We start from the raw sequence: 57671 nt of genomic DNA on the forward strand, positions 1-57671 counted from the left end.
CTGGGCGTCGCCTTCCAGCTGGTCGACGACCTGCTCGACTACAAGGGCGACTCCGAGACCTTGGGCAAGAACGTCGGCGACGACCTGGCCGAGGGCAAGCCGACCCTGCCATTGATCTACACCATGCGCGAAGGCACCCCCGAGCAGGCGGTGCTGGTGCGCCAGGCCATCCAGAAAGGCGGCCTTGAGGACCTGGAGCAGATCCGCCTGGCGGTCGAGAGCTCCGGTGCGCTGGCCTACACCGCACAGCTGGCCCGCGACTACGTGGCACGCGCCATCGCCTGCCTGGAAGTGCTGCCGGCCAGCCAGTACCGCGATGCCCTGGTGGAGCTGAGCGAATTCGCGGTGGCGCGCACGCACTGACCTGTCGGCCATCCGGGCAGGCTGTCCGGGCAGGGCCTTGCATCTCGCGGGTGACCTCGCGCCTCTGGCGCGGGCTCACCCGCGATGCATTCGACTCGCAAAAAACATTTCCCCCGCAAAACCTTATACAATGTGCGCCTTTGATCCCCCTACCAAGGAACCGAAGTGAGCACTCTGCCGCCCTGCCCCGCCTGCAATTCCGAGTACACCTACGAGGATGGCACTCAACTGATCTGCCCTGAATGCGCCCACGAGTGGTCGGCCAACGGCGAAGCCGAGGCTGGCGGCGACGAGGTGGTGAAAAAGGATTCGGTCGGCAACGTCCTGCAGGACGGCGACACCGTCACGGTGATCAAGGACCTCAAGGTCAAGGGCTCGTCGCTGGTGGTGAAAGTGGGTACCAAGGTGAAGAACATCCGCCTGTGCGACGGCGATCACGACATCGACTGCAAGATCGACGGCATCGGTGCGATGAAGCTCAAGTCCGAGTTCGTGCGCAAGGTCTGACCTGCCGCTGCGGGGCCGTCCGCGGACGGCTCTGCCGGGTCCTGCAACGGGATCCGCTGCACCTTCCGGCAAAAAACTGCCAATAGGCACTTGCTATTCTGATAATAAGAATTATTCTCATTGGAACCGCTATCCAAGGAGAATAGCCATGACCTACCTGATCGACGCCTGGCTCGACCGCCCCCACCCCTACCTGCGCATCCTGCACCGCGAGACCGGCGAGGTCTGCGCCGTGCTCGAGGAAGAAGCGCTGGACGAACTGCGCGACCAGGGCGACCTGGACCTCAACGGCCTGAACTCGAGCGAACCGGGTGTGCTGAAGGAGGTGGTCAGAAACCTGTTCCTGTTCTGCTATGCACGGGCGTTGCGCCCAGGGGGAACGGAGTGGAACTGACGACTCGGCCAGGCGAATCCTGGCCAGCCCTGGCCTGCCGAGGCGCACTTAGCCTGGCAGGTGGGCGGGCGCGGCGCTGATGAACCTCGGCGCCGCGCCGCGGTATTACAGGACGTCCAGCAGCTCGACGTCGAACACCAGTACGCTGTGCGGCGGGATGCTGCCTACGCCCTGGGCGCCATAGGCCAGCTCGCTCGGCACGTACAGGCGCCACTTGCTGCCGGCGTTCATCAGTTGCAGCGCTTCGGTCCAACCGGCGATCACGCCACCGACCGGGAATTCAGCGGGCTGACCGCGATCGTAGGAGCTGTCGAAGACGCTGTTGTCGATCAGGGTGCCGTGGTAGTGCACGCGCACGTTGTCTTCACGGCTTGGCTTGGCGCCGCTGCCCGCGGTGAGCACTTCGAACTGCAGGCCCGAGGCCAGGGTGGTGATGCCCTCGCGCTTGGCGTTGTCGGCCAGGAACTGCTTGCCGACCGCCGCAGCGGCCTCGGCCTTGGCGGCGGCTTCGGCCTGCATCACTTCGCGGATCACCTTGAAGCTGGCGGACAGGTCCGCTTCGCTGACGCGGCTGTCGGCACCGCTGAAGGCGTCGGTCAGGCCCGCCAGGATGGCTTCGAGGCTCACGCCCGGTGGCGGGTTGTCACGCAGCTGGCCGCCCAGCTGGCGGCCGATGCCGTAGCTGACGCGGGTTTCGTCGGTGGACAGGTTGAGTTCGGACATGGTCTCGCTCCGCAGGAGGGCGCAGTGCAGCCGCGCCCTCGTCAAAAGGGCGAGCAGCCTAACATTGGCCAGCGGGCGCTGCCAGCGGCAAGCGGCCAGCGAGCGCATGCCCCTCGTGCATCCGCTCGCCGCCCGAGGCTTGTCACTCAGTGCTTGGTGACCTTGTCCAGGTAGCCCATCACGAACGCCGAGAGCACGAAGGTCAAGTGGATGATCACGTACCACATCAGGTGCTCGGGCGAGACGTTCTGCGCGTCCATGAACACCCGCAGCAGGTGGATGGAGGAGATGGCCACGATCGACGCAGCGACCTTCATCTTCAGGGAAGACGAATCCATCTTGCCCAGCCAGTTGAGCTTTTCCTTGCTGTCGTCGATGTCCAGTTGCGAGACGAAGTTCTCGTAGCCGGAAATCATCACCATGACCAGCAGGCCACCGACCAGCGACATGTCGATCAGCGACAGGATCACCAGGATCAGGTCGGCCTCGCTCAACGCGAAGACGTTGGGCAGCACATGCACCACTTCCTGGAAGAATTTCAGCGCCAGGGCCAGCAGACCCAGGGACAGGCCGAAATAGATGGGTGCGAGCAGCCAGCGTGAGGCATACATCGCATTTTCAAGAATACGTTCCATGGGGACTGCAGACTCGCGAAGGTGAGGAAATCAGGCGCGCGAGTATAGCCAGCCACCGGTGACAGCAAAAGCCTTGCCGACGCCCGTTCAGTTGTCGGGGCGGAACTGGTAGTCACCCAGGTTGCGACAGCGATCGCCGTTGATCTGACGCAGTTGCGCCTGCAAATGCAGGCACCAGATCTGCGGCTGCTCGTCGAGCTGGTAACCGTGCAGGGTCAGGCTGTCGACCACCGCATTCATCACCGACTCGGCCACCTGCGGGCCGTGGAACGGACCCTGGGCCTTGATGGCCGAGGGCTGCTCGCCGGCCATGCCGGCTGCGAACAGCAACGTCCACAGGCCCCTGTCGCCGGCCAGGGGACGAATGCTGCATTCGATACGGGTCACCAGGCCGAGGCACTGGCGGGTGAGGCTGAGGTTGCGCATGACGGCGTCCCCTCCATCGAAACCCTGTTCAACCTGTGACTGGCAGGTTGTTTTCATCCTGAAGATGACGAAGCGTCCCTTATCCAAGCCTAGACGCCTCGGCGGGCGGATGGAATACCGGCGCCGAACGGTAGTCACGCCCCTCGGCGCCGGTTTGTTGACTCAGGCGGGCTTGGCCTGGGCCACCATCTCCTCGAGCCGTTCCTTCTCGGCGTCCTTGATGTCTTCCTCGCTGACCATCTCGGCGATGACCCGCAGGCGCTCCACCACCCGTGCGTTGACGCTGCCTTCGGGGAACTGGCCCTGCTCGTCCGGCAGCCCGGCCTCCTCGCCCACCAGCAGGCTCAGCGCCTCGTCGGCCTGGCTCACCGCATACACGTGGAACCGCCCAGCCTCCACGGCCTGCAGCACGCGCTCGTCGAGCATCAGTGTGGCGACGTTGGCGCGCGGGATGATCACCCCCTGCTCGCCGGTCAACCCACGCGCCTCGCACAGCCGGAAGAAGCCCTCGATCTTCTCGTTGACCCCGCCGACCGCCTGCACCTCGCCGAACTGGTTGATCGAGCCGGTGATGGCGAAGCACTGCTTGAGCGGCGTGCGCGACAGGGCCGAGATCAGGGTACAGGCCTCACCCAGGGAGGCGCTGTCGCCGTCGACGTAGCCGTAGGATTGCTCCAGGGCGATACTCGCGGAAATCGCCAGGGGAAACTCCTGGGCGTAGCGGCTGCCCATGTAGCCGGTGAGGATCATCACGCCCTTGGAGTGGATCGGCTGGCCCAGGTTGACCTCGCGCTCGATGTCGACGATGCCGCTGCCGCCAGGGTACACCGTGGCGGAGATGCGCGCCGGCATGCCGAACGCCGAATCGGCCACCTCCAGCACGGTCAGGCCATTGCACTTGCCGATGGCCGCGCCTTCGGTGTCGATCAGGATGATGCCGGCGAGCATGTCGTCCAGCACCCGCTGCGAGACCCGTCCGGTGCGCGTGGCCTTGGCCTTGAGCGCTCGTTCGATGTGCCCGGCGTCGGTCATCTGGTCGCCGGCCAGCTGGCGGATGAAGTCGGCCTCGCTGACCAGCTGGAACAGATCGCCGATGCGCGCGGACAGCCGCGACTGGTTCTCCGCCAACCGTGCGCTGAAGGTGGCCAGGCGCGCCACCGCGTCACCGGTCAACGGCGCCATGCCCTCCTCGTTGGTGCGGGTGCGCAGCAACTGGGCGAACTGCTCCAGGTTCTCGTCGACCATCGGCATGTCTTCGTCGAAGTCCACCAGCACGCGGAACATCTCCTGGAAGTCCGGATCGTGGTCCTGCAAGGCGTAATAGAGCTGGCGCGAGCCGATGATCACCACCTTGACGTTGAGCGCGATCACCTGCGGCGTGAGGGTCACGGTGGCGATACGCCCGAGCTCGCCCAGGGGCGACTCCATCTTCAGCTTGCGCGATTGCAGCGCGCGCTTGAGCGCGTCCCACACGAACGGCTCGCCGAGCATCTTCTCGGCTTCCAGAATGAGGAAGCCGCCGTTGGCGCGGTGCAGGGCACCGGGGCGCAGTTGTCGGTAGGAGGTGGACAGCGCGCCCTGGTCGGTGCTGTATTCGATGCGTCCGAACAGGTTGTCGTAGGTCGGGTGTGGCTCGAACACCACCGGTGCGCCGCCGTCCAGCGGATGGCCCACCACCAGGCTGGGCGCGTACTGCTCCTCGAGCATCTTGCGCGCCACGGCATCGGTCTTGGCATCGTCCACCAGTTGCTCGACCACGGTGCGCAGCAGGTTCAACTGCATCGACTGCAAGTAGGCGCACACCGCCGCGTTCTCGGCGTACTTCTCCGACAGCGGTGCCAGCAGCGGCTGCAGCGCCAGGGTGATGGTCTCTTCGTTGAGCTCGCGCAACTGGTTGTTCGACTCGCGCTTCCACTGCGGCAGGCTGGACAGCTCCTCGTTGAGGCGCTCCTCCAGCGCGGCGATGTCCTCGTGGAACTGCTCACGCACCTCTTCGGGCAACTGGGCGAACTCGGCTTCGTCCAGCGCCTTGCCCTCGGCCATGGGCGTGAAAGCCACGTTGCTGGCGTCGCGGTACAGCGCCACGTCCTTCTCCAGCGAGGCGCGCTCGATGACATCCAGGGCGCGGTCGTAGCGCTGGTTGAAGGCGCGATCGATGGCGCCTTTCTTCTGCTGGTAGGCCGGATGCTCGAACACCGCCGGGAAGGTCGCCAGCAGGTTGCCGATCAGCAGGTTCATGTCGGCGATGAATTCGCCGGCGCTGCCCGAAGGCAGCTCCAGCGCCCGTGGCTCGCGGGGGTCGTCGAAGTTGTTGACGTAGACCCAGTCGGCCGGCGTGCGCTGGCGCTTGCCCTCGGCCTTGAGGTAACGCTTGACGAAGGAGAAGCGGCCGGTGCCCGGCTCGCCCATGACGAACACGTTGTAACCAGGACGCGGCATGGCCACGCCGAACTGCAGCGCCTCGACCGCGCGCTCCTGGCCCAGGACGCCGCGAAACGGCTCCAGATCATCGGTGTGGGTGAACCCGAACTGCTCGGGCGTGAAACGCCGGGTGAGGGCTTCAGGCGCCAGACGCAGGCGCGCGGCAACGGGATCGGGCATCGGGTTTCCTTACTTCGGCGGGGCGATGAAAGCATTCTGGCGCTGCCGGCGCGCGCCTGGCAAGGCTCGGCGAGACTTTATGTCGCGGCGCAAAAATGTCTTGTCCAAGTTTTTTTCGCCATGACTGACGCAACTAATGGATAGTGCCTAAACTCCAAACTGCGCGGGTGGGTATCATGCTTTCCCGCCTGGCAATGAACTGCCAGACAACCCTGATCATTGATACGTATCGAAAAAGAGAATAACGCTATGAAACGGATTCTTCTGGGTACCTTGTTCGCCGCGGTTTCGATCAACGCCATGGCCGAAGCGCCAGGCGGCCCGAACTGCGGTTGGGGCAACCTGCTGTTCGAAGGCCAGCGTGGTACGCCCGCGCACTTCCTGGCTTCCACCACCAACGGCACCTCCGGTAACGCCACCTTCGGCATGACCTCCGGCACCAACGGCTGCTCCACCAAGGCAGCACTGACCTACGGCGGCAAGTCCTGGCTGGCCATGAACGGCACCATGAACGAGCTGTCCGAAGACATGGCGCAAGGCCAGGGCGAAGCCCTGACCACCTATGCCGTGGTCATGGGCGTCAAGCCAGAAGACCGCGCGCACTTCGCCTCGGTCACCCACGACCACTTCCAGCAGATCTTCAGCAGCGCCAACGTGACTGCCGAAGACGTCCACACCAACACCCTCGCGGTCCTGAAAAACGACCCGCAACTGGCCAAGTACGCCACCGAGGCGTAAGTTCGGCTCTTCCCGCCCCGCTACGGGGCGGGATTCGTTCGCTTCGCCATCCTTCGGAAGTAGCTGCCCCCCATGCTCAAACGCCTCGCCTACCTGACGCTGTGCGCCTGCGCGCCTGCCTATGCGACCCCTGCGCTGGACGACGCCCGCGTGCAACGCCTGGCCGCCGATCGCTACTGGATCGCCCTGGGTCACTACGAGACCGCCAAGCTGGGCGGTTGGCGCAGTTATGTGGATGACGACAAATTCTTTCTCGCCGCCGACGGTGCCCACCACCCTGACCGCGAACTGCGGGCCACGGTGCAGGCGCTGTATGCGCCGGCGAGCCTGGGCGACAAGCACGCCCAATGCGTATTCCCCGCACGTACCCGCTGGCTGCGCGACCAACTGCAGCTCACCGACCTGCCGGCCCCGGACTGCCAGGAGTACAAGCACTGGTACGCCGATGTCGCGCCGCACAGCGCGGTGCTGATCTTCCCGGCGGCTTACCTGAACAGCCCCTCGTCGATGTTCGGCCATACCCTGCTGCGCATCGACAAGGCCGACACGCGCAGCAACGACACCACCCTGCTCAGCTACGCGATCAACTTCGGCGCCTACATAGAAGGCAGCGACAACAGCATCCTCTACGCCTGGAAGGGCCTGATGGGTGGCTATCCGGGGCTGTTCGCGATGATGCCCTACCAGGAGAAGCTGTCCGAGTACCGCAGCCTGGAGAACCGTGACCTGTGGGAGTACCAGTTGGACCTGACGCCGGAGGAGACCGGGCGCATGGTCGAGCACGTGTGGGAGCTCAAGCAGGTCCAGTTCGACTACTTCTTCTTCGACGAAAACTGCTCGTACCGCCTGCTGGAACTGCTGCAGGTGGCGCGCCCGAGCCTGGACCTGACCTCGCAGTTCCCGCTCACCGCCATTCCCACCGATACGGTCAAGGCGGTCAAGCAGTCCGGCCTGGTCTCGGACGTGCGCTACCGGCCTTCGCGCGAACGCGAATTGCTGGCCCGCGCCGAACCGCTCGATCACCAGGAGCGCCAGCAGGTGCTGGCCATCAGCGCCGACACCGCCCAGCTGAAAAGCCCCGGCTTCACCGCCCTGCCCCGCGAGCGCCAGGCCCTGGTGCAGGACGCCGCCTACCGCCTGGAGCGTTATCGCGCCACCGGCCAGGAACGCGACCCGGAGCAGGCCCGGCGCAGCTTCGAACTGCTGCGGGCGATCAATGGCAACCCGCCACCGCCCCTGGCCGTCGAGCGCCCGGGGCTGCCGGAAGACGGGCACCAGTCGCGCACCTGGCAATTGGGCGTGGGCACCCGCAAGGACCGCGCCTTCGCCGAATACGGCCTGCGCATGGCCTATCACGACCTCAACGACAACGCCTTCGGCTTCCCCCTCGGCGCGCAGATCGAGATCCTTCAGCTCAAGGTCCGGCAGTACGAGGGCAACGAGTGGCAGGTGCAGCAGCTGGACCTGGCCACCATCCGCTCGCTCACGCCGCGCAACGAGTTGCTCAAGCCCTGGTCCTGGCAGGTCTCCGGCGGCCTGGAGCGGGTTCCGGGCAAGCACGACGACGAAGTGCTGGTGAGCCATGTCAACGGCGGCGGCGGCGCCACCTGGCAACTGGCCGATGGCCTGCTGGGCTTTGCCCTGGGCACGGTACGGGTGGAGCACCACAACGACTTCTCCGAGTTCGTTTCCCCGGCCGCGGGCTTCAACGGCGGGCTGTTGTGGCGCAACGGGCTGGGCAACATGACGCTGGAAGCCAAGGGCGACTACTTCACAAATGGCGAAGTGCGTCGCAGCCTGAGCCTGAACCAGCAGTGGGAGCTTTCGCAGAACCTGGGCCTGCGCCTGAGCGCCAAGCGCGAGTTCAGCCACCTGGCGACCGCGCAGAACGAGGTGATGCTCGAACTGAAGTGGTATCAGTACTGATCCCGCTCTGCGGTTGACGCCAGCGGTGGGAGTCGCCCACTACGGCGCGAACCGCACGCCCGTCACAGCATTTTGACATCGCCGCGACATTTTCTCACCTAGACTCTCCTCATCGCCCGGAGGTCGTGCATCATGTCGCGGTTTGGCGTCACCCTGTGGATCACCCTGTTGCTGGTCGGCTGTCAGTCGACTCACGAACAGATGCTGCGCGAAGGCTACCCGCCCCCTTATGCCGATGGTTTCCAGGATGGCTGCAGCAGCGGGCGGCAGGCTGCGGCGCTGCTGGCGGGGTCGTTTCGCAAGAACGTGCCGCGCTACCTGCACGAGCGCGCTTACGAAAACGGCTGGGACGATGGCTTTCGCCAGTGCCAGGCCATCCAGGACAACGCCGACCAGCGCCAGTATCGCGAGCGCTTCTGGGACGAACGCGACCGCGACTGGCAGCAGGAAAAGGACCGCGGCGCAGCGCGCGCCTATCGTCATGACTAGATTCAGACCTGTCTGACAGTGGTCTGAACGAGCCACTCTTCGACCTGGCAGAGTTAGGTGCGGGGCATTCAGGGAAACCCCCACCCCTCGCTCATGGTCTGCTGACAAAGGAGACCATTCATGAGCCGAGCATTCGTCAACGAAGACCAGGCAGCGGCCCAGGCCGATCAGCCTGTGGAGCGTCAGGTCAGCGACCAGCCCAACCACGTCACGGCCAGCGGTTTGGCCCAGTTGCAACAGCGCGTGGCAGACCTGGATGCGCTACGCAGTGCATTGGTGGCCGAAGGTGAGCGCGCCGACAAGCAGCGCCTGGCCGATACCGAGCGCGACCTGCGCTATTTCCGCGCCCGTGTCCACAGCGCCCAGGTGGTGACGCCGTCCACCGCCTCGGGCAAGGTGCAGGTAGGCAGCCGGGTGCGTTTCGTCGACGAGCAGGACGAGGAACATGTGGTGCAACTGGTCGGGGAAGACGAGGCCGATGTGGCGCGCGGATTGATCAACTGGGGCTCACCGTTGGGCCGCGCATTGCTCGGTGCTCAGGTCGGTGATGAGGTCCTGTGGCGCCGACCGGTAGGCGACCGGCGCATCGAGGTGCTGGAGATCGGCCTCGCCTAGGCGAGGCTCGCGGTGGCAACCCGTTCAGCCGCGACGCCAATGGCTACGCAGGGCGCCAGGCTCCATACCCAGGAATCACACCACCCCTTGGGCCAACATCGCGTCCGCGACCTTCACGAAGCCGGCGATGTTGGCGCCCTTCACGTAATTCACGGAGCCGTCGGCCTCTTCGCCGTAATGCACGCAGGCATGGTGGATCGACTGCATGATCGCATGCAGCCGGGTGTCCACCTCGCCGGCGGTCCACAGCAGACGCATGGCGTTCTGCGACATTTCCAGCCCGGACACCGCCACGCCGCCAGCGTTGGATGCCTTGCCCGGCGCGAACAGGGTGCCGGCCCCGATGAACAGGTCCACCGCTTCCAGTGTGGTCGGCATGTTGGCGCCTTCGGCGACACAGATGCAGCCATTGCGCAGCAGGTGACGTGCGTCCTCCAGGCCCAGCTCGTTCTGGGTCGCGCAGGGCAAGGCGATATCGCACGGCAGGCTCCAAGGCGTCTGGCCCTGGCGGAACGCCAGGCCGAAGGTGTCGGCCAGTTCGCTGAGCCGCCCACGCTTGACGTTCTTGAGCTGCATCAGCGCGTCCCATTGCGCTTCGGTCAAGCCGTCTTCACAGAACAGCGTGCCTTGCGAATCGGACAGCGAAATGACCTTGCCGCCCAGGTCCATGACCTTGCGCGCGGCGTACTGGGCCACGTTGCCGGAACCGGAAATCGCCACGCGGCGGCCGTCGATGCGCAGGTCCTTGCGCTTGAGCATTTCCTCGGCGAAATACACGCAGCCGAAACCGGTGGCCTCAGGGCGGATCAGGCTGCCGCCGTAGGTCATGCCCTTGCCGGTCAGCACCGAGGTGAACTGGTTGGCCAGGCGCTTGTACTGGCCGAACAGGAAGCCGATCTCGCGCGCACCGACGCCGATGTCACCGGCGGGCACATCGAGGTCGGCGCCGATGTGACGGTACAACTCGCTCATGAACGCCTGGCAGAAGCGCATCACCTCCGCGTCGCTCTTGCCCTTGGGATCGAAGTCCGAACCGCCTTTGCCGCCACCCATGGGCAGCGAGGTCAGGGAGTTCTTGAACACCTGCTCGAAGGCCAGGAACTTGAGCACACCCAGGTTCACCGACGGGTGAAAGCGCAGGCCGCCCTTGTACGGGCCGATGGCGCTGCTCATCTGGATGCGGTAGCCGCGGTTGACCTGCACCCTGCCCGCGTCGTCCACCCAGGACACCCTGAACAGTACCGCGCGCTCCGGCTCGACCATGCGCTCGAGGATGCCGGCCTGCAGGTAATGGGGATTGGCTTCCAGGAACGGCCAGAGGCTGCGCAGCACCTCCTCGACGGCCTGGTGGAATTCGGGCTGGCCGGGGTCGCGCTGCTTGAGGCGTGCGAGGAAATGGTCGACGGATTCGATCATGGTAGACATCTCACCAAGAGGATTGGACTTGTAGGTTTTTTCCGACTCTAACAAGAAGCAATCGCACTGCAACAGGGCGAAATGTCGTTTTTCTGAATTTATTTGGTGCGTTTTATATAAATGTATACAAAATAATACATCAAAAAGCCCTGAAACCCGCCTCTACAGGCACAAAAATGGGGCCTCCAGAGGCCCCATCCTAGTGCAGCGCAGCGCGGCTTACTGCGCCAGCTTCTTGTGCCGTACGCGGTGCGGCTGCGCAGCGGCATCACCCAGCCGCTTCTTGCGATCGGCCTCGTACTCGGTGTAGTTGCCCTCGAAGAACACCACGTTGGAGTCGTCCTCGTACGCCAGAATGTGCGTGGCCACCCGATCCAGGAACCAGCGGTCGTGGGAGATCACGATCGCGGCGCCGGGGAAGTCCAGCAGGGCCTCTTCCAGCGAACGCAAGGTTTCCACGTCCAGGTCGTTGGACGGTTCGTCGAGCAGCAGGACGTTGCCGCCCTCCTTCAAGGTCAGCGCCAGGTGCAGGCGTCCGCGCTCACCGCCGGAGAGGTCCTTGACGAACTTCTGCTGGTCGCCACCCTTGAAGTTGAAACGTCCCACGTAGGTTCGCGACGGGATCTCATAGCTGCCGATGCGAATCTGGTCGGAACCGTCGGAGATCTGCTGGAACACGGTCTTGGCCCCGTCCAGGTCCTCGCGGCTCTGGTCGACGCAGGCCAGCTGCACGGTCTCGCCGATCTCGATGCTGCCCGAGTCCGGCTGCTCCTTGCCCATGATCATGCGGAACAGGGTCGACTTACCGGCGCCGTTACCCCCGATCACGCCGACGATGGCGCCCTTGGGCATGGCGAAGGACAGGTTGTCGATCAGTACGCGATCGCCGTAACCCTTGGTCACGTTCTTGAATTCGATGACCTTGTCGCCCAGGCGCGGACCGGCCGGAATGTAGATCTCGTTGGTCTCGCTGCGTTTCTGGAATTCCTGCGACTGCATTTCCTCGAAGCGCTGCAGACGGGCCTTGGATTTGGACTGGCGGGCCTTGGCGCCTTTGCGCACCCACTCCAGTTCCTCCTTCATGGCCTTCTCGTGGGCGCTCTGCTGCTTGGATTCCTGCTCCAGGCGCGACGACTTGGCTTCCAGCCAGCCCGAGTAGTTGCCTTCGTACGGAATACCGGCACCGCGGTCCAGTTCCAGGATCCAGCCGGCGACGTTGTCGAGGAAGTAACGGTCGTGGGTGATGGCCACCACGGTGCCGGGGAAGTCGTGCAGGAAGCGCTCCAGCCAGGCCACCGAGTCGGCGTCCAGGTGGTTGGTCGGTTCATCCAGCAGCAGCATGTCGGGGGCCGACAGCAGCAGGCGGCACAGCGCGACCCGGCGCTTCTCGCCACCGGAGAGGTGCTCGATGCGCGCGTCCCAGGCCGGCAGGCGCAGCGCGTCGGCGGCCACGTCCAGCTGGCGCTCGAGGTTGTGACCGTCGGCGGCCTGAAGGATGGCTTCGAGCTTGGCCTGTTCGGCGGCCAGCTTGTCGAAGTCGGCGTCCGGGTCGGCGTAGGCCGCGTAGACCTCGTCCAGGCGCGCCTGGGCGTCCTTGATCACGCTGACCGCTTCCTCGACCACTTCGCGCACGGTCTTGCTCGGGTCCAGCTGCGGCTCCTGGGGCAGGTAGCCGACATTGATGTCGGGCATCGGCCGGGCTTCGCCGTCGAACTCCTTGTCCACCCCGGCCATGATGCGCAGCAGGGTCGACTTGCCCGCGCCGTTCAGGCCCAGCACGCCGATCTTGGCGCCGGGGAAGAACGACAGGGAGATGTTCTTGAGAATTTCCCGCTTCGGCGGCACGACCTTGCTCAGCCGATGCATGGTGTAGACGTATTGAGCCAAAACAAAGCCCTCTTGATGGATAGGTGAAGACGTGGGCGATCGCCGTTAAGGGGCGGCGGATCAGCAGTGGAGTATGGTCGGACAAAACCGGCATTCTACGCCAAGTCACCGGCTTGCACAGGTCAAAGCCACGCGCTCGCCGCGCCCGAGTGCGCGGTCTCAGACCTTGCGCTGCCGCCCCTTGCCGCGTGGCAGGCGCGACTGACCGTGCTGTTCGGCCAGCCGCGCCGCCCAGGCCGACTTGACGCTGAAGGCGCCGGCTCGTGGCGCCGGTGCTGCCGGGCTGGGCGCTGCGGCCACGGTAGGCCGGGCCACCGCACTGGCGGCAGGTGCAGGCTTGAGCGCGACGCCAGGCTGGGGCTCGACCGCCGCCTTGGCCGACTTGCGCAGTTCGGCCAGGGACGGCGTCTTGCGCACCGCCACGGCGGTATCGGCCTTGCCGACCGAGCGCTGACACGACTTGCACGACACCTCGGCGGTCACCGATGAGCTGGCCAGGGTCGGACTGCTGCGTCCGCAGGCGGCGTCCAGACCATTGGTGGAATAGTGAATAGTCAAAGCGTGCTTCTCCGATGCATCGAGCCAGAAACGGCCGGCATTCTCGCACAGCTGGCCGGCCTTGCCGAACGTCTGCGAGCCGCCCGACGGCATCCCCAGGGGCTGGCACTTTGCCATAATCCAGGGCATGCTACCTGTTTTCGTGCGTCCGGCCTTATAGTGCGCTGCGGCGGCATGCCGCGTGCATGATCCCCCCTGCCTACGCCAGCCCACTCGCAGGACCGACGCTTGACCAACTTCATTCGACCGCCCACGCAATACCCGGCGACGTCCACCCCGCTACGTGGCTCGCTCAAGGGTGCGCTCGCCCTGCTGGCGCTGGTGCTGCTGGGCCTGCTGGCCTGGCAACTGTTCTCGCAGTATCGCCAGACCCAGGACGACTGGCGCGAACAGAGCGTGGCGGCAGGCGCGGAGCTGGCCAGTCACCTGACCCTGAGCCTGGCCCTGGAAGCCCAGCAGGCGCTGAACCTGATCCAGCCCCACGTCAATCCACCGGCGCCGACGGCCCTGCCGGCCCTGCTGCAAGCGTTGCGCGGACGCCTGCCGGAACTGCGCGAACTGGCCTGGCTGGACAGCGGTGGCGCCGTGCGCAGCGACAGCCTGACCGGCAGCCCCGACCGTGCGGCGATCGACAACCTGTTGCGTCAGAGCCAGGGCAGATCGTTCTTCTTCGGCAATGCCCAGGACAACCGCCTGGTCTACCTGCTTTTGCGCCAGTCCGGCGAGTCTGAGGCCGGTTATTGGCTGCTGCGCTTGTCAGGGGACTACTACCAGTCGCTCAAACAGCGTTTCAAAGAGGGCTCGCACCCTTTATGGCTGCTGGAAAACAGCGGTGATGGCCGTGTGGTCGCTGCCAGCGCAGGGGCCCAAGGCGACCTGTCCTCGCTGCACAGCATCCTGCTGACCTTCATCGACAACAGCGCCTGGCAACTGCGCGGGCTCTACGACCCCACGGCGGTGCGCGACCGGTTGCTGCCGCCGCTGCTTGGCAAAAGCCTGCTGGTGATGTGCTGCGCGCTGCTGCCGGGCCTGGCGCTGATCAACATGCGCCGGCGCCACCGCGCCTTGCAGGAAGAGCGGCGCCGCTACCAGGACATCTTCGAGAGCACCGGCGTGGCGCTGTGCGTGCTGGACCTGTCGAGCCTGCCCGGCCAGCTCGATCGCTACCACGTGCGCAACCATGCCGCGCTCAGGCAGAGCCTGGCGCTGGAGCCGACGCTGCGGCGCAGCTTGCTGCAGGAACTGCGCATCACCGAGATCAATCAGGTCGCCCGGCAATTGCTCAACGTGTCGGGCAGCGAAGGCGCCTGGCAGCGCCTGATCGAAGGCAGCGGCGAAGACCGCGACAGCATCGGCATGCAACTGCTCGACGCGCTGATCGAGCAGCGCGAGCAATTCGAGCTGGAAGTACGCTTGCCCGCGGCCCTGGGCGGCGACCTGCACCTGTGGCTGATGGCGCGCCTGCCCCAGCAGCGGCGCGACTACCAGGCGGTGATCCTGAGCATCAGCGACATCACCAGCCGCAAGCAGGTCGAGCTGTCGCTGCTGGAACGCGAAAGCTTCTGGTCGGACGTGGTGCGCACGGTGCCCGACCAGCTGTACGTGCAGGACGTGCACAGTCGACGGATGATCTTCAGCAACCGCCATCTCGGCCAGACCCTGGGCTATGACCGGGCCGAGCTGGCGCAGATGGGCGATCACTTCTGGGAAATGCTGCTGCATCCCGAGGACGCCGAGCAGTACCGCAGCCTGCGCCAACTGCGCCGCGACAGCGACCACAGCCAGTTGCTGCATTGCCAGTTGCGCTTCCGCCATCGCGACGGCGGCTGGCGCTGTTACGACATCCGCGAGCAGGCGCTGACCCGCGACAGTCGTGGCCAGGTCACGCGCATCATCGGCGTGGGCAAGGACGTCACGGTGCAGATCGAGGCCAGCCAGTCGCTGCGCGACAGCGAGCAGCGCTACCGCATGCTCGCCGAGAGCATCAGCGACGTGATCTTCTCCACCGACAGCCAGTTGCAGCTCAACTACGTCAGCCCCTCGGTGTACAGCGTGCTGGGCTATGCGGTGGAGTACATCTTCGAATACGGGTGGCCGTCGATCATCGCCAATCCCGCTCAACTCAGCGGCATCCAGGCGATGATGGCACGGGTCAGCCAGGCCCTGGGCGACCGCGAGCAGCTGCGTGCCCTGCGCAGCCAGTTGCCGACCCAGATGTTCATGTGCGACTGCCTGCGCGCCGATGGTCGCAAGATCCCCATCGAGCTGCGCCTGATGCTGGTGTGGGATGACCAGGAACGTTTCGAGGGCGTGCTCGGCGTGGCGCGCGACATCAGCCAGCAACGCCGCGCGGAAAAAGACCTGCGCATGGCCGCGACGGTGTTCGAGCACTCCACCTCGGCGATTCTCATCACCGACCCGGCCGGCTTCATCGTGCAGGTCAACGAGGCCTTCAGCCGCGTCAGCGGCTACGCGCCGGACGAAGTGCTGGACCAGCGCCCGAACATGCTCACCGTCGAAGGCCAGCAGGACGCGCACCTGGGCTACGTGCTCAAGCAGCTCAACCAGCGCGGCACCTGGGAAGGCGAGGTGTGGCTCAAGCGGCGCAGCGGCGAGCACTACCCGGCCTGGGTCGGCATCACCGCCGTGCTCGACGAGGAGCGCGACCTGGCCAGCTACGTGTGCTTCTTCACCGACATCAGCGAACGCAAGGCCAGCGAACAGCGCATCCATCGCCTGGCCTACTACGACGCCCTCACCCACCTGCCCAACCGCACGCTGTTCCAGGACCGCCTGCACACCGCGTTGCAGCAGGCCGAGCGGCACAAGTCGTGGGTGGTGCTGATGTTCCTCGACCTGGACCGCTTCAAGCCGATCAACGACTCGCTCGGCCATGCCGCCGGCGATCGCATGCTCAAGGACATGGCCGAGCGCCTGCTGGCCTGCGTCGACGAGGACGACACCGTGGCGCGCATGGGCGGCGATGAATTCACCCTGCTGCTGCAACCGCGCAGCAGCCGCGAGATCGCCCTGAACCGGGCGATTCACGTGGCCGAGAACATCCTCGCCAGCCTGGTGCGACCCTTCGTGCTGGAAAGCCGCGAGTTCTTCGTCACCGCCAGCATCGGTATCGCCCTGAGCCCGCAGGACGGCAACGAGCTGAGCCAGCTGATGAAGAACGCCGACACGGCCATGTACCACGCCAAGGAGCGTGGCAAGAACAACTTCCAGTTCTACCAGGCCGACATGAACGCCAGCGCCCTGGAGCGCCTGGAGCTGGAGAGCGACCTGCGCCACGCCCTGGAGCAGAACGAGTTCATCCTGTACTACCAGCCGCAGTTCAGCGGCGATGGCAAGCGCCTGACCGGCGCCGAGGCTTTGCTGCGCTGGCGCCATCCGCGCCGTGGGCTGGTGCCGCCGGGGGACTTCATTCCGGTGATCGAGGAACTGGGACTGGTGGTGGACGTGGGCGACTGGGTCCTGCGCGAAGCCTGCCGCCAGCTCAAGGCCTGGCACAAGGCCAAGGTGCGGGTGCCGAAGGTGTCGGTGAACATCTCGGCGCGGCAGTTCTCCGACGGTCAGCTGGGCACGCGCATCGCCACCATCCTCGACGAGACCGGCCTGGCGCCGGCCTGCCTGGAGCTGGAACTGACCGAGAGCATTTTGATGCGCGAGGTCAACGAGGCCATGCATATCCTCGACAGCCTGAAGAACCTGGGCCTGAGCATCGCCGTGGACGACTTCGGCACCGGCTACTCGTCGCTCAACTATCTCAAGCAGTTCCCCATCGACGTGCTGAAGATCGACCGCACCTTCGTCGATGGCCTGCCCGAAGGCGAGCAGGACGCGCAGATCGCCCGCGCCATCATCGCCATGGCCCACAGCCTGAACCTGGCGGTGATCGCCGAAGGCGTGGAGACCCACGAGCAGCTGGAGTTCCTGCGCGAGCACGATTGCGACGAGGTCCAGGGCTACCTGTTCGGCCGCCCGATGCCGGCCAACCAGTTCGAGGCGCAGTTCAGCAACGAGACGCTGTTCATGTTCGAGTAGGCGCGGCGCGCCCGCCGCCGCGAACCTGAACCCCGTCACTGCGCGACATGACGCCCGCTCATATGCCAGGCCTCGGCCAATGGGTTAGAATGCCACCCCACTTCACCCCGATCCTTGAGGACCGCCATGTTCAGCCGTGATTTGACCATTGCCAAGTACGACGCCGAGCTCTTCGAAGCCATGCAGCAAGAAGCCCTGCGCCAGGAAGAGCATATCGAGCTGATCGCTTCGGAGAACTACACCAGCCCAGCGGTCATGGAAGCCCAGGGCTCGGTGCTGACCAACAAGTACGCCGAAGGCTACCCAGGCAAGCGTTACTACGGCGGTTGCGAGTACGTCGACGTGGTCGAGCAACTGGCCATCGACCGCGCCAAGCAGCTGTTCGGCGCCGACTACGCCAACGTCCAGCCGCACGCCGGTTCCCAGGCCAACGCGGCCGTGTACCTGGCCCTGCTGTCGGCCGGTGACACCATCCTGGGCATGAGTCTGGCCCACGGCGGTCACCTGACCCACGGCGCCAGCGTGTCGTCGTCCGGCAAGCTGTACAACGCCATCCAGTACGGCATCGACGGCAACGGCCTGATCGACTACGACGAAGTCGAGCGCCTGGCCGTGGAGCACAAGCCGAAGATGATCGTGGCCGGCTTCTCCGCCTACTCGCAGGTGCTGGACTTCGCCCGTTTCCGCGCCATCGCCGACAAGGTCGGTGCCTACCTGTTCGTCGACATGGCCCACGTGGCGGGTCTGGTCGCTGCAGGCGTCTACCCCAACCCGGTGCCGTTCGCCGACGTGGTCACCACCACCACCCACAAGACCCTGCGCGGTCCGCGCGGTGGCCTGATCCTGGCGCGCAAGAACGAAGAGATCGAGAAGAAGCTCAACTCGGCGGTGTTCCCCGGCGCCCAGGGCGGCCCGCTGGAGCACGTCATCGCGGCCAAGGCGATCTGCTTCAAGGAAGCCCTGCAGCCTGAGTTCAAGGCCTACCAGCAGCAAGTGGTGAAGAACGCCCAGGCCATGGCCAGCGTGTTCATCGAGCGCGGTTTCGACGTGGTCTCCGGCGGTACCGAGAACCACCTGTTCCTGCTCTCGCTGATCAAGCAGGAGATTTCCGGGAAGGACGCCGACGCCGCCCTGGGCAAGGCCTTCATCACCGTGAACAAGAACTCGGTGCCGAACGATCCGCGCTCGCCCTTCGTCACCTCGGGCCTGCGCTTCGGCACCCCGGCCGTGACCACCCGCGGTTTCAAGGAAGCCGAGTGCCGTGAGCTGGCCGGCTGGATCTGCGACATCCTGGCCGACCTGAACAACGAGGCGGTGATCGACGCCGTGCGCGAGAAGGTCAAGGCGATCTGCAAGAAGCTGCCGGTCTACGGCAACTGATCAAGGCTCGCCGAGCACCCGAAACCTGGCTGGAGCGCTTCGGCGCCGGCCAGGTTTTTTTATGCCCGGCGTACCGCGCGGGAAACCCTGCCCGCTTCATCTGGCGCGGCGGCTGGTCGAAAACAGTCCCTTCTGTTCGACAGGAGCTGCGACCATGCCCACCTTCCGCCAACAATCCTTTCTCGCCACCCTGCGCCTCGGCGCTCACCCGGTCCATACCCTGGAAGCCCTCACGGGCGCTGCGGTCTGGGTCAACTGGTTCGGCGGCGCCGGGCTGCTGCCAGGGCTGACCAGCACGGTGCGCAACGACTCGCACCTGCTCGGCTGCCAGGCCAGCCCCGATACCTCACCGCTGCTGCTCTACTTCCGCCTGTCGCCCAAGGGCTATCGGCTCTATGTGCGCGAGCCGGGCAAGCATTTCGGTCACGGCGTCAGGCTCTTCGAGCGCTTCCTCGGCGTGGCTGCGCTGGACACGCAGGACCCGCAGCCGCTGATTCTCAAGGACGACGCCGGCAAGGTGGTCAGCCTGATGGACCTGGAGGGCGACGAGCAGCGCCTGACCTTCGAGTGCGCGGGTGCGGCCGTGACGCTCGGCCAACGAACGAATTCGCCGCACCGCTACCTGGCCCAGGGCGGCGCCGTGCCCGCTCGCTGGACACTGAGCATCGTGGAGCGCAATGTGCCGTGGTTGAGCCAGCCCTACGAGGCGTGACGCCCTGGTGCAGCCTGGGGCACAGGCTGTTCAGACAGCGCCAAGGTGCCGGCGGTGGTTATTCCGTTGGCACGCCCAAAGCAGCGAAGCCAGCTTCGATCTCCGCGCTTGGCAGCCCATCGCCGATGAACACCAGCACGCTCTCACGCGCTTCGCCAGGTTGCCACTCGGCGTCCCAGTCGAAGCCGTAGAGCTTGAGCACGCCCTGGAACACCAGGCGACGGTCGTCACCGGCGATGTTCAGCACGCCTTTGTAGCGCAGCAACTGCTGGCCGTGGGATTCGAGCAACCCGTTCATGAAGTCGCTGAGGCGGTCGATGTCCAGGGCCGCCTGGCTGCGCAGCACCAAGGTGGCGATGCGATCGGGTGTGGCCGGCTTGAATAGCGGGCGCAGCACCGGCTTGAGGCTGGCACCCAGGTCGGGGTTGAGGTTGAAGCCGCGCACGTCGAGCAGTTCGCCCAGCTCGATGCGGCCGTGCTCGACCACCCGCAGCTCGGCGCGACCATTGATGCGGGCCAGGCGCTCGCGCAGGGCGTCCACCACTGCCGGCTCGACCAGGTCGGTCTTGCTCAGCAGCAGTCGATCGGCGAACCCCACCTGGGCCTGGGCGATGGCCTGGGTCAGGTGGAACTCGGCATGCTTGGCGTCGACCAGGGTGATGATGCCGTCGAGCAGGTAACGCTCACGCAGTTCCTCGTCGATGAAGAAGGTCTGCGCCACCGGCGCCGGGTCGGCCAGGCCCGTGCATTCGATCACCAGCCGGTCGAAGGCGATTTCGCCGGCGTCCAGGCGTTCGAGCAGCAGGTACAGGGCACGGGTCAGGTCGCCATGGATGCTGCAGCATACGCAACCGTTGGCCAGGGTCATGACCTGCACCGGCTCGTCGCCGAGCAGTTGGCTGTCGATGCCGGCGTCGCTGAATTCGTTCTCGATCACGGCGATCTTCAGGCCGTGTTCGGCCTTGAGCATGTGCTTGAGCAGGGTGGTCTTGCCGGCACCGAGAAAACCGGTGAGCACGGTGACGGGAATGGGGGTGTGCACGCGTTTGCCTCCTTGAAGCCAGAAAAGACTGTGGGAGCCTGCTTGCGCAGGCTCCCACAGGGTCATGCAGGGGAGCGGCTCAACAGCACTTGGGCCCGGCCTTGCCGCCGTAACGGGCTTCCTGACGCTCGCGAAAGAACGCCTCGTAGCTCATCACCGGCTGGTCGGGATGGGTCTTGTGCATGTGCTCGACGTAGGTGTCGTAGTCGGGCATGCCGACCATCAACCGTGCGGCCTGCCCCAGGTACTTACCCAGTCGTCCCAAGTCGTTGAACATGGCGATGCTCCTCTCAAGCGTCAGGCAGGGCCTGGGACGGGGATTCCTTGTCGCTGCGCTCCTTGCGGCCCAGGGCGGCGATGCCGACCTTGATGGCGAAGAACAGCACGCTGAACACCACCACCAGGAACAGCACGGTCAGCCCGGCGTTGGTGTAGGCGTTGTAGATCACATGCTGCATCTGCCCGATGTCCTTGGCCGGCGCCAGCACCTGACCGGCGTCCAGCGCGGCGCTGTACTTCTTGGCCAGGGCCAGGAAACCGACGGCCGGGTTCGCGTCGAACAGCTTGATCAGGCCTGCGGTGGTGGTGCAGATCAGCAACCACAGCGCCGGCAGCAGCGTGACCCAGATGTAGCGCTCGCGCTTCATCTTGATCAGCACCACGGTGCCAAGCATCAAGGCGATGCCTGCCAGCATCTGGTTGGAGATGCCGAACAGCGGCCACAAGGTGTTGATGCCGCCCAGCGGATCGATCACGCCCTGGTACAGCAGGTAACCCCACAGCGCCACGCAGCCTGCGGTGGCGAGCAGGTTGGCGGTCCACGACTCGGTGCGCTTGAGCGCCGGTACGAAGCTGCCGAGCAGGTCCTGCAGCATGAAGCGCCCGGCACGGGTGCCGGCGTCCACCGCCGTGAGGATGAACAGCGCCTCGAACAGGATCGCGAAGTGATACCAGAAGGCCATGGTGTTCTCGCCCGGCAGCACCTGGTGGAGGATCTGCGCGATGCCCACCGCCAGCGTCGGCGCACCGCCGGCACGGGCCAGCACGGTGTGCTCGCCGATGTCGCGGGCAGTCGCTTCCAGCTGCTCGGGGGTGATGGCGAAGCCCCAGCTGCTGATGGTCTGCGCCACGGCGACGACGTCGCCACCGACCACGGCGGCCGGGCTGTTCATGGCGAAGTACACGCCCGGCTCGATCACCGAAGCGGCGACCATCGCCATGATGGCCACGAACGACTCCATGAGCATGCCGCCATAGCCGATGTAGCGCGCGTTGGTTTCGTTGTCCAGCAACTTGGGCGTGGTGCCCGAGCTGATCAGGGCATGGAAGCCGGAAACGGCGCCACAGGCGATGGTGATGAACAGGAACGGGAACAGGGTACCTTTCCACACGGGCCCGGTGCCGTCGGTGAACTGGGTCAGGGCCGGCATCTTCAGCTCCGGCGCGAGGATCAGGATACCGATGGCCAGGGCCAGGATGGTGCCGATCTTGAGGAAGGTCGACAGGTAGTCACGCGGTGCCAGCACCAGCCAGACCGGCAGCACGGCTGCCACGAAACCGTAGCCCACCAGCATCCAGGTGATCTGCACGCCGGTGAAGGTGAAGGCCGGGCCCCAGGTCGGATCGGCCGCGATCACGCCGCCCAGCCAGATCGAGACCAGCAGCAGGACCACGCCGATCAGCGAGATCTCGCCGATGCGCCCCGGGCGGATGTAGCGCATGTAGATGCCCATGAACATGGCGATGGGGATGGTCGCCATGACCGTGAACATGCCCCACGGGCTCTCGGCCAGGGCCTTGACCACGATCAGCGCCAGCACCGCGAGGATGATGATCATGATCAGGAAGCAGCCGAACAGGGCGATGGTGCCGGGAATGCGGCCCATCTCCTCACGCACCATGTCGCCCAGCGAACGGCCGTTGCGACGCGTGGACAGGAACAGGACCATGAAGTCCTGCACCGCGCCGGCCAGCACCACCCCGGCGATCAGCCACAAGGTGCCGGGCAGATAGCCCATCTGCGCGGCGAGCACCGGGCCGACCAGCGGGCCAGCCCCGGCGATGGCCGCAAAATGGTGACCGAAGAGGATGTGCTTGTTGGTCGGGACATAGTCCAGGCCATCGTTGTTGAGTACCGCCGGGGTGGCCCGGCGCGGATCGAGTTGCATCACCTTGGTGGCGATGAACAGGCTGTAGTAACGGTAGGCGACCAGATAGATGGCCACCGAGGCGACCACGATCCACAAGGCGTTGACCGCTTCGCCACGGCGCAGGGCGACCACACCCAGCGCGCAGGCGCCTATGACTGCCAGCGCCAGCCACGGAATGTGGCGTAGCAGGCTATTATTGTTGTTCATGGTTGGCTTCCAGCTGGTGAATTGGAATTGGACCGCTTCAGGAGTCTAGGGCCAGTCATCGCGCATTGCCATACTTGCTTTGGTCTAGAGCCTCTGCGGGCCGATCAGGCCCTCGTCCAACCCTTCTTTCAGGCAGCACACCGAGGACTGTCCCATGAGCGACCCTGACGAGCGTCGACGCTTTCAGCGCATCGCCTTCGATGCCCCCACCGAATTGCGCCAGGGCGAGCGGCACTGGCAGGTGACCCTGCTCGACCTGTCCCTCAAGGGCCTGTTGATCGAGCGCCCCGAAGGCTGGGAGGCGGACCTGACCCAGGACTTCGACGCCGTCGTTCACCTGGACAAGGCCACCCGGGTGACCATGCAGGTGGCGCTGCGCCACGAGGAGCCCCGACGGCTGGGCTTCATCTGCCAGTTCATCGACCTGGACTCCATCTCCCATCTGCACCGACTTGTCGAGCTGAACCTGGCCGACAGCACCGAAATGATGCGCGAGCTGGGCGAACTGATCGAAGTTTGAAATTTGTTAGCACGCTAACGTCACCGCCCTTCTTGCATTTCCTGCCCAACCAGACAGCTTTCGCAGGGCTGTCTGGCTTTTTGTACACAGCCCTCTAGTACCGAAGACTCCACCTGGAACGCATCCTGCATTGAGTCCTGGGCACCCCTCCTGGCGCCGCCTGAGCAGGCTTGATCGAGATATTGTATACAATATCTATGGCATTCATTTGTCAGAGCTGTCTACAGTAGCGGCACAACAATAAACAGAGAGTCCGCGCCCATGACCACGCCTTCCAGTACGTCTTCCGCCCGGCGCCCCGAGGATGAAAACCTCGGCATCGGCGCCAACTTGGCCTACGGGCTGCAGCATGTCCTGACCATGTACGGCGGCATCGTGGCCGTGCCGCTGATCCTGGGGCAGGCGGCCGGGCTGGCGCCGGCGGAGATCGGCCTGCTGATCGCCGCCTCGCTGTTCGCCGGCGGCCTGGCCACCTTGCTGCAGACCCTGGGCCTGCCCTTCTTCGGCTGCCGATTGCCATTGGTGCAAGGCGTGTCCTTCGCCGGCGTGGCGACCATGGGCGCGATCCTCGGCAGCCAGAACGGCGGCGGCATGCCCGCCGTGCTGGGCGCCGTGATGGCGGCATCGCTGATCGGGCTGTTGATCACCCCGGTGTTCTCGCGCATCACCCGCTTCTTTCCCCCGCTGGTGACCGGCATCGTCATCACCACCATCGGCCTGACGCTGATGCCCGTGGCGGCACGCTGGGTGATGGGCGGCAACAGCGCAGCCGCCGACTTCGGCAGCACGGCCAACGTCGGCCTGGCCGCGCTGACCTTCGCCATCGTGCTGCTGCTGAGCAAGCTGGGCAGCGCGAGCATCTCGCGCCTGTCGATCCTCCTGGCGATGGTCGCCGGCACGCTGATCGCCTGGGCCCTGGGCATGGCAGACTTCAGCAAGGTCGGCGAGGGCCCGTTGCTGGCGTTCCCGACGCCCTTGCACTTCGGCCTGCCGACCTTCCACGTCGCCGCGATCCTGTCGATGCTGATCGTGATCATGGTGACGCTGGTGGAAACCTCGGCGGACATCCTCGCCGTGGGCGAGATCATCGGCACCAAGGTCGACTCACGGCGCCTGGGCGATGGCCTGCGCGCCGACATGGCCTCGAGCATCCTGGCGCCGATCTTCGGCTCCTTCACCCAGAGCGCGTTCGCCCAGAACGTCGGTCTGGTGGCGGTGACCGGGGTCAAGAGCCGTTTCGTGGTGGCCACCGGCGGGCTGATCCTGGTGGTGCTGGGCCTGCTGCCGATCATGGGCCGGGTGATCGCCGCGGTGCCCACCCCGGTACTGGGCGGTGCCGGGATCGTGCTGTTCGGCACGGTGGCGGCCAGCGGTATCCGCACCCTGTCCAAGGTCAACTACAGCAACAACGTCAACCTGATCATCGTCGCCGCGTCGCTGGGTTTCGGCATGATCCCGATCGCGGCACCGACCTTCTACCACCAGTTCCCCGGCTGGTTCGAGACCATCTTCCACTCCGGGATCAGCTCGGCCGCGATCATGGCCATCGTGCTGAACCTCATCTTCAACCACCTCAAGCTCGGCAACTCGGACCAGCAGTCGGTGTTCGCGGCCGGCTACGAGCGCACCATCCACTACTCGGACATCTCGGTGCTGCGCGATGGCGACTACTTCAAGGACGGCAAGCTGTTCGATGCCGAAGGGCACGAGGTGCCGGTGCAGGAGGATGCGCAACCCGGGGTGCGGAGCAGGCGCCGCAAAGCGGTGGCGGAGCATTGAGGGCGGCCCGGCACGGCGCCGCCCTGGCCGATGATCGCGGGTACGGGCAGCGCCGAGCCGGCCTGGGTCATCCGCGCCCGGCGAAATACCGGTTCAAGCCCTCGACGTCGGCCGCCTCCAGCACCCCGGCCAGGTAGCGCAACTGCACCCAGGCGCGCAGGTAGTCGTAGCGCGCCTGGGCCAGGTCGCGACGGGCGCCGAACAGTTGCTGTTCGGCATCCAGCACATCCAGGTTGACCCGCTCGCCGCCCTGCACGCTGCGCCGGGTGGCGTCGACCAGGGCGCTGGCAGCCTTCACCGCCAGGTCGTAGGCGCGAATCTTCGCCGCGCCGCTGGCGCACAGGTTGAACTGCCGGCGCACCTGGTTGAGCGTGTCGCTGACCTGCGCATCGACCTGGTACTGCAACTGGTCGCGCTCGGCCCGGGCCTGGCGCACCCGCGCCGACACCCCGCCACCGGCGTACAACGGCACGCTCAGTTGCAGGCCGACGCTGTCGGTGTCGTAGCGCTGGTTGTAGGTGCTTTCGGAACTGGAACTGGAAATGCCCTTGCTGACATAGGCGCTCAGGCTCGGCAGGTGCCCGGCGCGCTGGCGCTCGATGCCCTGCTCGGCCACGTCCAGGGCGTGACGCTGACTGGCCAGCTCGGCGTTGCGCGCCATGGCGAGGTCGCGCCAGGGCTCGAAGCGCGCCGGCGACAGCGGCTGCACGCGGAACTGGCCACGCAACGGCGCCAGGTCCTGGGCCATGACCGGCTCACCGGTGATGGCTTGAAGACTGCGCAAGGCGGCATCGAGGTTGTCTGCCGCTTCGATCTCCTGGGCCTGGGCCAGCTCCAGGCGCGCGCGGGTTTCCAGCGCATCGGTACGGGTGCCTTCGCCGCCCTCGATCAGGCGCTCGTTGAGCTGCAGCTGCTCGGCGTAGGTGCGCCGCTGGGCCTGCGCCAGGCCGATCTGCTCGCTGGTGAACAGCGCCTCGCTGTAGGCGCCGAACACCCGCACCACCAGCTCCTGACCGCGCCCGCGCAGGCGTTCGTCGGCCAGTGCCGCCTGGGCCACGCCGCGCCGGTAGTCGGCCCACAGGCCATAGTCGAACAGCGGCTGCTGCAGGGTCAGCGTCGAGGTGTAGCTGCGGTAGTCGCGCTGGGTGGTGACGTCGCCGAACTGCCCATGCTGGGTCACCTCGGAGTCGTTGCGAGCCCGGTTGTAACGGTACGACAGGTTCGGCAGCAGCCCGGCGCGGCCGATGGCCAGGTGCTCGATGCCGGCGTCACGCTCGGCAAGCGCGGCGTGCAGGGTCGGGTCGTTGCGCAAGGCCAGGGCGTAGGCATCGCTCAGGTCCAGCGCGGCCGCCGGCAGGCTCAGGCCGGCCAGCATCAGGCACAGCAGCAGACGCATCGCTCACTCCTCGCTCAGGGCCAGGTGCACCCGGTCGGCCAGCGGCTTGAACAGGTAGTTGAGCAGCGAGCGCTCGCCACTGCGCACGAACGCCTCCACTGGCATGCCCGGACGGATATCCAGGCTCGACAGTTGCCGGGCGCCCTCGTCGCTGACCTTGATGCGCACCTGGTAGTACGGCTGCTGGGTCTTGTCGTCGAGCAGGCGGTCGGCCGAGACCAGGCTCACCTCGCCCGCCACCCGCGGCGTGGTGCTCTGGTTGAAGGCGACGAACAACAGCTCCACCGGCAGTCCCGGGCGTAGCCGGTCGATCAGCTCGACGGGCGCGCGGGCATCGACCAGCAATGGCGCATCGTCCGGGACGATCTCCATCAGTGGCTGACCGCGGGCGATCACCCCGCCCTCTGTGAACACGCTCAAACCCACCACCGTGCCGGCCACCGGAGCGCGTACCTGGGTATGGGCCAGCTCGAACTCGGCACTGCGCAGGCGGTTGCCCAGCTCTTCGGCGTTGGCCTGGGCCTCGCCCAGTTGCTGACGCACCTCGTTCTGAAACTCCTGACGACGCTGGCTGGCGCGCAGCGTGAGTTCCTGCACCTGGCGCCGGGTGCGGCCGATGTTGCCCTGGTCTTCGGCCACCGCACCGTCGATCTGCGCGAGCAGGCGCTCGCTGTCGAGCAGGCGGTTGCGCGGGATATAGCCATCCCGGGCAAGGCCGCGCAGGCCGCGCAGTTGTTCCTGCAGGGCCTGGCGCTGGGCCTGCTTGCCGAGCAGCGAGCCTTGCAGGCCGCTCAGCGACGCCTGCGCGCCGGCCACGCTTTCGCTCAGCCCGGCCAGTTCGAGGGTCAGGGCCTGGGCGCGACTGGCGCGCAGTTGCCGCTGGGTTTCCAGGGCCGAGGCGATCCAGGGCGTGGCCGCTTCGGCGAGCAGGTCCGGGTCGAAGGTCACGCTGGCTGCGCCGTCGCGCTCGGCCAGCAGCCGCGCCGCCGTGGCCCGGGCATTGACGTACTGCACGCGCAGCGAGCCCTGCTGGGCCTGGGCCTGGGTGGGATCGAGGCCGATCAGCACCTGCCCGGCCTGCACCCGATCGCCGTCGCGCACGTTCAACCGCTCGATCACGCCGCCGGTAGGATGCTGGACGGCCTGCCGGCTGCCAGCCACCACCACGTTGCCACTGACGGGCACGCCTTTGTCCAGCGGCGCCAGCGCGGCCCACAGCACGAAGCCGCCGAAGCCGATCAGCACCAGCCAGCGGCCGACCCTGGCCGGGCCGCGTGCATCGTCGCGCAGGGGCACGACCTTGTCGGCCGGGGCAGTGGGTTCGGGGTCGAACAACGGATGCACACTCATGTCAGGATCTCTGCCCACTCTGGTTGAAGCTGTAGGTCACCCCCGTGCGGGCCGGGGTGGGCGCTGCCACCGGCGTGGCGGCCGGCTTGGCCGCCGCCTGCAACACCCGCGCGGTGGGGCCGAACTGCTGCACCTGGCCGCCGTGCAGCACCAGCAACTGGTCCAGCCCCAACAGCAGGCTGGACTTGTGGCTGATCATCACCAAGGTGCGCCCGTGCGCCTTCAGCGCCGCCAGCGCCGCGAGCAGCGCCCGTTCACCCGCCTCGTCGAGGTTGGCGTTCGGCTCGTCGAGCACCACCAGCGCCGGCAGGCGGTACAGGGCACGGGCCAGGCCGATGCGCTGGCGCTGGCCACCGGACAGCCCGGCACCGCCGTCGCCCAGTCGAGTGTCGTAGCCTTGGGGCAGTTGCAGGATCAGCTCGTGCACCCCGGCCAGTTGCGCGGCCGCCACCACGGCATCGGCGTCCACCGGCCCGAGTCGGGCGATGTTCTCGGCGATGCTGCCGGCGAACAGCTGCACGTCCTGGGGCAGGTAGCCGACATGCGCGCCGAGGGCCTGGCGATCCCACTGCGCCAACGCCGCGCCGTCCAGGCAGACCTTGCCCGACACCGGGCTCGCAGCGCCCACCAGCAGCCGCGCCAGGGTCGACTTGCCTGAACCGGACGTGCCGATCAGCCCTAGCGACTGCCCGGCCGCCAGCGCGAAGGTCACGCCGTTCAGGCACAGCCGCTGACCGCCCGGCACCGTGGCGCTCAACTGCTCGACCCGCAGTTGCCCGCGAGGCGCCGGCAGCGGCATGGCACTGGGCAACGCTGGATAGCGGCGCAGCAGCAGGCCCAGGCGTTCGGCACTCTGGCGCGCCGCACCCCATTGGCGCCATACCGCGATCAACTGGTCGATGGGCGCCAGCACCCGCGCCATGAGGATGGACCCAGCGATCATCATGCCCGGGCTGATCAACTGCTCCAGCGCCAGCCAGGCGCCCAGTCCCAGCACCAGTGACTGCAAGGCCAGGCGCACGCTCTTGGACACCGCAGTGATCGCCGCGCTGCGCTCGCTGCCCAGGTTCTGCCGGGCCAGAAAACCATGGTGCAGCCGGCTCCAGCGTTCGCGCACCGCGTCGAGCATGCCCATGGCGGCGACCGCCTCGGCGTTGCCCAGATGCCCCGCCGCCTGCTGCTGAGCCTGCTGCGACAGGCGCCCGGCCTCGACGAACACGCCCTGGGTCAAGCGCTCGTTGAGCCAGGCCAACGCCGCCAGCAACAGCGCGCCCACCACCGCCAGCAACCCCAGCCAGGGGCTGAACAGGAAGATCACCAGCAGGTACAGCGGGAACCAGGGGGCATCGAAGAAAGCGAACAGGGCCTGGCCGGTGGCGAACTGGCGCAGCTGCGTGAGATCACCCAGCGCCTGCTGCGCGCTGCCCTTGTGGCCGTCGAGGCTGGCCTGGAAGGCGGCTTCGAAGATGCGCGGGTTCAAGTGCAGGTCCATGCGCGTGCCCAGGCGAATCACCACCAGGCTGCGCAACCATTCCAGCACGCCAAGAAAGGCGAACAGGCCCAGCACCATGAGGCTGAGCATCAGCAGGGTCATCTCGTTGCCCGACGACAGCACCCGGTCGTAGACCTGCAACATGTACAGCGCCGGCGCCAGCATCAGCACATTGGCCACGGCGGTGAACAGGGCGACGTTGCCCAGCCCGCCACGGCAGGCCTTGAGCGTCTGCCACAGTTCAGCGGCGGCAGCGGTGCGGGGAATACTCATCGATGACCTCGAAGGACGAGGCGGCGCGCCATTGACCTGGCCTTCGCCACCTCGCAGAATTTCGCGGCGCCCTGGCCTGGGCCCGACAAGACACGGGCCAGGGCGTGTGCAACGGGGCCAATGACAGAGCGATCTGCCATTGGCCTTTTTTCAGGCTGCCACTCAGGCCGGGCCTCAGGCCGCCAGGGCCAGATCTTCCGGCAGCGCCTGCACACCCACCGCTTCGGCCGCGGCCACGCTCGAGGCACCGCCACCCAGTGCTGCGGCGATGGCATCGAAGGTGCTGTCGGTGGACACGCCGTAGCTGGCCAGCAGGTTGTCCAGTACCCCTTCCAGGGCCGAGGTGTTGCCCTGCATCAGGCCGTAGATCACGCCCTGCACCTCATTGCCGGCACGCCCGGCGCCCAGCGCGGCGTCCAGGTCCAGGCCGTTGAAGCTGACCACGTAGTTGCTCAGGCTGAAGTCGCTGCCGCTGCCGCCGCCGAGCACTTCGCCCAGGCTGACGTTGTCCAGCGAACCCCACAGGTAGTGGTTCAGGTTGTCGCCCGGTGCCTTGGACGGGTCGAACACGTAGTGCAGGCCATTGGCGGTGTCGGAATCGGCGATGAAGGCGTAGTCCGAGCCACTGGCGCCGTGGGTGGCGTACTGGTCACCGTCGAAGGTGCCGTTGCTGAAGCCGCCGGTGTTGCTGTAGCCATGGCCGGCGGTGACGAAACCTGCGCCCCAGAAGGCCAGGTAGTCGTCGACGGTGGCGCTGCCGAAGGCTGGATCGTAGGTGACGGAAATAGTCATGACGGTTCCTCTGTGCTGCGTGGTTAAGACGAAGGCCAGCGGCCTTCGCGTCGCCCGAAATGGGCAAACCCAGGTGGTTCAGAATCGGTATTCGAGCATCCCGCTCAAGGTGCGGCCGCGGGCCAGGGACAGGTTGTTGACGTCGCCCATGGCGACGAAATAGGCCTCGTCGGTGGCGTTCTCCAGAGACAGGCCGAGGTTCAGGCTGGGCGTCATCCAGTAGCTGGCATACAGGTCGTAGACGGTGTACTTGGGCCACATGGCCTGGTCGATCTGGCTGTAGCCGTGGGTGTCGAGGTTCTTGCCGTTGCCCTCGCTGTAGCGCACGCGCATGCCCACATCCAGGGTGCGCTGGAGAAAACGCATGCCCAGGGTCAGCGAGCCTCGGTCGGCCGGCATGTAGGAGGCGTTGCCCATGATGTCGCCGCAGCTCACGCGGTTGTTTTCCGTGGCGTTGGCCTCGGCCCGCGAGACCCGTACCGGCAGCATGATGACGCGGCTGCCGACCTGCACCGGCCGCAGCACGGTGCCGGCGCTGACCAGTTGCTGGGCGCCGCCGAGGTAGAACTGGTTGGAGCAGAAGTCGTTGCTGCCGATCATGTGGGTGTAGCTGAGCTGGCCATAGTAGTCGCCGGCGTCGTAGTCGAGGCTGTACTCCAGGCCACGAAAACGCGTGGTCTCCAGGTTGTTCTGATAGGCCGAACGGCCCAGGGCGATGCCCGAGACGCTGGAGCCGGGCAGGCTGGCGTTGGTGTCGAGGAACGAGAAGTTGTCGATGCGCGTGTCGAAGTAGGCCACCTTGGCGGCGAAGCGGTCGCCGTCGCGCAGCAGCGACTCCTTGAAGATGTTCACGCCCAGTTCCCAGTTGTGCGACTGCTCGGGTTGCAGGAACGGGTTGGGGTAGACCATCTCGTTGCCGCCGCCATGGGGCCGGCCGCTCATGAACGCCTCGGTCACGGCCGGTGGTCGCCAGCCGCGGCCCCAGCGGGTATACAGTTGCAGCCAGTCCGGCCCGGGTTTGACGGCGATACCGAAGGTCGGCGAGAACCGCCCCTCTTCGCGGTCCTCGTCGAACAGCAGTTCGGTGCGCTGGCGGCGCAGGTTGGTCTCGGTAATCCCCTCGGGATACTGCCAGGTGGTGACGCCGGTCTTGCCGGTCAGGCGGTAGCGGTCGTAGCGCAGGCCGGCGTCGAGGGTCAGCCAGCCATCGTGCTCGTAGCTGAGGTTGCCGAACAGGCTGGCCATCACCCGCTTGCCCTTGGGGTTGGCGCCCTGCACGTAGGGCAGCGACTCGGTCTCGTTGACCGCGGCGATGCGCTCGGTGCTGGGGCGGAAGCTGTCCTGGAAGGCCTCGCTGCCATAGTTGAAGGTCAGGCTGTCGGCCTTGAACAGTTGCCAGCGCGAGGTGTTCTGCACCTGCAAGCCCCAGGTGTCGGTCTGGTAGCGGTCCGAGTAGCCTTCGACCCGGTTGCCGCTGTTGGCCGAGGCGGCGTTGTCGGCGTTCCAGCGGTCCTGGCGGGTGGTGACGTAATACAGCTTGGCCTTGAAGTCGACCAGGTCGTTGGGGTTGAGGCTGTAGTCCACGGCCGCGTTCTTGGCATTGATGTCGTTGGTGCCGGTGACGCGGTAGTAGTAGTCGTGGCTGCCGCTGTCCTTGACGGTCCAGGCGTCCTTGCTGTCGGTGTCGGTCTCGAAGTAGCTGAACTGCAGGCGCTGGGTGTCGGGCAGGTTCAGGCCGAGCTTGAAGATCTGCGAGCGGGTGACGCTGTCCATCGCGCCCACTTCGCCATTGAGCCAACTCTTCCAGGCCTGGCGGTCTTCGAGCTTGCCGCGCATCTGCGTGCCGAGGTTGCCGGCGTGCTGGGTGCCGCTGCGGTAGTCGCCGAAATGCCGTTCGCTGTGGCCGACCAGGATATCGCCCACTTCATTGCCGGCGGCGAACAGGGCGCTGCCGTTGAAGTAGGTGCCGTTGCCCAGCTCGCCAATGCCGTGGCCTGCACGCAGCCGACCGCCGATCTGTTTGTCCGGTCCCAGCAGGTCGCGGGCGTCCACGGTATTGAAACTGGCGATGCCGCCGATCACCCCGGCGCCGCCCATGGCCGCCGAGGTGCCCTTGTCGATCTCCACGCCCTGGATGAATTCCGGGTCGATGAACATCACCCCGTTGCGTTGCTGATGGCCGTTGACGCTGAAGTTCTGGCGCATGCCATCGATGTTCATGTTGACCCGGCCATAGTCCTGCACGCCGCGGATGTTCACCGACAGGCCAGGATCGCGCTGGTTGACGGCGGTGTACACGCCGGCGGTCTGCTCCAGCAGGTCGGCGGCGTGGCGTGGCGGGCGCTGGTCGATCTGCTCGCGGGTGATGACGCTCACCGAGCGCGGCGTCATGTACACCCAGTCGCCTTCGCGGGTGGATTCCACGTGGGTGGCGCCCAGCTCCAGGGCCCGGTCGCCGGCCTCCACCCGCTCCAGCCCCACCTGCCCGGCGCTGCTGAAGCGGTAGCGCACCGGAGTGCCTTGCAGCAGCTGGCGCAGACCCTCCTCGGCGCCATGGCTGCCGTGCAGCCCGACGCTGCTCAACCCGGCCAGGGTGCGGCTGTCGAAGAACACCTGCACACCGGATTGCTCGGCGTAGGCGAGCACGGCGCGGTCCAGCGGCTGGGCTGCGATGTCGAAGGCGATGAGCTGGTCCTTGGTACTGGTGGCGCTGGGCGCGGCCTGCACCTGGCCGATCCCCATCGGCAAGGCACAGGTGCCCAGGGCCAGGCTGCTGGCCAGGGCGAGGCGACCGATCGGTCGCAAGGTGAAGTGTCGTGGCGTGGTCACTGAGAAGGCTCGTCTGTCGTTGGCGATTTCTAGTAATGAAAATCAATCTCAACAATCAGACGTGCAGGTGTGGGAGAGTCAGTAACGAAAAATGAAAAAAGATTTAAGAGCTGTGTGAAGGTCGCGATTTGCCAGTGTCCATGCCGCAAAGGCCAACCGCCGCCCCCACCTCAGTAGATCACGGTCAACCCCGGCAACTCGAAGCGCCGCGCGTGCAGCTCATCGCTCAGTACCTGGCCCGCCGCCGCCAGCTGATCGAGTCGAAACACCCCGCTCACCTCGCGTCGGGACAACTGCCCGTCCATCACCACCAGCTTGCCCGCGCGGTAGCGATTGAGCCGCGCCACCACCTCGGCCAGCGGCTGGCGCTCGAACACCAGCACGCCCCGTTCCCAGTCGGTGGCCCGTTGCACATCGCGCTCGGGCCAGGGGCGCACGCCTCCGGCCTGGTCGTAGCGCACGCTGCGACCCTGCTCGACCACCTGCTCTGCCCGCCCCTGCTCGGGGGCATGCTGCAAGGCCACCGCCACGCGGTGCTCCAGCATGCCCACCCAGCCGCCGTCGCCGAGCGTGCCGACCACGAAGCGCGTTCCCAGCGCCTGCACCCTGGCCCCAGCATGCTCGACCACGAACGGCCTCGGTTCCTGGGCCGTCACCGGTGCCGCGCTGAACACTGCCTCGCCGGCCAGCAGCCGCACACGGCGCTGCCGGATGTCGAAATCCACGGCGATGGCGCTGTCTGCGTTCAGCTCGACCTGGCTGCCATCGGCCAGCGTCACCCGACTGACCTGCGCCGCACCGGTCAGGTAGTCGGCGTGCCAATGCAGCCACCACTGCGGCGCCTGCGCCACGCACACGGCCAGCAGCAGCGAGGCGGCCACCGCGCCCAAGGCCCGGCGCACGCGGCGTGGCCGGCGCACGGGCAGGCGCGCCGGTGCCGGTGCGGCGCGTGGTGGCGCCGCACTCGACGTCCCCAGGCAGCCCATGTCGGCCCAGGTCGCGCAGGCCAGCGCAAAGGCCTGCGCATGACGCGCATCGGCCGCGCACCAGTGCTCCAGGGCCTGCCGCTGGGCCGGGTCGAGGCTACCGTTGCTGTCGCGCACCGCCCACTCGGCGGCCTGCTCGCGAATCGCTTGCTCGGGCTGGTTGTCGCTGCTCACACGGTTCTCTCGGGATCTGGTTATGTCTGGGCTGACGTCTGAAGGGGGGTAGGTCAGTAAACCACTGGTCAGGTGTCTTCGTGCAGGCACTGCATCACATAGGCCAGGGCCTTGGCCAGGTGCTTCTGCACCGAGCTGTCGGAGATGCCCAGCCGACGCGCCACCTCGGCATGGGTCAGGCCCTCCAGGCGGTTCAGGCGAAACACCAGGCGGGTGCGCTCGGGCAGAGTCTCGACGATTGCCTGCAAGCGCGCGAGGTGCTGCTCGCGCGCCACCTGCTCGTCCAGGCCTGGGCGCTCCTCGACGATGCCTTCGAGCGCCTCGTGGGGCACCAGGTCGGTCTTGCGCCGCTGCTGCTGGCGCAGGTGGTCGATCATCAGGTTGTGGGCCGTGCGGTAGAGGTACCCCGGTGGATTGTCCAGGGCCTCCTGGCGCTGCTGTTCAGCCAGGCGCAGAAAACTCTCCTGCACCAGGTCGGCGGCCAGCTGCGGGTCGCGCACCTTGCGCGTGAGCAGGCCCTGCAGGGTCTTGGCATGCTTGATGAACAAGCGCTTGAGGTCGAGCTCCGCCACACGCACTCCCGCTAGTGGTCGCAAGGTGGCGGAATGCTACTCGTTATTGAGAATCAGTTGCAAGAAAGAGCATCACTCGAACAGGGCATCCAGCGCCTGCTCCAACCGCGTCACTGCGATCACCTGAAGCCCTGCAGGCGCTTCCTTGGGCGCATTGCCCTTGGGCACGATGGCGCGCTTGAAGCCATGCTTGGCCGCTTCCTTCAAGCGCTCCTGGCCGCTGGGCACCGGGCGCACCTCGCCGGACAGGCCGATCTCGCCGAACACCAGCAGGCCGTGGGCCAGGGGACGGTTGCGCAGGCTGGACATCACCGCCGCCAGCAAGGCCAGGTCCGATGCGGTTTCCAGCACCTTCACCCCGCCGACCACGTTGAGGAACACGTCCTGATCGTGGGTCGGAATACCGCCATGGCGATGCAGGACCGCCAGCAGCATGGCCAGACGGTTCTGGTCCAGGCCCAGGGTCACCCGGCGCGGGTTGGCCAGGTGGCTGTCGTCCACCAGAGCCTGCACCTCCACCAGCATCGGCCGGGTGCCCTCCCAGGTGGCCATGACCACGCTGCCCGGCACCTCCTCCTGGGTCCGGTTGAGGAAGATCGCCGACGGGTTGGAGACTTCCTTCAGGCCGCGATCGGTCATGCCGAACACGCCCAGCTCGTTGACCGCACCGAAGCGGTTCTTCACCGCCCGCAGCAGGCGCAGGCGCCCGTCCGACTCGCCCTCGAAATACAGCACCGTGTCCACCATGTGCTCGAGCACGCGCGGGCCGGCCAGCGAGCCTTCCTTGGTGACGTGGCCCACCAGGAAGATCGCCGTGCCGCTCTGCTTGGCGTAGCGCACCAGCAGCGCCGTGCTCTCGCGCACCTGGGCCACGCCGCCGGGGGCCGATTGCAGCTGCTCGGTGAAGATGGTCTGGATCGAGTCGATCACCATCACCCGCGGCTTTTCCTGGCGGGCGGTGGCGATGATGGTCTCGATGCAGGTCTCGGTCATCACCTTGAGCTGGTCCTGGGGCAGGCCCAGGCGCCGCGAGCGCATCGCCACCTGCTGCTGGGACTCTTCGCCGGTGACGTACAACGCCGGCATCTGCGTGGCGATGTTGCACAGGGTCTGCAACAGGATGGTCGACTTGCCGATGCCCGGGTCGCCGCCGATGAGCACCACCGAGCCGTCCACCAGGCCGCCGCCGAGCACGCGGTCCAGCTCGGTGCTGCTGGTGGTGAAGCGCGGGATTTCCTCAACGCTGACCTCGGCCAGGGTCTTGATCTGCGCCTGCTGTCCGGTCCAGCCCGCACGCCCGGTGGGCGCTGCGGCACCACCGCTCTCGATCAGGGTTTCGACCAGGGTGTTCCAGGCCCCGCACTCGCCACACTGGCCTGCCCATTTGGGAAAGGTCGCGCCGCACTCGGTACAGCCATACATGCGCTTGGCCTTGGCCATCGGGTCAGTCTCCTGGGCAAAACGTCCATGATACTCCAAACGTGTCGGGCCCTCGGCGGCGCGTGCCTGCGACAAAACTATTCAGGCTGATGGCAGTCTGTACCCCAACGCAGCACATGAAGCGATTAAGTGAATTACACTGCGTTTACTCACCACTTGTTACAAAGGAAGAAGACATGGGCGTGCTCAACGAATTCAAGGCCTTCGCGGTCAAGGGAAATGTCGTCGATATGGCGGTGGGTATCATCATCGGCGCGGCCTTCGGCAAGATCGTCTCGTCGTTCGTGGGCGATGTGATCATGCCGCCTCTGGGCCTGCTGATCGGCGGAGTGGACTTCAGCGACCTGGCCATCACGTTGAAGGCCGCCCAGGGTGACGTACCCGCGGTGGTACTGGCCTACGGCAAGTTCATCCAGACCGTGATCGACTTCATCATCGTCGCCTTCGCCATCTTCATGGGCGTGAAGGCCATCAACCGCCTCAAGCGCGAAGAGGCCAAGGCCCCCAGCGCCCCTCCGACCCCTACCCCGCAGGAAACCCTGCTCACCGAAATCCGCGACCTGCTCAAGGAACAGCGCCGCCTGCCCTGAGGGCCTGGCGCTTTCTACCAGTAGGTTTCGACCGCGACCTGGCCTGGGCGCCTGCTCAGGCTCAGTTGCAGGTCGCGGGCCTTCAAGGCCTTGCGGGTGTCGTCGATCATCTCCGGGTTGCCGCACAACATGATGCGCGAGTGCTCCGTCGAGAAGGCCAGGCCAGCGGCCCGTTCCAGCTCGCCGGTCTCGATCAGCGTGGTGATGCGCGCATTCAGTGCCCCGGGGTGCGCCTGGCGGGTGACCACCGGGATGAACTGCAACTTGCCGGCGAACTCGGCCAGATAGTCGCGCTGCTCCAGCCCGCCGATCAGGTCCACATAGGCCAGTTCCTTCGCCTCGCGCACCGAATACACCAGCTTGATGCTGTCGAACCGCTCCCAGGCTTCGAAATCCTGAAGCAACGAGACGAAGGGGGCCACGCCCGTGCCGGTGGCCAGCAGCCACAGGTCGCGGCCGCCGACGAAGCGGTCGAGGGTGAGGTAGCCATAGGCCTGGCGCTCGATCAGCAGACTGTCACCGACCTTCAAGCGGCTCAGTTCGCTGGTGAACTCGCCGTCCGGCACCACGATCGAGAAGAAATCGAGAAACTCGTCATGGGGCGCGCTGACCATCGAGTAGGCGCGCCACACTACGCTGCCATCGGCCTTGGTCACTCCCAGGCGAGCGAACTGACCAGCGCGAAAACGAAAGCCAGGGTCGCGCGTCACCCGCAGGCTGAACAGGTTCGGCGTCAGGGGCTGCACGTCGAGCAAGGTCTGGGCGGTGAATTTGTCGGCGCTGGCGGTCATGGGGGGCTCCTGGAATGGTCGCCGCCAGTGTCTCGCAAATGGGCGCGCAGAAACACCGTCACATAGTAGGCGTATAGCTTATGTACAAGTATTTCCGCCGCATATGGTCGCTATAGCTAAAAATTTCCAACGCTTTGTACAAGTTTTCCTACACTCATTTGGGTGAGCTCACAAATGGATCCAAGTGGAGTAGCGTCATGCCGCACTGGAAGCAAGAGAAGCTGCAGACCCTGCTAGGGGAGCGGCGGCCCGAAAAAATGTTCGATCAAGCCATACTGCTGGCCCAGGACCTAGGGATGGTCTACCTGGGCCTGGTGCTGCACCTGCACATTCCGGCACGGCGCCCACAGACCATCCTGTACAACAATTTTCCCGAAGGCTGGAACGAACATTTCAAGGCCGATCGCGACTTCATCCTGCAAGACCCGGCCATTTCCCGCAGCCGTATCAGTGCAATTCCCGTGCTCTGGGAAGACGAGCTGTACGAGGAAGTCCCGCAGTTTCGTGAAACCGCCTGTTCCCACGGCCTTCGTCATGGCTGGACACAGTCGCTGTACGACCGCTACAACCATGAAAGTCAGTTGAGCGTCGCGCGGGCCGAGCGGCGCATCTCCGATCACGAACTGCTGAGCAAGAGTGCTCAGTTGCTGTGGTTGCACAATGTCCTGCACGAGCTCATCTGCGAGTTCCACCGCAGGGCCCTGGATCCGTCCCGCGACCTCACCGAGCGCGAGCTCGAAGTCACCAAATGGACGGCCGATGGCAAGACCGCCGCAGACATCGCCTGCATCCTTTCACTGTCCCCCAGCACCGTCAATTTCCACATCCGCAGCGTCATCACCAAACTCGGCGTGACCAACAAGACCGCCGCCGTGGCCGTGGCCGCCGCCCGCGGGCTGATCTGGAAGTGACTGCCCGCGCTGCACAAAGCCTGTAGAATCGAGGGTTTCCCGCACGCGATCGTCCATTGCGCGCCCCGTCGCCTCGAGCCCGTTTTCCCATGCCCCTGCTCACCAGCCCCTTCGCCGAACTCGACCTGCTCCGCCAACCGGAGCAGAACAACGACCCCTTGCAGGCCTTCGACGCCGCCGACGAATACCTGCTCGGCCACCTGGCCGCCCAGGCCCCGGCCGCCGCTACGCGCGTGCTGGTGCTCAACGACAGCTTCGGCGCCCTGGCCGCCAGCCTGGCAGGTCACGTTCAGGTGACCAGCAGCGGCGATTCGCACCTGGCGCACCTGGCACTGGAGAAGAACCTCGTGCGCAACGGCCGGGCCTACGACAGCGTGCCTTTCGTGCCGGCGAGCCACGCCTGGCAGGGCCCGTTCGACCGGGTGCTGGTGCGCGTGCCGAAGACCCTCGCGCTGCTCGAAGAACAGCTGATCCGCCTGCAGGGGCATCTGGCTCCGGGTGCCGAGGTGATCGCCGGGGCGATGATCAAGCACCTGCCGCGTGCGGCAGGCGATCTGCTGGAGCGCTACATCGGCCCGGTGCAAGCTTCGCTGGCGCAGAAGAAAGCTCGCCTGCTCATCGCAACCTCCAGCGAGCGCCCCCAGGCCCGCTCGCCCTCCCCCACCCGCTACCGCCTGGACAACCCGGCGCTGGAGCTGGTCAATCACGCCAACGTGTTCTGCCGCGAAGGCCTGGACATCGGCACCCGCGCCTTCCTGCCGCACCTGCCGCGCGACCTGGGCCAGTCGCGCATCGCCGACCTGGGCTGCGGCAACGGCGTGCTGGGTATCGCCAGCGCCCTGCTCAACCCGCAGGCACAGCACACGCTGGTGGACGAGTCGTACATGGCCGTGCAGTCGGCTCGCGAGAACTGGCAGGCGGCGCTTGACGACCGTCCGGCAGACATCCGGGCCGACGACGGCCTGGCCGCTCAGCAGAAGCAGTCACTGGACGTGGTGCTGTGCAACCCGCCGTTCCACCAGCAGCAGGTGGTCGGCGATTTCCTCGCCTGGCGCATGTTCCAGCAGGCCCGCGAGGCGCTGGTGGTGGGCGGTGCGCTGTACATCGTCGGCAACCGTCACCTGGGTTACCACAGCAAGCTGGCACGACTGTTCCGAGGCGTGGAACAGGTGGCGGCGACACCCAAATTCGTGGTGCTGAAGGCGCGCAAGTAAGCGGCACGGTCATCCACTGCGCGATCAAGGCTGGACGTACCGATCGGCGGCCCGCATCAGCAAGGCCGCCCGGCAGCTCAGTGGGTGGTCAAACCCGCCGCACTCATGAACATCCGCATGCCATAGGCCACCACGCCCAGGGCGGCGACACTCAGCGCCCAGATCAGCACCAGCCACCCCAGCCGCTGCCACAGGGGTTTCTTCTGCTCCACGTTCATCACCACATCCCCCTCAATGGTAGCCATCGTCGTGGCGCACCTTGCCGCGGAACACGTAGTAGCTCCAGAACGTGTAACCCAGGATCAGCGGCAGGATGAACAGCGTGCCCACCAGCATGAAGCCCTGGCTCTGCGGCGGCGCAGCAGCCTCCCAGATGGAAACCGATGGCGGGATGATGTTCGGCCACAGGCTGATTCCCAGCCCGCTGTAGCCCAGGAAGATCAGCACCAGGGTGAGCAGGAACGGCCGGTAGTTGGCCTGCTGCGACACCGCCCTGAACAGCGCATAGAAAGTCACCAGCACCAGCGCGGGCACCGGCATGAACCAGATCAGGTTGGGCATGCTGAACCAGCGGTCGGCGATCTGCCCGTAGGCCAGCGGCGTCCACAGGCTCACCAGGCCGATCACCACCAGCAGCACCAGCGCCAGCGGTCGCGCCAGACCGTGCATCTGCCGTTGCAACGGGCCTTCGGTCTTCATGATCAGCCAGGTGCAGCCGAGCAGCGTGTAGGCCACGATCAGCCCCACCCCGCAGAACAGGCTGAATGGCGTCAGCCAGTCCAGGGTGCCGCCGGCATAGTGCCGGTCGACCACCTTGAAGCCCTCGATGAAGGCCCCCAGCGCCACCCCCTGGAAGAAGGTCGCCACCAGCGAGCCGCCAATGAACGCCTTGTCCCACAGATGACGCTTCTCGTCCGTGGCCTTGAAGCGGAACTCGAAGGCCACCCCACGGAAGATCAGCCCCACCAGCATCAGGATCAGCGGCAGGTACAGCGCCTCCAGCACCACGGCGTAGGCCATGGGAAAGGCCCCGAAAAGCCCCGCCCCGCCCAGCACCAGCCAGGTCTCGTTGCCGTCCCACACCGGCGCCACGGTGTTCATCATCACATCACGGTCACGCTCGCCCTTCACGAAGGGAAAGAGCATGCCGATACCCAGGTCGAAACCATCCATGACCACGTACATCATCACCCCGAATATGATGATCCCGGCCCACATCAGCGGCAGATCGATACCCATGGCTCAATTCCCCTCGTGCTGGCTGGCGTGGTGCGACGCACCGTTGTCGTCGGCGGCGGACAACGGCCGCGCCGGCGTGCGTTGCTGCCCCGGCCCCCCGGACGGCTGGGTGTCGCCGGCCCCGCTGTGCGGGCCCTTGCGCACCAGGCGCATCATGTAGCCAAGGCCGGTGCCGAACAGCGCGAAGTACACCACCACGAACATCACCAGGGTGAAGCCCAGTTGCGTGTAGCTGTGGTTGGATACCCCGTCCGCCGTGCGCATCAGCCCGTACACCACCCACGGCTGCCGCCCCACCTCGGTGGTGAACCAGCCCGCCAGAATGGCGATCAGCCCCGACGGCCCCATCCAAAGCGTCAGGTACAGGAACGGCCGAGAGTTGTACAAGGTGCCGCGCTTGCGCAACCACAGGCTCCACAGCCCGACGAGAATCATCAGCATGCCCAGCCCGACCATCACCCGGAACGACCAGAACACGATGGTGGAATTGGGCCGGTCTTCAGGCGCGAATTCCTTCATCGCCGGCACCTGCTTGTCAAGGCTGTGGGTGAGGATCAGGCTGCCCAGCACCGGAATTTCCACCTTGTAGCGCGTGGTCTCGGCCTTCATGTCCGGCAAGCCGAACAGGATCAGCGGCGTCGGCTCACCCGGTACGTTCTCCCAGTGCCCCTCGATCGCCGCGATCTTCACCGGCTGGTGCTTGAGCGTGTTCAAGCCATGGAAATCGCCGATCACCGCCTGGATCGGCGCCACGATCAGCGCCATCCACATGGCCATCGACAGCATCTTGCGCACCGCCGGGTTGTCCCGCCCGCGCAGCAGGTGCCACGCCGCCGACGCCCCGACGAAGAACGCCGTGGCCACGAACGCCGCCGTGGCCATGTGCATCAGCCGGAAGGGGAACGACGGGTTGAAGATCACCATCAGCCAGTCCACCGGCACCACCCGGCCATCGATGATCTCGTGGCCCTGGGGCGTCTGCATCCAGCTGTTGGAGGCCAGGATCCAGAAGGTCGAGACCAGCGTGCCCAGCGCCACCATCACCGTGGCGAAGAAGTGCAGCCCACGCCCCACGCGATTCCAGCCGAACAGCATCACCCCCAGAAAACCCGCCTCCAGGAAGAACGCCGTGAGCACCTCATAGGTGAGCAACGGCCCGGTGACGGCCCCGGCGAAATCGGAAAAGCGGCTCCAGTTGGTGCCGAATTGATAGGCCATGACCAGGCCGGAGACCACGCCCATGCCGAAGTTGACGGCGAAGATCTTCGACCAGAACTGGTAGAGGTCACGGTAGACGCGGTTGTCGGTCTTCAGCCAGAGGCCTTCGAGCACCGCGAGATAGCTCGCCAGGCCAATGGTGATGGCCGGGAACAGAATGTGGAAAGAGACGGTAAACGCAAACTGGATTCGGGCGAGCTCCAGCGCTTCCAAACCGAACATGATGCTTCCTCTTCAGGTAATCAGGCGTCCGGGCTCGTGACCCGCACGCTCACTGCCCCTACGGATGATCGAGTGCGCTGTTGTCCGATTGTTCTGTTTCGATCGCAGGGAATTTGGCCAGGCGGCCAAATCGTTGCATCTGGAACGGTTGATCCAGATCAACGACTGCCTTCAAGGATAGTCCTGAAAGCCTGCGCAGGTTGTGTGGCCGTTTGCCGCGTGACCCGTTGCCCCACCCTCTTTACCCCGGCAACATTTCGTGCACAAACCATCCCCACACCAGTTGAACCCTTGGCCAATGGCCACAGTCCACTTTTCAGGCCCACCTACCCGAGGCCTTGACGAGGAGACATCCATGAAAGGTACTGCGCTTTGCGCCGCATTCGCGGCTGCCACCCTGCTGGCCTCGCCGGTGTTCGCGGCTGAAGACCTGTGTGCGACCAATCTGCAGAAGATCAACGACCAGATGGTCACCGCCGGCGCCACCTCCGAAGGCCTGGACGACGCCCTGACCCAGCAAGTCGAGAACGCCAAGAAGGCCCAGGACGCTGGCAATACCGAGGAATGCATCGCTATCACGTCCAAGGTGCTCCTGCGCCTGGACAAGACCGAAAAGGGCAGCAGCGGCGCCTGATTCGGGCCTGTGCAAAGGGCGGCGGCACCCGCTGTCGACGCCGCCCTCGTAAAGGCGTATACTCGACCGCACGTGTCGTGAGATACGTCAGCTAGAGCTGAGTGTGGGGCCGATCAGGATTCGACGCCGGTAACGAAACTCTAGGTGCATGCCGAGTTGGTAACAGAACTCGTAAATCCACTGTTGCAACTTTCTATAGTTGCCAATGACGAAAACTACGAGGGCTACGCTCTCGCTGCGTAAGCAGCTGAGCCCGCTCTCCTGGTAGCTTCGGCTCCAGCAATCACCAGGGGATGCCTGTAAACCCGAAGTGATTGTCATACAGAACAGGATCGTCGTGTAGCACGTTGGGGGCAAAGCGACTAAAACCTACCCAACTCGTCCAAAGCACCCTGCCACTCGGGCGGCTGCGGATTAACTCAGTTGAGATGGCTAAGCATGTAGTACCGACAGCGGAGTACTGGCGGACGGGGGTTCAAATCCCCCCGGCTCCACCAAACATTCCAGGAAGAAGGCGCCTTAGGGCGTCTTTTTTTGTGCGCGCGATTTAGGGGTTGACGGTTGAATATCCGATTTTTCCCCTTTCGTGTAGGGCGTTTCCCAAAGATACTTCGGGCGCCTGTTTTCCGTTGCAGGTGGGGTGTCGCGGCTTTAGTCTCGGCGGGTCGTTGGGTATCAACGACTAGCTTTGACAGGCTAATGACGACCAGACACGCAACGTTGCCTATGGCAGCTATGTGTGGGGCACCCCGTGTGCGCCGGTTTGGTCTTCACCGGTCTGTCAACCCACACACGGCTGCCACCACTTGTTTGACAGCAAGTGCTGGTCGCTCCATTGAGGACCAAAGATGCTGAAAATTGTCCCTGATCCGCCTCGCGTTTTTTTTCGTTTGAATGGCAGCTTTCTCAAGGCTATTTTGTCGGTGGTGTTCGCACCTCAATCCGAGTTAAGGCGCAACTGCCAGGATCGCATCGGAGGGATAGGGGTCAATGGCCACTAACGACACCCAATGCACGGTGGGCAAAACCACCTTCTATCAAGGTGAGCATCAGACTTACCCCCTCTTTCGCATTGAGTCCGGCATCCCCTGCCAGGCCGCTCGCGAGCAGGCTTCAGAAATGATCGGTTACGCCTGCGACTTGGTTCTCAGTGGCCTTTTGGAAGACAAGCCAAAGCATGTTTGGGCTGCTTACTATCTTTGTGCACTAGGTAAAGCTTTGTTGGATGACGCAGAGCTGGGTATGGCTGGCTGAATTTCGGACTGCACCGGCGTCGTTGGGGGGGGGCGCCGGTGCTAGGGATTCTCCGATCAACTCAGCACAGGCTACCTGACCTGTGCTGAAATAGCCGTCCTTCCAACTGCCCTCTACAAGCCCGCATGTAGTGGTCAACTGATCCCGGACACAGTTTTGAGTTTTTCTTCAGCTTTTGCCGAAGCCAGCCCGTCGTTGAATTGATGTGGGCGGATCCAGTTGTAATGGCTCATCAGGTACTGACTAATGTCTCGTTGAGCTTGCCGCCCGGTCAGGTAGCCCGTGCTCGGTATCCACTCAGATTTCAAGCTGCGGAATACTCGCTCCATCGGCGCATTGACGCTCCTATGTCAACCAGTGCTCCTCGACTCGCTCAAGTCGGCCAAAATCAGTGGATATAGGCCTCGGATGATGTAGCGCTTCAGACATCTTTGTATTTCCTTGCACGACATCCCTTCGGCCGTTCTGCGCGCCACATACGCCTTGGTTCTCGGGTCACTGCGCATTCTTACCATCGCGATAGTCCATAGCGCATTGTTGGCGGATCGATCTCCCCCACGATTTAAGCGATGACGCACCGTTTTACCAGATGATGCGGGGAGCGGGTTAACACCACAGAGCGCAGCAAGAGCGGACTCACTTTTCAGTCGCTCAGGGTTATCCCCTGCAACGGAGATTAAAGTGGCCGCTGTCTGAGGGCCAACACCGAATTGACTACGAAGGCGATGTGCGTACTGTTGCGTTAGCGAGTCCAGCGTGTCATCTAGCTCCTGCAACTCTGCCGCAAGGGTCTGCCAGCGTTTGGCCAGAAGTCTAAGCGATGTAGTCAGGGCGCTCAGGAATGGGGCGTGCCCCAGTGAGCCAATATGTGCACAGTTGTCGACGCAAATCGCAGGTTTGACGTCCCACAGACGCTCTCTGATTTCTTGAGGAGCACTGACCAGCAGTGATCTGGTTGATAGCTTGTGTTTTGGCTTTCACCGCACTTCGGCGAACGACAGAAATCTCCCTCATTGCCTCGGCAGCGCCTGAATGGGTTTTAGCGATGGCAGTGGCGCTCCCCGCCAGCACCGAACGAGCTGCGCTTTCCGCATCGGTAGGGTCTGACTTTCCCTCCAATCTGCGCTTGCTTCGATCAGGGCGGTTCACTTCAAAAACAGCAATGCCGTTTTCGCGAAGTACAAGTGCAAGCCCAGCGCCGTACGTACCAGTGCCTTCGACGCCAGCCCGCTGGAGCCACCCGAATGACCTTGCCCAAGTCAGCAACTTAAGGTAGCCGCGAGTCTGTGTATCTACAGCAAGAGTACCTAACAGCTGCCCATTCAAGTTGATCAGGGCGCCAACATGGACATCCAGATGCGTATCCACACCTAGGATGACCTCAGTGAGTTTTGCAGTGCTCATGCGTAATACCTCTGAGTTTACGCACTACCGACCTTGGACGCAGGACAGGACTCTCGCGGTGCAGCACAAAGCTCCTATCAAGTCACAGACGCCAAGCCTGGCAGTGCCAGGGAGCGTCAGCGATCAATCGACAGGTCAACACCAAGGCATCTAGCTAGCCAATCCCAGCACGAGTCAGATTGAGCTGACGCTCTTGAGCATAGTGAACTGAGAATCCCAGCAGTTGCCTCGGCGGCTCATGCTCTGGCGCATGCGGTAGCGCCACAGCCTCTGGCGGAACTGACGGCTGCCATATTGCGATCCCTGGTCGGAATGGAACAGCAGCCCTTGTGGCCTTCCACGCTGTTCGTAAGCCACGTCCAGCGCTTTGACCACGAGCTCTGCATCCGGCTTTTCTGATAAAGCCCAACCCACCACTCTGCGTGCATAGAGATCTAGAACAACCGCTAGATAATGCCATTAGCCCTGCGCCCAAACGTAAGTGATGTCACCACACCAGACCTGATTTTGCGCTTCGACATCAAACGTTCGGTTCAAGATATTCGGAAGGTCTAGCCGCTCTACGGTGGCCTTTTTGTACGCATGTGACCCTGGCTGCTTGCTGACCAACGCCAGCTCACGTATCAGGCTGCGTACCTTGAACCGCCCGATTTGCTCCCCCTCTTCTTGCAGCATTCCCTTTATGCTACGGGTGCCGGGCGCACTTCGACCTCGCGTGAAAAACTCATTCACTCGACTGCGCAACCGCAGTCGCTCAACATCCGGCGTTCGTCTTCTACGACGATGTGCGTAGTAACTTGAGCGAGTGACTTCGAACACTTCGCACAAACAATTAATGGGCTCATGGTCGCTGAGTTGGCGGATCAGCGCGTACGCTCGAGATCTTCCGACATCAAGAGCGCGGTAGCCTTTTTTAGGATCGACCTCTCGCGTTCAAGGCGCGTGATCCGAGCTTCCAGCTCTTGGATTATTTGCTGCTCTGGCGTCAACGCTTTGCTGGCCGGCGTGATGCCGCCGCGCTCTTGCTGAAGCTGATTAACCCAGCGGCGCAGGGCCGACTCGACCAAGCCGAGCGAACGGGCTGCTTCGGCATGACTGTAGCCTTGATCAAGCACCAGGCAGGCAGCCTCACGCTTGAACTCAGGGGTAAAGGTACGGCGTTGCTTGATCATCAGACACCTCTGTGGCGAGCATTCTCGCCTAAATGGGTGTCCGGGGTTAGTAGACCACTACACTTCTGCGTCCTTCTCGTAGGCTGCGAGTCTCCACTACCAAGCGCTCGTCCATACCACTGATTGCAAAATGCCTCTATTGAGCTAGAGTTCACGGTTGCGCAAAGAAACTCGCTAAACCCTAGAGGTCAAGGATGCAGATAATTATTCTCGAACTGAAGCCATCTATTTCGAATCTGGCATTTCGTGAACCCCAAGGATAATCAGCCTCCGGCACCTCCGCACTTTAATTTTAATATTTATCTAGCTTAGACCACTGCAAAAGGCAAAACATGAAGCTCTCGGAACGATTCAAACTCTCCAAAACTCAATTCGAACTTGACTTTGTCGATATCGATACTGATTTTGACACGCGATTATTTGTAGATCCTTATCTTCTTGGATTAAGACCGGATCGCTGGTCGCTAAGGGCTGCCAGTTCAGTAAGATCCTTTTTTTCTCATTTCTTAGATCTAGTTCGTCAAGGGAAAGAGGACGATGCTTTTGAACTCTTCTCTCATCTTCATGAGCCTAATGAGACCTGCCTCGGGCTTTCTGTAGGGAAACCTAGGGGTAACGGAATTGGTAGTGAGGATGCAAAGAAACTTTTCGAAAGTATCATGGGAAGCAAAGCAATACAGTCCGGAAAAATTACCGACCTAGAAGACTTTAGGCTATTTATCCCAGGAATCGGCAAAGATAAAGTTTCAGACATGACTACCAACCTCATACGAGGCAGCCTCATTACCTATACGCAGGCCCAATGCAAACTACATAAAATAAAATTAACAGCTGGTGTTTCCGCCGGACCTATATGGGATGTATCCCGAAAAATTTGGATATTTACTCATGAAGACACACTGCTTATTGAAGGGAAAAAGATTCTTCTCACCCCGAAAGGAATCGTTTCGTATAGCAAGGCTTACGCCCCTGAGAATTACTATAATAAACATGTACTTGAATACCTCCAACATGAGCACATAAGAACAGGTAGCATATGGGTCGAGCATCGCAAGGACGGAACTCCTTACATCTCAAAAAAGAGCCTAAAAGAAAATGTAGTAAAAGACTTTAACAAGGAATGGTTATTCGACTTCACAGAAAAACACCCCTTAGTTTTTAAATCCTTTAGAGATCAGCAAGCGCAGCAGGTTAGATCTCTCCCTTCTGATTCAATTGATCCCGAGCTCAACTTGAATTCAGTAGTAGAGCACCTGATTGCGAAGCTACGCTCGATTAAGCAGGGGCCATCAACGGCATCAGACTATCACAAAACAATAGTTGGCATTCTTGAAATGCTACTTTACCCAAACGCCTCATCACCTGTACTCGAAGCTGAGATAAACCAGGGCAGAAAAAGGATTGATATATACTTCGAAAACTCAGCTAAGGAAGGATTTTTTTATACGCTCCATATGATTCACAAGATACCCTGTCCATATCTAATTATCGAATGCAAGAACTACTCAAAGGACATACAAAACCCCGAGCTCGATCAAATGATTGGACGACTAACTGTTAATCGAGGAATGCTTGGAATCATAACATGCAGAGAGATATCCAAAAAAGAACTATTCATTGAAAGATGTAGAGACTCATTTAAAAATGGCCACGGACTAATTATACCACTAACTGACACAGACCTAATATCAGCGCTTGAGAAGCTAAAGCTTGAACATAAAACCCCACTAGAGGAGGTGCTTAACGAAATAAAAAATACCATAATCATGTCCTGACACAAAAAATTAGTGGCGACAATTACAGGGAGTGTTCCGATTGTTGCCACCGTAATTCCATTACACTCGTCTCTAAAAAATCAGCTGAAAAAATCCTCACCTCCTCCGCCAACGCGCTTCCTGTCGAAGAAGAGCAAAGGTGTAGTCAGGTGCAATCGATTCCTCTTGCAGGAGGCCCGCTCAGGGCTGTTGCCGCTGACCAGTTCGGAAAGGAAGTGTCCAGCCCCATCAATAATTTACGTCACGGCCAACATCCGTTCGTCTGATGCCTATTGCCATCACCTGCTAGCCAGAAACGGCCCATTCTGCAAACTAACGAACAGAGGGAGAAAAGGCCGCTAGTCGGTGGGTATGGGGGCATCGCGGCCTTCTTAGCCACGCTCAAAGTACCTAGCGAATACTGGCAAGCTATGCGACCAGCAGAAAGCGTGTGAGAAAAAACACAAAAAAACTGCGCAAGCGGCGAAAACTCTTACAATCTTACGCCAGATTTCCTACACATTTTTTTTGCCCCCCGATACTCAAGAGTTAGTCTCGTGAGTGACTCAGACAACTCATCCGCGCCAGTGGTTGACGTAGTGAAGCTTGCCGCATCCCTTCAGCGTTTCGCAGATGATCGCGACTGGCAGCAGTTCCACTCCCCAAAAAAATCTTATCTTGGCGCTCACTGGCGAGGAAGGAGAACCGTGCGAGATTTTCCAATGGATGAGCGATGCCGATTCGGTCTCCGTAGCTAAAGATCCCGAGTTCGGCCTAGCCATTAAAGACGAATTGGCGGACGTACTGATGTACCTGGTTTGCCTGAGCAGCGTGCTCGGCATTGACCTCAACGAGGCAGTGACACGGAAACTTGCCTCGAATGGCCAAAAGTAACCCGTGGATAAAGTCAGAAGCAGCAGCAAAGTACAAGCGACTCTGACCAACACGCACCTAAGGACAACCCGTGATCGTTAACATTGCGGCCAAGCAGCAATTTCTTAAAGACAACGATAACGATGACATTGAGAATGTCATCCTCAGGCATTACAAGGAAGCTACCGGCAAGAACGGTGGCTCCCCGGAAATCAGGTCGTGGCTAAGGTCCCTGACGTACATGGCCAAGGTCCTTAGAGATGAGGACCTCCCGAGCGATGCAGGCCTGGCCATTGAATTGCACATTCCGCAGTCGTCGAAGCGAATCGACTTTCTACTCACCGATCGCGATGAAAACCAGGCAAAAAAGGCCGTACTGATCGAGCTGAACCAATGGAGCAAGGCCAACGCCACAACCAAAGACGCCATCGTCAAAACGGCGTTGGGTGGCGGCCTCATTGAGACCATTTACCCGTCCTATCAGGTGTGGTCTTATGCGGCGCTGCTGGAAGGCTTCAACGAGGCGGTATATGACAAAAGCATCGAAATCCGTCCGTGCGCCTACCTCCACAACTACGTCAGCGACGGCATCATAGATTCAGCACACTACGAGCCCCACATCAACAAGGCTCCGCTGTTTCTGAAAGGCCAGGAAGAGCTCAGTAAACTCAGAAATTTTCTGAAAAAGCACATAAGCCATGGCGACAACAAAGAGGTTCTTTACGAGCTATCCGAGGGAAAAATTCGCCCGTCCAAGGCGCTAGCCGAAGCCCTCGGCGGGTTGATGAAAGCTAAACCCGAGTTCGTATTGATTGACAATCAGAAAGCAATTTTTGAGTCGGCGCTGGCGGCAGCAAGCGAGGCCTCGGAGCACGCGCCCAAGGTGATGATCATCGAAGGTGAACCGGGTACCGGGAACACTGTTCTGGCCATCAATCTGCTGGTGAAGCTCACCGCATTGAAGCTGATGAGCAAATACGTCTCCAAGAATGCTGCCCCTCGCAAGGTCTACAAAAGCAAACTGGTTGGCACCATCAAGCGCAGCCATTTCTCGAATTTCTTTTCAGGCTCTGGGGCATTCATCGACACTGAGCCCAACACTTTCGATGCGTTTATCGTGGACGAAGCTCACCGGCTGAGTGAGAAAAGCGGGCTTTATGGAAACCTTGGGGAGAACCAGATCAAGGAGCTGATTGACTCAGCGAAATGCTCCATTTTCTTTATTGATGAGGACCAGCGTGTAACGTTGAGCGATATCGGCAGCAAGCAGGCGATACGCGCCTTTGCAAAAGCCAAGGGTGCTGTGGTTGAAAAACACGTGCTGTCTTCGCAGTTTCGCTGCAGTGGTTCGGACGGTTACCTGGCATGGCTGGATGACACGCTAGGCATTCGCTCGACGGCAAATCCGACGCTTGAGACCCAAGAGTACGAGTTTAAGGTGTTCTACTCACCTCAAGCGATGCATGACGCAATCAACGAGAAAAACCACGGAAACAGAGCTCGTGTGGTCGCGGGCTATTGCTGGCCTTGGTTGAGCAAGAAAGCCCCACCGCTGCTGATATCGTGATTAGTCATTACAAACGCCAATGGAAACTGGATCAGGATGGCAGCCTGTGGATCATCGCTGAGAACTCCATCGAACAGGTTGGCTGCATTCATACCTGTCAGGGTTTGGAAGTCGACTACATCGGGGTGATCATCGGGCCAGACCTAGTGGTACGTGACGGTCAGGTAGTGACATCCCCGGAAGAGCGGGACAAGTACGATAAATCGATTCGCGGCTGGAAAAATTGATGAAAGAGCAACCTACCCTGGCGAAAAATGAAACAGGCCTGATCATCAAAAAAACGTACCGGACCCTGATGACTCGCGGGATGAAGGGTTGCTACCTGTACTGCACCGACAAAGAGACGGCGCAGCACTTCGAGAGTCGGCTTAGCCAGCGAAGGTATCGTTTACTAGGAGCCCCTGACCTGCGAGCCCAGGGGCAACAATCAGCAGCGCGTCCATTTACTTGATAGATTAGGTCCAGATTCGTTTTTAGAGGCGGTTCTCAAAACGCACCGTCCATCGGAATCCAGACCACGCAGCGTTCCAACTGCTATTCCAAGCAAGTTGATCAATAAACTATTAATTAGACAAAACAGTTAGGTACTAACTCGTTTCAGATTACCCCGGCGCGATCACCCTTAAGGGCTTTTGTTCGAGGTGAAGAATGTCGACCAGCTTCGTCCTTTCACTCATGGACAGACTGATTTGCGGAAGCCTGTGATCGCGTGGATCAATTGAGAGCGTTCCGCTGCTAAATTTCATTCAGCAAGCAAGTAGCGAACCAGGTTTTGATCCGTTGGCGAGGAGTAACGGCGGCGATGCTGATCTAACCGAACGCACTGACAAGCGAAGAGCCAGGTACGCCCCTACGCTCCTCGCTGCACGAGCCCGTGGAGCTTTAAGCCTGAAACTGAGGCCTGAGCCGTCTCCCGAATGGTGAGATTTCTGCTTAACCTGATGCTGAGGTTGACCCGAATCCAGCCTGGGCAACCAGTCTCGCGAAGCCGCTGCGCACAAGCATGAATAGTCTATTCTCCACTGCATGACGCTCACGGTTACCCGCAATGGCATTGATCGTGAATGCTGTTTTGAAAGAGCGTGCTCGGAACCATCAGGTATTCTTGAGCAACACCCCCAAACGCGTGCTTCTCAACAGATCCACACGATCGCCCCCAACACCTGCTCAGCTCCTCCGCTCACGCCTCATACATAGGACACGCGTGATCGAGCCTGGACTGCACATCTGGAGTAAGAGTGAATGCCTGCGCAAGCCCGTTTCTCCGAGCACTACCGAAAAGCCGACCGCATCATGCTCGCGCTGGTCTGGCTGATGGCCTTTTCCTCATTGGGCTTGGCTTTCTGGCACGACACGCTGCTTCAGGCACTCTTCATCGGCGGCGGGACCAGCATAGCGCTCACTCTGGCTTACCGTGTGATCGGCGGAACTCGACCGATGCGCTGCGCGCTCGCCGTCGGGCTGATGGTCATGGCCGCGTTGCACATCAATCAGGCCCAGGGCGTCATCGAATCGCACTTTGGCATTTTCGCGTTATTGGCAGTGCTCACGTTCTACCGTGATTGGCTGCCCATATTGGTAGCAGCGATCACCATCGCGGTGCATCACATCGTGTTCCACGCATTGCAGCACCACGGCTACCCAGTATTCGTCGTCGACCATCACGGAGGGTGGGAAGTCATCCTGGTGCATGCGTTCTACGTGCTGATGGAGACCGCCGCCCTACTCTATCTTGCAGTACACAGTCAGAAAGAGGCCGTTGAAAGCCAGGAAATGCTCGAGAAGATACTGGCCGTGAACACCCGCTTGAGCGGAGAAACTGGCGATGGAAGCACACAAAGCGTTCACGTCTCCCTCGCTACACGTTTCGACCATTTCATGAGCCAGATCACTGGGCTGATCGACGGCGTCGCCCGCGATTCCAACGGCCTCGGCCAACTCGGCCAGGAATTGGCTCACGCCAGCGCAACACTGGAAAAAGGCGCGAGCGATCAACTGGCGGAAATTTCCCAGATGACGACGTCCATACAGCGCATGGAAGATGCCATGGGTCACATCGCCTCGCACGTCGAACATGCCGTAGAGCGCGCTGGCACCACCAGTCAGCAAATTACTCGCGGCCAGGAAAGTGTAGGCCGCGCTCAACAGGAAATCTCCCAACTCGCCACCCGCCTGCGCGACACCAATGAGACGGTACAAGGGCTGGTCTCGCAAGCTGAACAGATCGGCTCGGTGCTCGAAGTCATCAACAGCATTGCCAGCCAGACCAACTTGCTGGCCCTCAACGCCGCCATTGAAGCCGCTCGCGCGGGCGAACAAGGCCGCGGATTCGCTGTGGTTGCCGACGAAGTACGCAGCCTTGCACAGCGCACGGAAGTGTCCACCCTGGAAATCCAGACCATCATCGAAACGTTGCAGAACGGCAGCCGGCTCGCGGCTGAGGCCATGCAGCATAGCCATCAGGGTGTGGAGCGGTGTGTGGAGGATAGCCAATTGGCGGTGGAGATGTTGCAGGCAATCGGCGAGGAAATCGTGCAGATCGACAGGTTGAATGGGAGCATCGAGTCGACTGCTCGGGAGCAATCCACAGTCAATGCAGAGATCGCGGTCAGGCTGCAGTCGGTGCAGAACATTGCGCAAAATACGGCGCAGGATGTACAGACATTGGCTTGCAGTAGTGAGCGGTTGTCGCCGATTGCGGTGCGGCTGGAAGGGTTGGGGCGGCGGTTTGCTGGGTGAGTTGAGTGGGGTTGGCCGGAGCGTCACGTTCTCCGCCTCGGTAGCGGCAGGGTTTTGTCTGATGGTTTGATGCTAGCTTATTGGCTGGATCCTTCGCGATTGCTATCGACGCGGACGTGCGTCCCTCTGGCAGCACCTGCGCTTGATGAAGAAGACGCCGTGAGGCGTCTTCTTTGTGAGTCGGATTCGATGCCTTAGCAGTACCAGCCCCACGCCCCCTTCCTCACCTCCTCCTTCATCGCCTCCAGCTTGCCAAACTCCTCGCTGGCCAAGCGCCTGATGATCCGCATCGCCTGGTGAATACTGGCTGTGTTGCGCAGGCTCAGACGAGGGTTGTGCTCGCATTCCAGCACCTCGTCATGCTGAGTCAGTGCTTCGCCAAGCAGTTCGAGAGTCCAGATGTAGTATTGAATCGACGAAAGGCGCTCACGATCGGTCATGAGATACCTCGCGCTTGGCCCTGCGGGCAACGGACTTACTGTCGATTGGGTAAAAGACTGGAGACGAGGCAGTTGTCGGGCCAGAGCGGCGGAGAGCGGATGCGAGGGTCCTGCTCAGAATGCGGATAAGCATGCATGAGACTCCAAGTTTGAGATTGGAGCTACCACGATCCTTCCTACGGGATTGGGTGGCAGCTGTGCGTGGGGTAGGAATACCGGGAAACTTGGAACCCGGCCAGGCCGAAGCCTGCCCACACACAGCCGCCATGACATCGCAGCAGGCGCAAAAAAGGCGCCAGCCGTGATGAGGGGGCGCCCTGTGCGTGCGCCAAGTTTACCAGCAGGTTCCTACACCTGGTCGTAGATTTTGCTACGACTTTGGGAATGTAGCTGGTAGGTGGTTTGGTGACAATCGCTGAGGTGGCAGGAAACTTCTCAAAAATGCGAAGGATGGCAGCCCAGTAATTTGATTCCGGATCGAAACACACCGAGGCTTTCACGTTTGGTCGTATTGGAAATGCTGTGGTCATGGATTCCCAGTTACAGAGTAAAACGATGGCGGACTTGCCTTTCGCTAGCTCGTTGAAACCGAAACGACCTTGAGTGCTTTTTAGCCAACCGAGGAGTTCCGCCATTAGGTTGCGCTGACAATGCGCTTATCGGTCAAAGCATCTGGGCCACATGCTCAGGAGGCGCATCAATGGACATAGCGGTGACGTGCCGCATGCACGACTGATGATGGCGGCATCAGTGCGGCAGTCGAGATGAACAGACGATCCTCGATGCAACGTGTAGCTCGACTTCATGCCAAAGCAGGCGCCAACGCCATGCCGCGGCTGCTTCGAGCGCGCTAGCCAGTCCCAGTAAAGACCGTCGATTTTGTAAGGTGCCCCAAAATCCGGCCACATCACCTAAAAATGTGTAGGACGACTCTTCTTTTGATAGGCTACAGGTCTCACCAAGGGGTAGCCGAATGCCTGTCGTCATTGTTGAAAACGATACATCGCAATGGGAGGATGAAACCGGAGCGGTGTATCACTTCCCTAAGCGCTATCAAAACTTTCTTAAACAAGGCGCTGAGGTGATCTACTATAAAGGACGAATAAAAGATAAATCTTTCGCAAGCGAACGCCTGAGCTCAGACCCACACTACTTCGGCACGGCACGCATCGGCAAAGTGTATAAAGACTCTCAGAGTAGCAAAGGCGATCTATATGCGCTAATAGAAGGCTATACGCGATTTGAGAAAGCAGTACCCGCAAAAATTGATGGCCGTTACCTAGAGGAAATCCCAGAAAACCGCACTAGCAACTACTGGCGCGATGGCGTTCGCCCGATATCCAAAAACAATTACGACTTGATCCTAGGTCACGCCGTACTTATAATCAAAAATCTAGAAACCCACCATTCTGTCTCCAACATCGATCCACTTGACTTCGAGTCGAAAAACGAAGGTAGTAAAACTACTTACTTCGGCACGCGCTATGAGCGACAGAAAGACTTAAGGTTAAAAGCTATTGCAATTCATGGTCTTAGCTGTACAGCGTGCGGATTTGATTTTGAACGAGTCTATGGCGAGTATGCTAAAGGCTTCATACATGTTCATCATATTGTACCCATATCTAGCTATGGCGAGGATAAAGCTGTAGATCCTGAGACTGATCTGGTTACGTTATGCGCTAATTGCCACGCGGTTGTGCATCGCAAGCGGGAGGAAACTCTCAGTATTGATCAGCTGAAGGCGATGTTGAAAAGGCAGCTCGCATCTGATTACACCCCAGATGAGCACCTCTGACGGATACTGAGCGGGTGATCACACGCTAGGCCCGCCACCCCATGAACGGGGACCGAGCGTAGGTCTATCTCCTTGACAGCGTACAAGAGTGACGAGGCCGCCTCACCAGAGCATCGCTCGCCAGCCACTGCGCAAAATCCCTGCCATGCCTCAGGTCGTCTGAGTGTCTGCGGCAGCGATACCCCATTGGCATCCCCCTCCACCCTGAAGCCGAAATCTCTTACACTTGCCAGCGATTAGTCCCAAGCACCATAAGGACTTCCCAACACGTATCTCTGCGCGAGGCAAGCGTTGACCAGCCAAACCCCACCTCTTGTTGCCGTGGAAAGCCTGGCCGCCGCGCTTCAGGCCTTCGCCGACGACCGCGAGTGGAACCAGTTCCACTCTCCCAAGAACCTGGTCCTGGCCCTTACCGGCGAGGTCGGCGAGCTGTGCGAAGTTTTCCAGTGGATGGGCGATGCTCAAGCCTTGTCAGCGGCCAGCCATCCCAAGACCGCCCAGGCCGTGCGTGATGAGCTGGCGGATGTCCTTATGTACCTGGTTCGCCTCAGCAGCGTGCTGGGTGTGGATTTGAACGAGGCCGTCACGCAGAAGCTTGCTAGCAACGAGCGAAAGTACCCGGTCGATAAAGCCAAAGGCACCAGCGAGAAATACGACCAGCTTTGACCATCAGATCGCCAAAGGACATGACGTGATCGTTTACGCCGCCACTAAGCAGACATTCCTCAAGGACAATGACAACGATGACATCGAAGATGTGATCCTTCGGCATTACAAAGAGGCCACAGGTAAGAACGTCGGGGCGTCGGAAGTACGCTCGTGGCAGGGCTCGCTTACATACATGGCCAAGGTGCTGAGGGATGACTCCCTGCCGGACGATGTAGGGCTCGCGATCGAGCTGCATATCCCGCAGTCCTCCAAACGCATCGATTTCCTGCTCACCGGGCGCTGCGAGCAGAACAAAAAAAATGCCGTGCTTATCGAACTCAAGCAATGGAGCAAAGCAACTGCGACCAGCAAGGATGCGATAGTCAAGACTGCACTGGGTGGAGGTTTGGTTGAGACCATTCACCCGTCTTATCAGGTCTGGTCATATGCTGCCCTGTTGCGAGGTTTCAACGAGGCGGTGTACGACAAAAGCATCGAGATTCGTCCCTGCGCTTATTTGCACAACTATGTCAGCGACGGTGTAATCGACTCCGCTCACTATCAAACCCACACCGACAAGGCACCGCTGTTCCTCAAAGGCCCTGATGAGCTTTCGAAGCTGCGTGGTTTCCTCAAGCAGCACCTCAAACATGGGGATAACAAGGAAGTACTGTATGAGTTGGCCCATGGCCGGATTCGTCCTTCGAAAGCACTCGCTGAAGCGCTGGTCGGGTTGATGAAAGGGAAATCTGAATTTGTGCTCATTGACGATCAGAAAGCGGTC

Annotated in this window: 47 protein-coding genes, 1 other RNA gene and 4 pseudogenes (2 of these 52 cut by a window edge); 25 read left to right on the forward strand and 27 right to left on the reverse strand. The window is 62.7% G+C overall.

What is annotated here, in order from left to right; all coding sequences use genetic code 11:
- From IAE34_RS15020 to IAE34_RS15030, 3 genes are all read left to right on the forward strand, one after another.
- Positions 1-363, forward strand: the final stretch of a protein-coding gene (locus IAE34_RS15020; protein ID WP_200139748.1) for a polyprenyl synthetase family protein. 606 nt of this gene lie to the left of the window's left edge; the window shows 363 of its 969 coding nt (coding positions 607-969); its start codon lies off the left edge, out of view; the stop codon is at positions 361-363.
- 165 nt (positions 364-528) lie between these two features.
- A complete protein-coding gene (locus tag IAE34_RS15025; RefSeq protein WP_200139749.1) occupies positions 529-870 on the forward strand; it encodes a zinc ribbon domain-containing protein YjdM in 342 nt (113 codons plus the stop codon).
- A 148-nt stretch (positions 871-1018) separates the two neighbouring features.
- Positions 1019-1264, forward strand: a complete 246-nt coding sequence (locus IAE34_RS15030; protein ID WP_200139750.1) for a PA4570 family protein — start codon at positions 1019-1021, stop codon at positions 1262-1264.
- 105 nt (positions 1265-1369) lie between these two features.
- Here the strand turns inward: IAE34_RS15030 and IAE34_RS15035 are convergent, their stop codons facing one another.
- The 4 genes from IAE34_RS15035 to IAE34_RS15050 all read right to left on the reverse strand — a co-directional run bounded on the left by IAE34_RS15035 (position 1370) and on the right by IAE34_RS15050 (position 5649).
- Positions 1370-1987, reverse strand: a complete 618-nt coding sequence (locus tag IAE34_RS15035) for an FKBP-type peptidyl-prolyl cis-trans isomerase (RefSeq protein ID WP_200139751.1) — start codon at positions 1985-1987, stop codon at positions 1370-1372.
- 146 nt (positions 1988-2133) lie between these two features.
- On the reverse strand, positions 2134-2622 hold the full coding sequence (locus IAE34_RS15040) for a TIGR00645 family protein (RefSeq protein ID WP_200139752.1): 489 nt from the start codon (positions 2620-2622) through the stop codon (positions 2134-2136).
- Positions 2623-2709: 87 nt separating this feature from the next.
- Positions 2710-3048, reverse strand: a complete 339-nt coding sequence (locus tag IAE34_RS15045) for a PA4575 family protein (protein ID WP_200139753.1) — start codon at positions 3046-3048, stop codon at positions 2710-2712.
- A 162-nt stretch (positions 3049-3210) separates the two neighbouring features.
- Positions 3211-5649, reverse strand: coding sequence for a Lon protease family protein (locus tag IAE34_RS15050; protein ID WP_200139754.1), 2439 nt, complete (start codon positions 5647-5649; stop codon positions 3211-3213).
- A 249-nt stretch (positions 5650-5898) separates the two neighbouring features.
- Between IAE34_RS15050 and IAE34_RS15055 the strand changes: the two genes are divergently transcribed.
- The 4 genes from IAE34_RS15055 (at position 5899) to IAE34_RS15070 (ending at position 9417) form a co-directional block, all read left to right on the forward strand.
- A complete protein-coding gene (locus IAE34_RS15055; RefSeq protein ID WP_200139755.1) occupies positions 5899-6387 on the forward strand; it encodes a DUF3015 domain-containing protein in 489 nt (162 codons plus the stop codon).
- A gap of 72 nt (positions 6388-6459) precedes the next feature.
- Positions 6460-8313 (forward strand): Lnb N-terminal periplasmic domain-containing protein, encoded by a 1854-nt coding sequence (locus IAE34_RS15060; protein ID WP_200139756.1) that lies wholly within the window; start codon positions 6460-6462, stop codon positions 8311-8313.
- 132 nt (positions 8314-8445) lie between these two features.
- A complete protein-coding gene (locus IAE34_RS15065) occupies positions 8446-8802 on the forward strand; it encodes a hypothetical protein (RefSeq protein ID WP_200139757.1) in 357 nt (118 codons plus the stop codon).
- A gap of 120 nt (positions 8803-8922) precedes the next feature.
- Positions 8923-9417: a GreA/GreB family elongation factor gene (locus tag IAE34_RS15070; RefSeq protein ID WP_200139758.1), complete on the forward strand. Its 495-nt coding sequence runs from the start codon at positions 8923-8925 to the stop codon at positions 9415-9417.
- Between the two features lie 75 nt (positions 9418-9492).
- On the opposite strand, the gene gdhA is transcribed toward IAE34_RS15070, so the two are convergent.
- From gdhA to IAE34_RS15085, 3 genes are all read right to left on the reverse strand, one after another.
- Positions 9493-10833, reverse strand: a complete 1341-nt coding sequence (gene gdhA / locus IAE34_RS15075) for an NADP-specific glutamate dehydrogenase (RefSeq protein ID WP_200139759.1) — start codon at positions 10831-10833, stop codon at positions 9493-9495.
- Positions 10834-11052: 219 nt separating this feature from the next.
- Positions 11053-12720, reverse strand: a complete 1668-nt coding sequence (ettA, locus tag IAE34_RS15080) for an energy-dependent translational throttle protein EttA (RefSeq protein WP_200139760.1) — start codon at positions 12718-12720, stop codon at positions 11053-11055.
- Between the two features lie 159 nt (positions 12721-12879).
- A complete protein-coding gene (locus IAE34_RS15085; protein WP_200139795.1) occupies positions 12880-13278 on the reverse strand; it encodes a hypothetical protein in 399 nt (132 codons plus the stop codon).
- 228 nt (positions 13279-13506) lie between these two features.
- Between IAE34_RS15085 and IAE34_RS15090 the strand changes: the two genes are divergently transcribed.
- From IAE34_RS15090 to IAE34_RS15100, 3 genes are all read left to right on the forward strand, one after another.
- On the forward strand, positions 13507-17328 hold the full coding sequence (locus tag IAE34_RS15090) for a sensor domain-containing protein (RefSeq protein ID WP_200139761.1): 3822 nt from the start codon (positions 13507-13509) through the stop codon (positions 17326-17328).
- Positions 17329-17454: 126 nt separating this feature from the next.
- Entirely contained in the window at positions 17455-18708 is a 1254-nt protein-coding gene (gene glyA, locus IAE34_RS15095; RefSeq protein ID WP_200139762.1) for a serine hydroxymethyltransferase, read from the forward strand.
- A gap of 154 nt (positions 18709-18862) precedes the next feature.
- On the forward strand, positions 18863-19420 hold the full coding sequence (locus tag IAE34_RS15100) for a hypothetical protein (RefSeq protein ID WP_200139763.1): 558 nt from the start codon (positions 18863-18865) through the stop codon (positions 19418-19420).
- Positions 19421-19478: 58 nt separating this feature from the next.
- Here IAE34_RS15100 and yjiA read toward each other — a convergent pair whose 3' ends face one another.
- The 3 genes from yjiA to IAE34_RS15115 all read right to left on the reverse strand — a co-directional run bounded on the left by yjiA (position 19479) and on the right by IAE34_RS15115 (position 22819).
- Positions 19479-20462 (reverse strand): GTPase, encoded by a 984-nt coding sequence (gene yjiA / locus IAE34_RS15105; RefSeq protein WP_200139764.1) that lies wholly within the window; start codon positions 20460-20462, stop codon positions 19479-19481.
- A 79-nt stretch (positions 20463-20541) separates the two neighbouring features.
- On the reverse strand, positions 20542-20739 hold the full coding sequence (locus IAE34_RS15110; RefSeq protein WP_200139765.1) for a YbdD/YjiX family protein: 198 nt from the start codon (positions 20737-20739) through the stop codon (positions 20542-20544).
- Positions 20740-20752: 13 nt separating this feature from the next.
- Entirely contained in the window at positions 20753-22819 is a 2067-nt protein-coding gene (locus tag IAE34_RS15115; RefSeq protein WP_200139766.1) for a carbon starvation CstA family protein, read from the reverse strand.
- A 154-nt stretch (positions 22820-22973) separates the two neighbouring features.
- Here IAE34_RS15115 and IAE34_RS15120 point away from each other — a divergent pair, with 154 nt between their 5' ends.
- Positions 22974-23339 carry a PilZ domain-containing protein gene (locus IAE34_RS15120; RefSeq protein ID WP_200139767.1) on the forward strand — a complete coding sequence of 122 codons (366 nt, stop codon included), beginning with the start codon at positions 22974-22976 and terminating at the stop codon, positions 23337-23339.
- A gap of 261 nt (positions 23340-23600) precedes the next feature.
- A complete protein-coding gene (locus tag IAE34_RS15125) occupies positions 23601-25118 on the forward strand; it encodes a nucleobase:cation symporter-2 family protein (RefSeq protein WP_200139768.1) in 1518 nt (505 codons plus the stop codon).
- A 67-nt stretch (positions 25119-25185) separates the two neighbouring features.
- Here the strand turns inward: IAE34_RS15125 and IAE34_RS15130 are convergent, their stop codons facing one another.
- From IAE34_RS15130 to radA, 8 genes are all read right to left on the reverse strand, one after another.
- Positions 25186-26514, reverse strand: a complete 1329-nt coding sequence (locus IAE34_RS15130) for a TolC family outer membrane protein (protein WP_200139769.1) — start codon at positions 26512-26514, stop codon at positions 25186-25188.
- Between the two features lie 3 nt (positions 26515-26517).
- On the reverse strand, positions 26518-27864 hold the full coding sequence (locus tag IAE34_RS15135; RefSeq protein ID WP_200139770.1) for an HlyD family type I secretion periplasmic adaptor subunit: 1347 nt from the start codon (positions 27862-27864) through the stop codon (positions 26518-26520).
- Between the two features lies 1 nt (position 27865).
- A complete protein-coding gene (locus IAE34_RS15140) occupies positions 27866-29629 on the reverse strand; it encodes a type I secretion system permease/ATPase (protein WP_200139771.1) in 1764 nt (587 codons plus the stop codon).
- A gap of 174 nt (positions 29630-29803) precedes the next feature.
- Complete coding sequence (locus IAE34_RS15145; RefSeq protein WP_200139772.1) at positions 29804-30421, reverse strand: heme acquisition protein HasA; 618 nt, start codon at positions 30419-30421, stop codon at positions 29804-29806.
- A gap of 78 nt (positions 30422-30499) precedes the next feature.
- Positions 30500-33163 (reverse strand): TonB-dependent receptor, encoded by a 2664-nt coding sequence (locus IAE34_RS15150; protein ID WP_200139796.1) that lies wholly within the window; start codon positions 33161-33163, stop codon positions 30500-30502.
- A 257-nt stretch (positions 33164-33420) separates the two neighbouring features.
- Positions 33421-34410, reverse strand: a complete 990-nt coding sequence (locus IAE34_RS15155) for a FecR family protein (protein WP_200139773.1) — start codon at positions 34408-34410, stop codon at positions 33421-33423.
- 68 nt (positions 34411-34478) lie between these two features.
- Positions 34479-34982, reverse strand: coding sequence for an RNA polymerase sigma factor (locus IAE34_RS15160; protein WP_200139774.1), 504 nt, complete (start codon positions 34980-34982; stop codon positions 34479-34481).
- Between the two features lie 72 nt (positions 34983-35054).
- The gene (gene radA / locus IAE34_RS15165; protein ID WP_200139775.1) at positions 35055-36422 is read right to left on the reverse strand and encodes a DNA repair protein RadA; all 1368 of its coding nucleotides are present in this window, start codon (positions 36420-36422) and stop codon (positions 35055-35057) included.
- 176 nt (positions 36423-36598) lie between these two features.
- Between radA and mscL the strand changes: the two genes are divergently transcribed.
- Positions 36599-37012, forward strand: coding sequence for a large-conductance mechanosensitive channel protein MscL (gene mscL, locus IAE34_RS15170; protein WP_200139776.1), 414 nt, complete (start codon positions 36599-36601; stop codon positions 37010-37012).
- A gap of 14 nt (positions 37013-37026) precedes the next feature.
- On the opposite strand, the gene IAE34_RS15175 is transcribed toward mscL, so the two are convergent.
- The gene (locus IAE34_RS15175; protein WP_200139777.1) at positions 37027-37803 is read right to left on the reverse strand and encodes a ferredoxin--NADP reductase; all 777 of its coding nucleotides are present in this window, start codon (positions 37801-37803) and stop codon (positions 37027-37029) included.
- 197 nt (positions 37804-38000) lie between these two features.
- Here IAE34_RS15175 and IAE34_RS15180 point away from each other — a divergent pair, with 197 nt between their 5' ends.
- Entirely contained in the window at positions 38001-38714 is a 714-nt protein-coding gene (locus IAE34_RS15180) for an autoinducer binding domain-containing protein (protein WP_200139778.1), read from the forward strand.
- An 89-nt stretch (positions 38715-38803) separates the two neighbouring features.
- The gene (locus IAE34_RS15185) at positions 38804-39928 is read left to right on the forward strand and encodes a methyltransferase (protein WP_200139779.1); all 1125 of its coding nucleotides are present in this window, start codon (positions 38804-38806) and stop codon (positions 39926-39928) included.
- Between the two features lie 77 nt (positions 39929-40005).
- Here IAE34_RS15185 and IAE34_RS15190 read toward each other — a convergent pair whose 3' ends face one another.
- From IAE34_RS15190 to IAE34_RS15200, 3 genes are read right to left on the reverse strand one after another with little or no spacing between them, the layout of a single operon-like run.
- The gene (locus tag IAE34_RS15190) at positions 40006-40146 is read right to left on the reverse strand and encodes a DUF2474 domain-containing protein (protein ID WP_200139797.1); all 141 of its coding nucleotides are present in this window, start codon (positions 40144-40146) and stop codon (positions 40006-40008) included.
- A gap of 13 nt (positions 40147-40159) precedes the next feature.
- Positions 40160-41167 carry a cytochrome d ubiquinol oxidase subunit II gene (gene cydB / locus IAE34_RS15195; RefSeq protein ID WP_200139780.1) on the reverse strand — a complete coding sequence of 336 codons (1008 nt, stop codon included), beginning with the start codon at positions 41165-41167 and terminating at the stop codon, positions 40160-40162.
- A gap of 3 nt (positions 41168-41170) precedes the next feature.
- A complete protein-coding gene (locus tag IAE34_RS15200) occupies positions 41171-42607 on the reverse strand; it encodes a cytochrome ubiquinol oxidase subunit I (RefSeq protein WP_200139781.1) in 1437 nt (478 codons plus the stop codon).
- A gap of 355 nt (positions 42608-42962) precedes the next feature.
- On the opposite strand from IAE34_RS15200, the gene IAE34_RS15205 reads away from it, so the two are divergent.
- The 3 genes from IAE34_RS15205 to IAE34_RS15215 all read left to right on the forward strand — a co-directional run bounded on the left by IAE34_RS15205 (position 42963) and on the right by IAE34_RS15215 (position 44495).
- Positions 42963-43241, forward strand: coding sequence for a hypothetical protein (locus IAE34_RS15205; RefSeq protein WP_200139782.1), 279 nt, complete (start codon positions 42963-42965; stop codon positions 43239-43241).
- 105 nt (positions 43242-43346) lie between these two features.
- Positions 43347-43738, forward strand: a transfer-messenger RNA (tmRNA) gene (ssrA, locus tag IAE34_RS15210).
- 493 nt (positions 43739-44231) lie between these two features.
- Positions 44232-44495 carry a DUF3077 domain-containing protein gene (locus tag IAE34_RS15215; RefSeq protein ID WP_200139783.1) on the forward strand — a complete coding sequence of 88 codons (264 nt, stop codon included), beginning with the start codon at positions 44232-44234 and terminating at the stop codon, positions 44493-44495.
- Between the two features lie 134 nt (positions 44496-44629).
- On the opposite strand, the pseudogene IAE34_RS15220 reads toward IAE34_RS15215, so the two are convergent.
- The 4 genes and pseudogenes from IAE34_RS15220 to IAE34_RS15235 form a co-directional block, all read right to left on the reverse strand.
- A pseudogene (locus IAE34_RS15220) lies at positions 44630-44833 on the reverse strand (integrase core domain-containing protein); the annotation flags it as partial.
- A gap of 12 nt (positions 44834-44845) precedes the next feature.
- Complete coding sequence (locus IAE34_RS24785; RefSeq protein ID WP_200139784.1) at positions 44846-45271, reverse strand: transposase; 426 nt, start codon at positions 45269-45271, stop codon at positions 44846-44848.
- A gap of 37 nt (positions 45272-45308) precedes the next feature.
- On the reverse strand, positions 45309-45899 hold the full coding sequence (locus IAE34_RS15230; RefSeq protein ID WP_200139785.1) for an IS110 family transposase: 591 nt from the start codon (positions 45897-45899) through the stop codon (positions 45309-45311).
- A 210-nt stretch (positions 45900-46109) separates the two neighbouring features.
- Positions 46110-47071, reverse strand: a pseudogene (locus tag IAE34_RS15235) (IS3 family transposase); the annotation flags it as partial.
- A 332-nt stretch (positions 47072-47403) separates the two neighbouring features.
- On the opposite strand from IAE34_RS15235, the gene IAE34_RS15240 reads away from it, so the two are divergent.
- The 4 genes and pseudogenes from IAE34_RS15240 (at position 47404) to IAE34_RS15255 (ending at position 54004) form a co-directional block, all read left to right on the forward strand.
- Positions 47404-48846 (forward strand): hypothetical protein, encoded by a 1443-nt coding sequence (locus IAE34_RS15240; protein ID WP_200139786.1) that lies wholly within the window; start codon positions 47404-47406, stop codon positions 48844-48846.
- Between the two features lie 536 nt (positions 48847-49382).
- A pseudogene (locus IAE34_RS15245) lies at positions 49383-49719 on the forward strand (nucleotide pyrophosphohydrolase).
- A 70-nt stretch (positions 49720-49789) separates the two neighbouring features.
- Positions 49790-51716, forward strand: a pseudogene (locus IAE34_RS15250) (DNA/RNA helicase domain-containing protein).
- A 791-nt stretch (positions 51717-52507) separates the two neighbouring features.
- Entirely contained in the window at positions 52508-54004 is a 1497-nt protein-coding gene (locus IAE34_RS15255) for a methyl-accepting chemotaxis protein (RefSeq protein WP_200139787.1), read from the forward strand.
- Positions 54005-54198: 194 nt separating this feature from the next.
- Here the strand turns inward: IAE34_RS15255 and IAE34_RS15260 are convergent, their stop codons facing one another.
- On the reverse strand, positions 54199-54444 hold the full coding sequence (locus tag IAE34_RS15260; RefSeq protein WP_200139788.1) for a hypothetical protein: 246 nt from the start codon (positions 54442-54444) through the stop codon (positions 54199-54201).
- Positions 54445-55417: 973 nt separating this feature from the next.
- Between IAE34_RS15260 and IAE34_RS15265 the strand changes: the two genes are divergently transcribed.
- The 3 genes from IAE34_RS15265 to IAE34_RS15275 all read left to right on the forward strand — a co-directional run.
- The gene (locus IAE34_RS15265) at positions 55418-56239 is read left to right on the forward strand and encodes an HNH endonuclease (RefSeq protein WP_200139789.1); all 822 of its coding nucleotides are present in this window, start codon (positions 55418-55420) and stop codon (positions 56237-56239) included.
- 291 nt (positions 56240-56530) lie between these two features.
- Positions 56531-56905 carry a nucleotide pyrophosphohydrolase gene (locus tag IAE34_RS15270; protein WP_200139790.1) on the forward strand — a complete coding sequence of 125 codons (375 nt, stop codon included), beginning with the start codon at positions 56531-56533 and terminating at the stop codon, positions 56903-56905.
- 25 nt (positions 56906-56930) lie between these two features.
- Positions 56931-57671 carry the start of a DNA/RNA helicase domain-containing protein gene (locus tag IAE34_RS15275; RefSeq protein WP_200139791.1) on the forward strand. 1116 nt of this gene lie beyond the right edge of the window, so the window shows 741 of its 1857 coding nt (coding positions 1-741); the start codon lies at positions 56931-56933; the stop codon falls past the right edge of the window.

Origin of the sequence: Pseudomonas sp. S30 (assembly GCF_016518545.1) — a bacterium.
GTDB lineage: Bacteria > Pseudomonadota > Gammaproteobacteria > Pseudomonadales > Pseudomonadaceae > Aquipseudomonas.

What these genes read in the sequence shown, in the direction of transcription:
- IAE34_RS15030 (WP_200139750.1), top strand. Translation starts at nt 1,019, where the DNA reads ATGACCTACCTGATCGACGCCTGGCTCGACCGCCCCCACCCCTACCTG.
- IAE34_RS15035 (WP_200139751.1), bottom strand. Translation starts at nt 1,987, where the DNA reads ATGTCCGAACTCAACCTGTCCACCGACGAAACCCGCGTCAGCTACGGC.
- IAE34_RS15040 (WP_200139752.1), bottom strand. Translation starts at nt 2,622, where the DNA reads ATGGAACGTATTCTTGAAAATGCGATGTATGCCTCACGCTGGCTGCTC.
- IAE34_RS15045 (WP_200139753.1), bottom strand. Translation starts at nt 3,048, where the DNA reads ATGCGCAACCTCAGCCTCACCCGCCAGTGCCTCGGCCTGGTGACCCGT.
- IAE34_RS15050 (WP_200139754.1), bottom strand. Translation starts at nt 5,649, where the DNA reads ATGCCCGATCCCGTTGCCGCGCGCCTGCGTCTGGCGCCTGAAGCCCTC.
- IAE34_RS15055 (WP_200139755.1), top strand. Translation starts at nt 5,899, where the DNA reads ATGAAACGGATTCTTCTGGGTACCTTGTTCGCCGCGGTTTCGATCAAC.
- IAE34_RS15060 (WP_200139756.1), top strand. Translation starts at nt 6,460, where the DNA reads ATGCTCAAACGCCTCGCCTACCTGACGCTGTGCGCCTGCGCGCCTGCC.
- IAE34_RS15065 (WP_200139757.1), top strand. Translation starts at nt 8,446, where the DNA reads ATGTCGCGGTTTGGCGTCACCCTGTGGATCACCCTGTTGCTGGTCGGC.
- IAE34_RS15070 (WP_200139758.1), top strand. Translation starts at nt 8,923, where the DNA reads ATGAGCCGAGCATTCGTCAACGAAGACCAGGCAGCGGCCCAGGCCGAT.
- gdhA (WP_200139759.1), bottom strand. Translation starts at nt 10,833, where the DNA reads ATGATCGAATCCGTCGACCATTTCCTCGCACGCCTCAAGCAGCGCGAC.
- glyA (WP_200139762.1), top strand. Translation starts at nt 17,455, where the DNA reads ATGTTCAGCCGTGATTTGACCATTGCCAAGTACGACGCCGAGCTCTTC.
- IAE34_RS15100 (WP_200139763.1), top strand. Translation starts at nt 18,863, where the DNA reads ATGCCCACCTTCCGCCAACAATCCTTTCTCGCCACCCTGCGCCTCGGC.
- IAE34_RS15110 (WP_200139765.1), bottom strand. Translation starts at nt 20,739, where the DNA reads ATGTTCAACGACTTGGGACGACTGGGTAAGTACCTGGGGCAGGCCGCA.
- IAE34_RS15115 (WP_200139766.1), bottom strand. Translation starts at nt 22,819, where the DNA reads ATGAACAACAATAATAGCCTGCTACGCCACATTCCGTGGCTGGCGCTG.
- IAE34_RS15120 (WP_200139767.1), top strand. Translation starts at nt 22,974, where the DNA reads ATGAGCGACCCTGACGAGCGTCGACGCTTTCAGCGCATCGCCTTCGAT.
- IAE34_RS15125 (WP_200139768.1), top strand. Translation starts at nt 23,601, where the DNA reads ATGACCACGCCTTCCAGTACGTCTTCCGCCCGGCGCCCCGAGGATGAA.
- IAE34_RS15130 (WP_200139769.1), bottom strand. Translation starts at nt 26,514, where the DNA reads ATGCGTCTGCTGCTGTGCCTGATGCTGGCCGGCCTGAGCCTGCCGGCG.
- IAE34_RS15135 (WP_200139770.1), bottom strand. Translation starts at nt 27,864, where the DNA reads ATGAGTGTGCATCCGTTGTTCGACCCCGAACCCACTGCCCCGGCCGAC.
- IAE34_RS15140 (WP_200139771.1), bottom strand. Translation starts at nt 29,629, where the DNA reads ATGAGTATTCCCCGCACCGCTGCCGCCGCTGAACTGTGGCAGACGCTC.
- IAE34_RS15145 (WP_200139772.1), bottom strand. Translation starts at nt 30,421, where the DNA reads ATGACTATTTCCGTCACCTACGATCCAGCCTTCGGCAGCGCCACCGTC.
- IAE34_RS15150 (WP_200139796.1), bottom strand. Translation starts at nt 33,163, where the DNA reads ATGGGGATCGGCCAGGTGCAGGCCGCGCCCAGCGCCACCAGTACCAAG.
- radA (WP_200139775.1), bottom strand. Translation starts at nt 36,422, where the DNA reads ATGGCCAAGGCCAAGCGCATGTATGGCTGTACCGAGTGCGGCGCGACC.
- mscL (WP_200139776.1), top strand. Translation starts at nt 36,599, where the DNA reads ATGGGCGTGCTCAACGAATTCAAGGCCTTCGCGGTCAAGGGAAATGTC.
- IAE34_RS15175 (WP_200139777.1), bottom strand. Translation starts at nt 37,803, where the DNA reads ATGACCGCCAGCGCCGACAAATTCACCGCCCAGACCTTGCTCGACGTG.
- IAE34_RS15180 (WP_200139778.1), top strand. Translation starts at nt 38,001, where the DNA reads ATGCCGCACTGGAAGCAAGAGAAGCTGCAGACCCTGCTAGGGGAGCGG.
- IAE34_RS15185 (WP_200139779.1), top strand. Translation starts at nt 38,804, where the DNA reads ATGCCCCTGCTCACCAGCCCCTTCGCCGAACTCGACCTGCTCCGCCAA.
- IAE34_RS15190 (WP_200139797.1), bottom strand. Translation starts at nt 40,146, where the DNA reads ATGAACGTGGAGCAGAAGAAACCCCTGTGGCAGCGGCTGGGGTGGCTG.
- cydB (WP_200139780.1), bottom strand. Translation starts at nt 41,167, where the DNA reads ATGGGTATCGATCTGCCGCTGATGTGGGCCGGGATCATCATATTCGGG.
- IAE34_RS15200 (WP_200139781.1), bottom strand. Translation starts at nt 42,607, where the DNA reads ATGTTCGGTTTGGAAGCGCTGGAGCTCGCCCGAATCCAGTTTGCGTTT.
- IAE34_RS15205 (WP_200139782.1), top strand. Translation starts at nt 42,963, where the DNA reads ATGAAAGGTACTGCGCTTTGCGCCGCATTCGCGGCTGCCACCCTGCTG.
- IAE34_RS15215 (WP_200139783.1), top strand. Translation starts at nt 44,232, where the DNA reads ATGGCCACTAACGACACCCAATGCACGGTGGGCAAAACCACCTTCTAT.
- IAE34_RS15230 (WP_200139785.1), bottom strand. Translation starts at nt 45,899, where the DNA reads ATGAGCACTGCAAAACTCACTGAGGTCATCCTAGGTGTGGATACGCAT.
- IAE34_RS15240 (WP_200139786.1), top strand. Translation starts at nt 47,404, where the DNA reads ATGAAGCTCTCGGAACGATTCAAACTCTCCAAAACTCAATTCGAACTT.
- IAE34_RS15255 (WP_200139787.1), top strand. Translation starts at nt 52,508, where the DNA reads ATGCCTGCGCAAGCCCGTTTCTCCGAGCACTACCGAAAAGCCGACCGC.
- IAE34_RS15260 (WP_200139788.1), bottom strand. Translation starts at nt 54,444, where the DNA reads ATGACCGATCGTGAGCGCCTTTCGTCGATTCAATACTACATCTGGACT.
- IAE34_RS15265 (WP_200139789.1), top strand. Translation starts at nt 55,418, where the DNA reads ATGCCTGTCGTCATTGTTGAAAACGATACATCGCAATGGGAGGATGAA.